Consider the following 56527-nt stretch of genomic DNA (forward strand, 5'->3'; position numbering starts at 1 on the left):
GCGGCGCAGTTCCAGCGCGACATCCTCCGGAACCTCCGCACCGAGCAGGGCGAGCGTCTCGGCGGCGTCCAGCGCCAACTGGCCGCTGCCCAGCCGCGCCAAGCGCCCTTGCGATCCCAGCCGCGCCAACGGCAGCGCCGGCGCGCGCCGCGTCGCCACCACCAGGTGCAGGCGCGGGCCGGCGTGTTCCACCAGCCGCAGCACCACGTCGTCGACCAGGGTGCAGCTGGCGCGTTCGTAGTCGTCGAGCAAGACGGTGAGTTCGTGCGGCGCGCCGTGGATGGCACGGATCAGCAGGTTGACCGCCGCGCCGCAGGTCTGCGCATCGCAGGGCTGCTGCAGCAACTGCGCGCATGCCGACGGCTCCGCGCCCGCGCTCTGCAGCGCCAGCGCCAGATGGCCCAGGAAGCGCTCCACCTCGGTGTCGTCGTCGTCCAGCGACAGCCAGGCCACCCCGGCGCCCCGTTCCTGCAAATGGCGGTGCCATTGCGCCAACAGCGTGGTCTTGCCGAAGCCGGGCGGCGCCAACAACAGCGTCAGCGGCAGCGCTTGCGCCTGCTCGAGCTCGCGCAGCAGCGCATGGCGGGCGATCGCGCTGGCCTGGACCTGCGGCGGATCGAGCTTGTAAGGAAGGACCCAGTCGGGCAGCCCGGGCTGGTCGCGCGCGGGCTGTGGACGCGGATTGAGCAACGCAACGGGCTTGAGCATGGGCGAGGGGCATGCCAGGCGGTCGACCCACTGCGCACCGGCCAGCACGCTCGGGGACGGGAATGACCAAGCGCGGAACGCGCGTGCCGCCCGGGGCGGCATCGGTTCGTGCGCATTGTGTCGAGGGTCCCCACCCATGCCCTTCCATGGACACCGGGCGTCAACTTATGACAGCGAAAAGACAAAAGCAAAGGCCGCCTGCGATCACGCCGCGTCGCCGGCGCTCCAGCGACACCGGCTCGATAGCTGCCATCAATCAGGGAGCGGCTTTGCGGAAGCGGCTTCCGTCAGCCGGCGGTGGCGCGGAACGCCTCGCGCGCCGCGGCCACGGTCGCCTCGATCGTCGCCGCGTCGTGCGCGCTCGACACGAAGCCCGCCTCGTACGCCGAGGGCGCCAGGAACACGCCGCGCTCCAGCATCGCGTGGAAGAAGCGGTTGAAGGCCGGGATGTCGCACGCGGTGGCCTGGGCATAGGTCTCCACCTTCTGGTCGGTGAAGAACACACCGAACATCGCCCCCACGCGGTTGGTGGTGACGGCGACCCCGGCCTCGCGCGCGGCGGCCTCCAGCCCGTCGCACAGGGTGGCCGTGGCCGCGGCGAGCCGGTCGTGGAAACCCGGCGCCTGGATCAGTTCCAGCATCGCCAGGCCCGCTGCCATCGCCACCGGGTTGCCGCTGAGCGTGCCGGCCTGGTAGATCGGCCCGCTCGGCGCGATCTGCGCCATCAGCTCGCGCCGGCCGCCATAGGCGCCGACCGGCATGCCGCCGCCGATGATCTTGCCGAAGGTGGTCAGGTCCGGCGCGATCCCGTAAAGCGCCTGCGCGCCGCCCAGGGCGACCCGGAAGCCGGTCATCACCTCGTCGAAGATCAGCAGCGCGCCGTGCTGCGTGCACAGCTCGCGCAGGTGCTGCAGGTAGCCGGGCCGTGGCGGGATGCAGTTGGCGTTGCCGACCACCGGTTCGATGATCACCGCGGCGATCTCGCCGCCGATCTCGTCGAACAGCCGCGTCGCCCCTTCGAAGTCGTTGTAGCTGAGCGTGGCGGTCAGCTCGCTCAGCCCGGCCGGCACGCCCGGCGAGGTCGGCACGCCGAGCGTGAGCATGCCGCTGCCGGCCTTGACCAGGAACGAGTCGCCGTGGCCGTGGTAGCAGCCCTCGAACTTGACGATGCGCTGGCGCCCGGTGGCGCCGCGCGCCAGGCGGATGGCCGACAGCGTCGCCTCGGTGCCGGAATTCACCATCCGCACCATCTCGCATGACGGCACCAGCCGGGTGATGGCCTGCGCCATCGCCACCTCGGCCGGGCACGGCGCGCCGAACGACATTCCGTCGCGCACCGCCTTCTCGACGGCCTCGCGTACCGCCGGATGGTTGTGCCCGACGATCATCGGGCCCCACGAGCCCACGTAGTCGATGTAGCGGTTGCCGTCCACGTCGAACAGGTAGGCGCCATCCGCGCGCTGCACGAAGAACGGCTCGCCGCCGACCGACTTGAACGCGCGCACCGGCGAGTTCACGCCGCCGGGAATCAGCGCCTGCGCCTGGGCGAAGAGATCGTGGGAACGGGCGTTGTGCATCGGCGGATCCTCGGAGGCTGCGGGGGAAGACGGGCGCCTATTGTCGCGGCTTCCTCCGGTCCGCGCCTAGGGCGTGTCATCCAATCCCGAACAGGTCGCGTTGGCTCTGGAAAGCCGTCAGTTGGTGTTGCGTGGCGCAGCGCCTGACTGGCCGTCAGGTCAAGCCGCGCGGCGCCGACTGGCGGCTTTCCAGAGCCAACCCGGAGGGCCGCCGCTGCGCGCGCCCGGAGCCGCGTCATCACTCGGGCGTGGACGGACGTCCACTTCCTCGCTCTTCCTTGCTCCGAGCACGCGTAGCGACGGCGCGACCTGCTCGGGATTGGATGACACGCCCTACCCGGCCGGTGCGGACCTACCCGCCGTGGCGATTCCGGAGCCGCGACCCGCTCGGCCACTCTCGGCGGAGCGGGGACATGAAGTCATGGCCGATGGTTATTGGGCAGATGCCATCCCCCCTGAACAAAGTGTTCCGGTGGTCCCGCGCTGGCAGGCCACCTCTGCCGTTCGTTTCGTCATCGACGATTTTCATTCCGGGGAATAGAGAAAGCATGAACAAAGTCATCCAGAGGCGCGCCCTGGCCTTGGCCTTGGCGGTCGCCATCGGCGGCGCGCACGCGCAATCCACCACCGGCAGCATCGTCGGCAGCGTGGCCGACGGCGCCGGCAAGACGGTATTGGTGGAGAACAACAGCGGCTTCAGCCGCGAAGTGCCGGTGGACGAGCGCGGCCGCTACAGCGTCGGCAACCTGCCGCTGGGCACCTACAAGGTCACCGTGAAGCGGGACGGGGCGGTGCTCGACAGCCGCGAGAACATCAGCCTCACCGTCGGCGCGAACACGGACGTGTCCTTCGCCGCGGGCGCGATGCAGACGCTGGACAGCATCAGCGTGGTCGGCTCGCGCCTGCAGGCGATCGACGTTTCCAGTGTTGATACCCGCACCGTCATCTCCGCCGAACAGCTGCAACAGCTGCCGCTCGGGCGCAGCGCCGAAGCGATCGCGCTGCTCGCGCCGGGCGTGGTCGTCAACAGCGGCGGCTTCGACAACGGCCCACTGGGCGGGTCGCTGCCCAGTTTCGGCGGCTCGGCGGCGTCGGAGAACGCGTACTACCTCAACGGCTTCAATACCACCGACCCGGCCCGCGGCCTGGGCGGCCTGACCTTGCCCTACGGCGCCATCGACCAGCAGGAAATCTTCACCGGCGGCTACGGCGCGCAGTACGGCCGCAGCAACGGCGGCGTGATCAACCAGATCGGCAAACGCGGCACCAACGAATGGAAGTTCGGCGCGGCAGTGGTCTGGGAGCCGGACGGCCTGAAGGCCAAGCAGCGCGACCTGTACTGGCGGCCGGACAGCCAGGCCTCCACGGTCAACAACACCGCCTACAACTACGCGCGCGCGGCCAACGGCTTGTACCAGCCGCAGAGCGAGGCCGAAGCCAGTTCGACCACCTATAGCGCTTATGTCGGCGGCCCGATCGTGAAGGACAGGCTGTTCTTCTTCCTGGCCGCCGAGGAGGTCAAGTCCGACGGCATCCGCGTGGCGAGCAATCGCGACGTGGGCGCCGGCATCAGCAGTTCCGGCGTAGGCACCAGCGGTGGCCTGACCGACTACGACTACACGCAGAAGCGCTGGTACGCCAAGCTGGATTGGTACATCACCGATAACCACCTGCTGGAATTCACCAGCGCCGGCGACAAGTCCGAGACGGGCGGGAAGATCTACAACTACGACTACGCGAACCGCGAGCGCACCACCTATTACGCCGACGACCAGAAGCAGGAGACCGGCCCGACGCTCAACACGGCCAAGTACACCGGCTATTTCGGCGACAACGTCACCCTGACGGCGCTGTACGGCAAGATGCGCACGCCCGACCGGGTCACGCCCTACCAGTACGATCCGGCCAATGGCGCGCGCATCATCGATGCGCCCCTGCAGAACCCCGCCTACAACGGCGGCAACGAGATCGAGGGGGCGCAGAAGGTGGTGTCGGTCAGCGCTTCCGACCGCGCGTATGAGAAGGACAACCTGCGCCTGAACCTGGAATGGCGCCTGGGCGACCATGCCGTCAGCGTCGGCATCGACAACCAGAAATCGGAAGGCATCGACATCGGCTCGATCCTGTCGGGGCCCGGCTACTCGTGGACCTATGGGCGGACCAACGACCCGTACGGCCTGCAGACGGGCGGCCTGGTCAGCCAATCGGCGAACGAGGCCGGCGGCGTAGGCGCACCGAGCCCGGGCCTGGTCGATCCCACCTACGGCTCGCAGGGCTACTACGTGGTCCGCAACGTCAACACCAGCCTGTATTCCTATGAAGCCAAGCAGAAGGCGTACTACATCGAGGACAAATGGCAGGTCACCGACAACCTGCTGCTCAGCCTGGGCCTGCGCAAGGACGAGTTCACCAACTACACGCCCTTCGGCCAGGCTTACATCAACGTCGACGACGCATGGGCGCCGCGCCTGGGCTTCAGCTGGGACGTCAACGGCGATTCCAGCCTGAAGGTCTACGGCAACATCGGCCGCTACTACCTGGGCCTGCCGTTGTCGCCGGTGGGGTTGTTCACGCCCGCCATCAACACCGATACCTATTTCACCTACAGCGGCATCAATGCCGACGGATCGCCGATCATCTCCCAGCAGTTGGGCTCGGCGGTCTCGGCCAACTCGCGCTTCGGCCGCATCGCGGACATACGCACGGCCGTGGCCAAGGACATCGAGGGCGAGAACCAGGACGAGATCATCCTCGGCTTCGCCAAGCAGTTCGAAAGCGGCTGGGTATTCGGCGTCCGCGGCACGCACCGGCGCCTGAACGCCGGCATCGACGACCAGAACTACGACGTGTCCAATACCGCGCTGATCGACGCGGCGGCGGCGCAAGGCGTGACGATCGACTGGTCCAAGGTGTCCGGCGCGGCCCTGATCAATCCCGGGCAGACCAACACCTGGGGCGTGATCGGCACCGACGGCCAGTTCCATGAAATCAAGGTGAGCCGCGAAGCCTCCGGCTTCCCGAAGTTCAAGCGCAACTACTCCGCGCTCGAGTTCAACCTGGAGCGCCCGTTCGACGGCAAGTGGTACGCCAAGCTGAACTACGTGTGGTCGCACAGCTACGGCACCACCGAGGGCCAGCTGCGTTCGGACCTGTGGCGCACCGGCGGCACGCTGGGCAGCTACCAGGGGCAGGCCTCCGTCTCCACCACCCAGAGCTGGGACCACCCGGCGCTGATGGAGCATTTCAATGGCGACCAGTCCAACGACCATCGCCACCAGATCAAGTTGTACGGCTACTACCAGCTGACCCGCGAGTGGGGCGTCTCCGGCAACCTCAGCCTGATCTCGGGCGCGCCGCGCAGCTGCCTGGGCAATTACTACGGCGACGACTACAGCGGCAGGGATCCGGCCGGCTACGGCGGCAGCGCGATTACCGGCGGTCCCTACCACTATTGCTACAACCCGCAGACCGGCGTCGGCGAGCCGTCGCCTCCCGGCTCGCACGGCAGGCTCGGCTGGATCAACCAGTTGGACGTGGGCGTGACCTACAAGCCCGGCTTCGCCGACGGCAAACTGGCGTTCAACCTCAATGTGTTCAACATCACCAACGAGCAGACCGCGACCAACATCTATCCGTTCTCGCAGCTGCCGGACGGCTCGGTGAACCCACTGTGGAACCAGCCGGTCGCCTACCAGGCGCCGCGCTACGCAAGGCTGACGGTGAGCTACGACTACTGACCAGGTCTCCGGCCCGCCGTCCGGCGGGCCGGAGCGCAGCTTTCTGTGGGAGGGGCTTCAGTCCCGAGGCTTTGCCAGGATCGGTAAAGCGTCGGGACCAAAGTCCCTCCCACTTCATTCCAGGCGTAACGCGCGTTCTTGCCTATCCGACCAAGCCGAAGCGGGCGCGATAGGCCCGCAACACCGCCAGCGGATCGTCCGCCGAGTACACGCTGCTGATCGTCGCGACCAGCTCGGCCCCCGCATCGATGGCCGGGCCGCAGTTGTCCGGCGTCAAGCCGCCGATCGCCACGCGGGGCACGCCCAGGGGCGCGGCATCGCGCAGCAACTGCGGCGTGGCCCGGCAGGTCGTCCGCTTGCTCGGGCTGGGGAAGAACGCGCCGAAGCCCACGTAGCTGGCGCCGGCCGCGACCGCGCGCTCGGCACGCTCGAGCTGGTCGTAGCAGCCGGCGCCGACGATCGCCTCCGGACCGAGCAGCGCGCGGACCTCGGCGATGTCGCCATCGTTGGCGCCCAGGTGCACCCCGGCGGCGCCGACCGCCTGCGCCAGCTTCGCGTCGTCGTTGACGATCAGCGGCACGCCGGCCGCGGCGCACAGCGCCTGCAGGGCCGAGGCCTGTTCGCGGCGCAGCGCCGCGTCGGCCTGCTTGTTGCGGTACTGCAGCCAGGCGATTCCGCCGAGCAGCGGCCGCGTGCGCGCCAGCAGGCGCTCGGTATCGGGCTCGTCGGGAGTGACGAGGTAGACGCCACGGACGGCAGGGGGGACGGTCATCGGCAAAGCTTCCTGAACGGAGGGCGGGATGGGACAATGCGAAGTCCCATCCGCACCGCGATTATCCGATGAGCAACACGCCCGAGACCACCTATCGCAGCTGGATGTGCGTCGTCTGCGGCTTCATCTACCACGAGGCCGACGGCCTGCCGGAGGAGGGCATCGCGCCAGGCACGCGCTGGGAGGACATCCCGGACACCTGGACCTGCCCGGACTGCGGCGTGACCAAGGACGATTTCGAGATGGTGGAGCTGTAGTTCCTTCTCGCTCCGGGTGGCTTGCGAGCCGTTGGCTCGCCACACGGCTGAACGCGCGGTGCGCTGCACCGGGCCGGACGCGGAGCGGAGTACCCGCTTTTCCCTTCCCCTCCGGAGAAGGTGGCGCGAAGCGCCGGATGAGAGTACGGGCGAAGCCTCGTGCATGCTCAACCTACATGAGGTTTCGCCCGTTCTCGCCCCAACGCCCGCTCTGCGCCCCGGCCCGCGCCAGCGGCGCGGGCGTTCCAAGGCGCTGCTCGCGCTGCGCTAATGCGCGTAAACCGGCTGGCTGCCCAGGTCGATCAGGTGCTCGCGCATGCCGGCCGCATCCTGTGCCTGGGGATTCAGCTGCAGGTAGCGCGAGAGGTCCTCGCGGGCACCGCTGGCATGGCCGAGCTGCAGGTAGGCCAAGCCGCGGTCGCGCAACGCTTCGGCCTGGTCGGGCATCAGCTTGAGGATGCGGTCGGCACTGCGCGCGGCCCGGTCCCATTGCGCCTCGTCGGCGTACACGCCGTGCAGGTTGCGCAGCACGCGGACCAGGATGGCGCGGTGCGGGGCCGGGTCGAGGATGCGCGCCAGGGCGCCATCGTCGGGGATCTCGCCCAGGTGCGGGCGGGCGCGTTCGCGCAGCTCGTCCACGCCGAGCGGGCGGCCGCCGTTGAACGGATCCATCACCAGCAATCCGTCGTCCACCGGCAGGCGCACCAGGAAGTGGCCCGGGAACGACACGCCGTCGAGCGGGATGCCGAGCCGGCGCGCCACCTCCATCTGCACCATCGCCAGCGAGATCGGGTTGCCGAGGCGGCGCTCGAAGACCTGGTTGAGGTAGCTGTTGCGCGGGTCGTAGTACTCGTCGTGGTTGCCCGAGTAGCCGAGCTCGTCGAACAGGTGGCGGTTGACCGCGGCCATCTTCAGCGGCCACGGGTCGATCGACTCGACCTCGTGGCGCAGGTGGTCGACGTGGTTCTGCACCAGCGCGTCGTAGCGGTCGGCGTCGAGCTCGGGATATTCGTCGCGCGCGATCAGCAGCGCGGTCGCCAGCAGCGGCAGTGAGTCGTCGTCCTGCTTCGCCAGCGTGTTCCAGACGGGCAATGTGAGTCGTTCCCCCATGCCGCAAAGACTGGAGGCAAAACGTGGCATCTTCAAGTCCGGCGGGCGCGGACGACGACGGGGCGAGCCCCGCGTGTGGGGCGTGCGGGCTCGCGCGGATCGGCAGGTCAGTGCAGCGTGGGGATGCCGGGGCCGAAGACCAGCTCCGCGCCGTCCTGCAGGTCCAGCCGCCGGGCCTGCCCGGCATTGAGTTCCAGCACGTAGCGCGCCGGCCGGTTGCTGGGATAGGCCGGGCAGGCGTTGCCGGCCGAGCACGGCGGTACGTCGCGCTGTTGCGACACCAGCCGGCGCTGCTCGTCGAAATACAGGATGTCCAGCGGGATCTTGGTGTTCTTCATCCAGTACGCCTGCGGTTCGGTGGCGTCGTGGATGAACAGCATGCCGTGGTCGGCCGCCATCTCGTCGCGGAACATCAGCCCGCGCGCGCGCGAGGCATCGTCCTGCGCCAGCTCGACCTGATAGCGCTGGCCGGACAGTTCCACCCATTTGCCGCCGGCACTGGCGCAACCGCTGGCCAGCATCATCAGGGACAGCACGCAGGCGCGAAGCAGGGCATTCATGGCGGGGTTCCGGCAGTGGGGCGCTGCGCACCTTCGGGGAAGGGGGCCGGGTTCGTCAAGCGGTTCCGGCCGGGATCCGGGTCAGCTGGTCGAACAGTTGCCGGCTTTCGCGCCGCAGTCGCTCCAGTATCGCGGGCGGCGGCTGAGTGAACAGCTGGCAGGCCAGGGCGAGGGACACGGCGTCCAGGCCCAGCGGATCCTCGGCGTGGCGGCCGAGGCTGAAGAAGCGGTCGTAGAGATCGAAGCGGCTCTCGACCAGGTGCACGATGCCGGCGCCGAGTTCGTCCTGCACGTCGCAGTCCTGCAGGTGCAGCGGCAGTGGCCATCCGCGCGGCGGACGGGCCGGATCTAACAGGACGTCGCCCGTCGGTGTCGCTCCCGGCGGGCCCGGCCGGCGCGCACGGCAGGCCAGCCAGAACCGGAACAGGCCGAGCTCGGCCATGGCCTGGCGCGGCTGCGGGTGGCGCGACAGCAGGTCGGCGTAATGCCGGCGATAGTCGAGCGAAGCGTAGACGGCGATCGACAGCGCCGGGCCGGACAGGGCCGGCGACGGGCCACGCAGGTGCTGGTGCATGGGTGTCTCCTTTCGGTGGGCGGAACGTCCTTGCGGCTATGAAACCAATAAGTTCACTATAATGGAAGTGATAGGTGAGTTCACGCTGAGCGTGCTACGTAACGTTGCGCGCCATGAGCGACGAACATCATCAGTTCTCCCGCCGCCTGGCCGAGGCGATGCGCGCCAATGGCTACGAGCCGCGCCCGGCGGTGCTGTTCCGTCTGTTCAATGCGCGCTATGCGGGGCGTTCGGTGACGTTCCAGAGCGTGTCGCGCTGGTTGCGCGGGCGCTCGATCCCCGAGCAGGACAAGCTGCAGGTGCTGGCCGACCTGTTCGGCGTGGCGCCGCACCTGCTGCGCTATGGCGGCGGGCACCGGGTGAGCGAGCCGCAGGCGCCCTGGCCGCCCCAGGCCGGGACGCGCGAGCGCGAGGTGATCAAGGCCTATCTCGCGTTGCCGTTGCGGCAGCGCGAACTGGTGGGGGAACTGGTACAGGCGCTGGCGGGCAAGAAGTCCTGAGCCTGGGCGCCGCGCGGCGCGACGGGGGCCGCCATCGGTGGACTCGCACGGGGAGCGGCCCGTGCCGCCCCCGCGGAAGGCTGGCCGCTCAGAACACCTGCGGGGGTTCGCCGCCGACGATCACCACGTCGGCACGACGGCGCGCGAACAGGCCCACGCAGACCACGCCCGGGATCTGGTTGAGCTGGGCCTCGAGCTTCACCGGGTCGGCGATGTGCAGGTTGTGCACGTCCAGCACCACGTTGCCGTTGTCGGTGACCACGCCCTGGCGCCAGACCGGCTGGCCGCCGGTGAGCGCCAGGATCTCGCGCGCGACCAGGCTGCGCGCCATCGGGATCACCTCGACCGGCAGCGGGAACGCGCCCAGCACCGGCACGCGCTTGCTCGGATCGACGATGCACACGAACTGCTTGCTGGCCTCGGCGATGATCTTCTCGCGGGTCAGCGCCGCGCCGCCGCCCTTGATCAGGCACTTGTGGGGATCGCATTCGTCGGCGCCGTCCACGTACAGCGACAGCGTGCCGGTGTGGTTGAGGTCCAGCACCTCGATGCCGTGCTGGAGCAGGCGCGCGGTGCTCTGCTCGGAGCTGGAGACGGCGCCCTTGATGCGGTGCTTGATCCGGCCCAGCGCGTCGATGAAGTAGGCCACGGTCGAACCGGTGCCGACGCCGACGATCATGCCGTCCTCGATGTAGTCGATGGCCTTTTCGGCGGCCAGCCGTTTCGCTTCGCTCATGGGGACGTGATTCGTGATTGGTGATTCGTGATTGGTGAAAAGCGATGCGTGAGCCGTGGGCTGGTGCTTTTGCGAATCACCAATCACGAATCACGAATCCCGGCTACTCCAGCGACAGCAGCAGCTTCCACTGCGCGGCGGTGACCGGGAACACCGACAGCCGGTTGCCGCGCGCGGTCAACGGGAAGCCTTCGCCCAGCGCCTCGGCATGCCGCTTGATCTCGTCCAGCGGGATGGTCCGCGCGAGCTTGCGCTCGAACGCCACGTCCACCAGGAACCAGCGCGGCTGTTCGCGGCTGGCCTTGGGATCGTAGTAGTCCGACTTCGGGTCGAACTGGGTCTCGTCCGGGTAGGCTTCGCTGGCGACCGTGGCCAGCCCGACGATGCCCGGCACCTTGGCGTTGGAGTGGTAGAACAGCACGCCGTCGCCGACCTTCATGCCGTCGCGCATGAAGTTGCGCGCCTGGTAGTTGCGCACCCCGTTCCAGGGCTCGGTGCCGACCCGTTCCAGGTCGTCGATCGAGAAGGCGTCCGGTTCGGACTTCATCAGCCAGTAGCGCTTGCGGGCGGTCATGCGGGAAGGGTGTCGCGGGAAGGGAAGGTGGCCAGTTCGGTGCAGACCGCATCGACCGGGACATCCCAGTCCTCGACCGCGAGCGCGGGGGTCTGCTGTGCGGCGAAGCCGACGCCGACCAGCCAGGGCGGCGGCGCCTGGCGATGCCGGAACGCGAAGCTGCGATCATACCAGCCGCCTCCCATGCCCAGCCGGTGGCCGGCCGCATCGAAGCCCACCAGCGGCGCGACCACCAGGGCCATCGCCTCGGCGGGCAAGGCGGTGGCCGGATCCACGTCGGGCTCGGGAATGCCGTAGCGATTGGGCTTGAGCGGTTCGCCCGGGCGCCACGGCGCGAACCGCAGGTGCTTGCCGTGCAGCACCGGCAGGCAGTAGCGCACGCCGGACGGCAGCGAAAGCTGCCAGCGATGCAGGCCGATCTCGCCGTCCATCGCCCAGTAGCCGGCGACATGGCCTTCGCGGGGCGCGAACGGCAGCGCGAGCAGGCGCCCGGCCAGGGCATCGGCGGCGGCGATGCGCTCGGCGGCGGGGATCGCGCGGCGGCGTTCGCGCAGGTGCCGGCGCAAGGCGTCGCGGTCTGGGGTGGTCATTGGCGGAAGGAGCGCAGCGAAGAAGGGCCCCTCTTCGCTTCGGGCGAGAGGGTGGGGGCAGGGTAGGGGCGAGGCCGCGTGCAGCTCAATACCCCGGGGCGTCGCCCACGCCTCATTCGCCACTTTGGGCAACCGCACCTGCAGGGAAAAGGATCGCGTGGACCGCCGCGAGGGCCCCACCCTCGGGATCCACGCACGTGATCTGCGGGCGCTTGCGGGGACTCGCCCCTTGGGTCCCTGCACACGGATGTGCGAGCCCCTGCGAAGGACTCGCCCTTTGTACCCCCGCACACGGATGTGCGGGCTCCTGCGAAGGACTCGCCCTTTGGATCCCCGCACACGGATGTGCGGCCTCCTGCGAAGGACTCGCAAAAAAGAAACGGCGCCTTGCGGCGCCGTTCCTGGAATATTGCATTCTCCGCGGTGACGATGCGTGCGAAACGACCTTGAACCCGGGGTTCAAGTGGGAACGCTGGGAGGCCATCGGGCTTTCCGCTGCAAGGCGGACTTGCACACCCGGCGTCGTCGCGCCCCCGTGGTCGTCATTAAGGGACAAGGCGAATGTTTGCACACGCCGTCGTTCACAGCAGAGAACGCGTGGCCATTATAGCCGCCACGCCCCGGCTGGGAAGGCCGTTCGTCGGTTGCCGGTTCCCGGGGAATTCATTTTTTCCATCGGGAGCCGCATTGGGTTTCAACGCAGTGTATCGGGCAGGTTGTCCATGCGCCGGTTCAGTTCGTCCAGCGTGCGCGCCAGTTCGCGGTTGTACTGCGCCTGCTCGTCGCGCAGTTGCTGCAGCTCGTGGGCCAGGTTGAGCGCGGCCAGCACCGCGACCCGGTCCAGCGCGGCCATCCGGTTGCTGCCGCGGATCTCGCGCATGCGCGCGTCGAGCAGGCGCGCGGCGGCGGCCAGGCTGTCGCGCTCCTCGGCGGTGACGCCGACGGTGTATTCGCGGTCGAGGATGCGGACGCTGACCGGTTCGCTGGCGTGGCTCACGTGTGCTGCTCCAGCGACTTGAGGCGGGCGATCATTCCCTCCACCCGCGAGCGCGCCTGTTCATTCTTGGCCAGCAGTTGCGAACGTTCGCCGATCAGCTGCTCCTGCTGGTGGCGCAGGCTGCGGTTCTCGTCGGCCAGGCGCTGGCTGCGTTCGACCAACGCCTCCACGCGCGCGGCCAGTGCGCGGAGCTGGGCGAGGGCGTCGGCGTTGTCCATGCGCGGAAGATAGGCGTCGGCCGGAGCGACGGTCAAGATGGCAGCGGCTCGGCCTGCCCGACCAGCGGCTTGCGCCGCAGCAGGATCTCGCAGGCCTCCGGCTCGAGCGCCGGCGAGACCAGGTAGCCCTGGATCTCGTCGCAGCCGTGGCGGCGCAGGAAGTCGAGCTGGGCCGAGTCCTCCACGCCTTCGGCAACCACCTTCAGCGACAACGCCCGCGCCATTGCGATGATGGTGCTGGTGATCGCCCGGTCGTCGGGGGCGCGGTTGAGGTCGACGATGAATTCCTGGTCGATCTTGAGCGTGTCCACCGGCAGGCGCTTGAGGTAGGCGAGCGAGGAATAGCCGGTGCCGAAGTCGTCGATCGCCAGGCCCACGCCGAGTTCGCGCAGCGCGCGCAGCGCGCCGGCATTGCCGGGCGCGTCGTCCAGGGCGGCGCTCTCGGTCAGTTCGAGTTCGAGCCGGCCGGGGGCCACGCCGGTCTCGTGCAGGATGCGCTCCAGCGTGGCGGGCAGGTGGCCATGGTCGAGCTGGACCGCCGAGATGTTGACCGACATGGCGATGTTGTCGATGCCGCGCTGCGCCCACTGCTGCAGCCGCAGGCAGGCCTGGCGCAGCGCCCATTCGCCGAAGGCCACGATCAGGCCGGTCTGCTCGGCGAGCGGGATGAAGCGGTCCGGCGAGACCGAGCCGAACTCCGGGCTGTCCCAGCGCATCAAGGCCTCGAAGCCGACGATGCGGTCCTCGCGCAACGAATAGCGCGGCTGGTAGACCAGGCGCAGCTCGTCCTCGATGCGCAGGCGCCGCAGCGCATTGGTCAACAGCGCGCGCTGGCGCGCGCCTTCGTCCATGGGCGGCGAGTGGAGCCGGTAGGTGCGCCGCCCGGCGGCCTTGGCGCGGTACATCGCCGCCTCGGCGGACTCGACCAGCGGATCCGGCCGGCGGGCATGGTCGGGGAACAGGCTGATGCCGATCGACGGGGAGATCGCTACCGCGCGCGCCTCGTCCAGCACGAACGGCCCCTCGAAACCGGCCAGCAGCCGGCGCGCGGCCTGTTCGGCTTCCTCGGCGTGGGCGAGGTCCTCCATCACGATGGCGAACTCGTCGCCGCCGAAACGGGCGATGGTGGCCTCCCGCGGCATGGCCTGGCGCAGGCGTTCGGCCACCAGCCGCAGCACGCGGTCGCCCGCGCCATGGCCCATCGAATCGTTGATGTCCTTGAAACGGTCCAGGTCGAGGAACAGCACCGCGAGCCGCGCGCCGCGCCCGAGCGCCTGTTCCAGGCGTTCGGACAGCACGGCCCGGTTGGGCAGGCCGGTCAGCGCATCGTGCCGGGCCAGGTGCTGCATCGCCCGTTCGGTGGCCCGGTGGGCGCGGCGGTGCCCGCGCCGGGAGAGCCACAGCCAACCCCCGACGAGGCCGGCGCAGGCCACGGCCAGCGCCGCGGTCCAGGCCGGTAGCGCCGGCATCGGCGCGGCGGACCCCACGACGACGCAGGCGGGCAACATGGGACGGGGGTCACTCTTTTGGATGGAGGCGGCAGAGTGTAGGCGCCGACGTGGAAGCCGCACAAGGCGATGGCCGGGCATGCGCCGTCCGGTCCCGGAACGGACCGCACCGGGCCGCGGAGGACCGGCCGGGACGGCTCCTCGCGCAGTGGCCGAGGCGCCCCGTTTCCTCCTCGTGCTCGACCCGGGGCACGCAGCGGGGCGAAGCAACGGGCCGGGCCGGTGGGTGCCGGTTGCTACACTGCGCGATCTGGGTGGAAGGACCGTCGTCCGTCCGCCATCGTCCACCGGATCGAGATTGCGGAATGACCACGAATCACCTGCCCGACGTGCTGGCCGTGCAACGCGAGAGCCAACAGTTGGGACTGGCCGCCAGCGCGGCGGAATTGCACGGCGGATTGAGCGGCTGGCTGGCCGCCGGCGGCGAGGACAGCGAGCGCTGGCCGGCGCGCATCTTCGCCGACGACAGTCTGCCCCCGCCGGCGCCAGCCGGGGCGCTCGACCAGCTGCGACAGGCCACGTCCACCCAGTTGGAGGACCGCGACTTCGCCTTCGAGCTGTTGCTGGCGGAAGACAGCGCACCGCTGGCGGCCCGCGCCGATGCGCTGTTCGAGTGGTGCCGGGCCTTCCTGGGAAGCTTCGGCCTGGTCTCGGGCAAGCGGCCGGCGCTGTCGGAGGACGGCGAGGAGGCGCTGCGCGACCTCGCCAAGCTGGCGCAGGCGTCCAGCGCCGATTTCGACAGCACCGAGGAAGACGAGGACGCGCTGGCCGAGATCGAGGAGTTCGTGCGCGTGGCGGTGCTGTTGCTGCACAGCGATTGCGTGCTCGGCCCGCGCTACCGGCAACGCTTGAACTAAGGCCTGCCGGGAGCGGGACGGGTGCTGATGAAGAAGCTCACCGGCATCGGCGCGGCCGAGTACGCGCGCCGCCGCAGGCAGCTGATGGAGATGGCGGGCGAGCACGCGATCCTGGTGCTGCCTGCGGCTCCCGAGCGCGTGCGCAGCCACGACACGCATTATCCCTATCGCCAGGACTCCGATTTCTGGTACCTGAGCGGGTTCCCGGAGCCGGACGCGGTGCTGGTGCTGGTGCCGGGCCGCAGGCACGGCGAGGTCATCCTGTTCTGCCGCGAGCGCGACCCCGAGCGCGAGGCCTGGGATGGGCCGCGCATCGGGCAGGAGGGCGCGGTCGAGCAGTACGGCATGGACGACGCGTACCCGATCGAGGACCTGGACGACATCCTGCCGGGGCTGCTGGAAGGACGCTCGCGGGTCTACTACCACTTCGGCCGCGACGCCGACTTCGATCTCAAGCTGATCGGCTGGGTCAACCGGGTGCGTGCGCAGGTACGCCACGGCGCGCAGCCGCCGCACGAGTTCCTGGAGCTCGGGCACCTGCTGCACGAGCAGCGCCTGTTCAAGTCGCGCGACGAGATCGCCCTGATGCAGCGCGCCGCCGACATCAGCGTGCGGGCCCATCGCGTGGCGATGCGCTCGGCGCGCCCGGGCATCCATGAGTACGAACTGCAGGCGGACATCGAGCGCGAATTCCGCGCCGCCGATGCCTGGCCGGCCTACGGCAGCATCGTCGGGGCCGGGGCCAACGCCTGCGTGCTGCACTATCGCGCCAACAACGCGCGCGCGCGCGAGGGCGAACTGGTGTTGATCGACGCCGGTGCCGAGTACCGCGGCTACGCCTCGGACATCACCCGCACGTTCCCGGTCGACGGGCGTTTCAGCAAGGAACAGCGCGCGCTGCACGACCTGGTGGTCGCGGCGCAGGCGGCGGCGCTGGAACAGGCCCGGCCGGGCGTTCCCTACGAGGAAGGCCACCTGGCCGCGGTCGAGGTGCTGACCGAGGGGCTGCTGCGGCTGGGCCTGCTGAAGGGCGACCTGGAGGAGAACATCGTCGACGGCAGCTACAAGCGCTTCTACCGCCACAAGACCGGCCATTGGCTCGGGCTGGACGTGCACGACGTGGGCGACTACAAGCTCGCCGGCGAGTCGCGCCTGCTCGAGCCGGGCATGGCGTTCACGATCGAGCCCGGCCTGTACATCGCGCCGGACGACGCCAGCGTCGAGCCGAAGTGGCGCGGCATCGGCATCCGCATCGAGGACAACGTGGTGATCACCGAGGACGGGCACCACGTGCTGACGGCGGCGCTGGCGCGCACGGCGGAGGAGATCGAGGCGGAGATGGGGAAGGGGCGGGATTCGTGATTGGTGATTCGTGATTCGTGATTGGTAAAAAGCGGAGGGCCGCCCGTTGGACGGCCCTCTTTCACGGTTCAGCTGCAGGCAGTTGTTTTAACGAATCACCAATCACGAATCACGGCCACCCTCAGGTGGCCAAGAACGCCGGCCGCGTCAGGTTCTCCGGCTCGCCGTCGGTGCACGCGACCTCGTCCTCGATGCGGATGCCGCCGTAGGGCTTGAACTGGTCCACGCGCTTCCAGTCCACGCTGGCGGCGTGGCCGGCCTTCTTCACCTCGTCGAGCAGCATGTCGATGAAGTAGAGGCCGGGCTCGATGGTCACCACCATGCCCGGCTCCAGCACGCGGGTCAGGCGCAGGTAGGGGTGGCCGGCCGGCCGCTCGATGCGGCCGCCGCGGTCGCTGGCGGCGAAGCCGGCCACGTCGTGCACCTGCAGGCCGATGCCGTGGCCGATGCCGTGCGGGAAGAACGCCGCGCTGACGCCGGTGGCCAGCGCCGCCTCGGGCGAGACGGTGATGACGCCGAACTCCTTGAGCACGCCCATCAGCGCCAGGTGCGCGTCGATGTGCAGTTGCTTGTAGTCGAAGCCGGCGCGCACCGCCCGGCCCATGGCCAGCTGCGCCTTGTCGACCGCATCGATCAGGGCCTGGAACTCGCTGCCGGTATCGGCCGCGTAGGTGCGGGTGATGTCGCTGGCGTAGCCGTGGGCGGACGCGCCCGCGTCGATCAGGAAACTGCGCAGCGACGGCGGCGCGGTGCGGTCCAGCTCGGTGTAGTGCAGCACGGCGCCATGCTCGTTGAGCGCGACGATGTTGCCGTAGGGCAGGTCGTTGGCGTCCTGGCCCACGGCGCTGCAGTACGCCATGTGGATCGCGAACTCGCTGTGGCCGGCGCGGAAGGCGGCCTCGGCGGCGCGATGGCCGCGCACCGCCAGCGTCTGCGCCTGGCGCATCAGCGCCAGCTCGTACGGCGTCTTGAAGGCGCGGTGGTACTCCAGGTAGTTCACCACGGCGTCCGGGTTGTTGGGCGCGTAGTCGCCGAGCGCGCTCTGCGGCTCGCCCAGGATCGCGCAGCGCGCGGCGTCCTTCGGCAGCAGCGCCAGCGCTTCCCGCGGCGTGCGGATGATGTGCACATCGCAATGCTCGACCCACCAGCCGCTCGGCGCATCCGGCACCACGTGCCAGTAGTCGAAGGGCTGGTGGAAGATCACCTTCGGCCGTTCGCCCGGCGTGTGCACCAGCCAGCTGTTCGGCACCCGGATCAGCGGCACCCAGGCCTTGAACTGCGGGTTGACCGCGTACGGGTAGTCGCGATCGTCGAAGGCCTGGTAGTGCAGCGTGCCGCTGGGAACCACGAGGTGGTCGAAGCCGCCGCGCGCCAGCGCCTCGTCTGCGCGCTGCCTGAGGACGGTGAGGTGCGCCGGATACAGCGTGGCAGGGTCTTGCACGGTCATGGCGATGGCTCGTCCGGTGTTGCGGAAAGACATCGATTTTGCCGCAAGATCGCGCGAGGCGCCGCTTCGGGGGCCGTCAACGCCGTAGGGCTAGGTCCCGCCGACCCATTCGCGCAGGCGCTCGCGATGCGCATCGGAAAGCGCGACGAAGCGGAAGCCGGCCCAGGCCTGGCCGGGCGCATGCGCCGGCTCGGACCACAGCAGGTGCACGCCCGCGTCGATCTCGACCTGGCGGCCGTCGCGGTCCGGCAGGGCAAAGCGGAGCTGGTAGAGCGCATCCTCCACCAGCGGCACGGAGGCGAGCAGCAGCATGCCGCCTTCGGACAGGTTGCCGAGCCGGCCGATCGGCGCATCGGCGATGAAGTCGTGCACCGGGATCGTGCCGGTGGGCTGGCGGCGCGGCGAGCGGCGCGTGTCGTGGCTCATGCGGAGGGCTCCTGCGGCGGCGCCGGATGCGAGGGAGCGGCCAGGGACCGCAGCATGCGCACCGCGGCCTGCCAGGCGCGGTCGATGCTGCGGCTGCGCTCCTCGGTGACGATGCGCAGCCGGCCGTCCGCCATCATCCGGGCCAGGGCATCCAGCGAGTACTCGCCGGCCTTCTGCCCGCGCTGGTTGACGAACAGGGCATGGTCGGTGACCGGGCTGTACCAGGACAGGCGGCGCCGCTGCGCGGTGCCCTGCGCCGGCGCGAGGAATTCGAACCAGGTGCCGAACGGCAACGTGCGCAGCTGGTCATGGCAGGCCTGTTCGGCAGGCGTGCGCGGCGCGGCGGGCGTGGACGGGGTTCCGTCCACGCCGCCCAGGCGCGGGCGTGCCTTGAGCCGGGCGGCCAGTTCGGTGCGCGAGGTGGCGTCGTCCTGGCCTCCGGGCGTGGACAGCCGGCGGGCGATCGCGGCGGCTTCGTCGGCGGGGTAGCCGACCTGCACCAGGGCCTGCTCGATCTCGCCGCCGAGCGCGGTGTCCGGCGTTCCGCCGGCGGGCCGGCACGTCGCTTCGGCGATGCGGGCGGTGAGTTTCCGCCGCTCTTCCCATTCCCCGGACGACTCGCCCTGCCTCAGCAGGGTCAGCGTCAGCACGTCCGACCAGGCCTGCCTGAGCAGGGTCTGCACGAACCGGGGCGGGCCGGCCTGCTCGCACAGGCGATCGATGCTGTCGCCGGCCAGCCGCTTGGCCAGCTCCAGCCGTTCCTTGCCGCGCGCGGCCTCGACGTGGCGGCGTTCGGCCATCTCCGCCTTGCGCGCCTGCGCCTCGCGGTGCGCGTGGACTTGCCGATGGGCCTGTTCGAACACGGCGTCGTCGCCCTGGTAGCGATCGACGACCTGGTCCACGGCGCGGGCCAGTTCCTGCAGCAGTTGCGGATCGGTGTCGTCCTCGGCCAGCCAGGTCGCACCGGATTCGGCTACGGCGTTGAGCAGCTCGCGCGCGGGATGCCGGTCGCGCACGAAGAAGGTGGGGTCGGCGAGCGCCGCGCGCGCGACCGGCACCTGCAACCGTTCCAGCAGCCCCGCCGCCGGCGAGCCGGGCTTCACTTCGCGCGCGACTTCGCCGTAGAGCAGGCCGAGCAGGTCGAAGGTGTCGTGGTCCTGCGCGGAGAGGTCCGCCTGCGGTCCGTGCGCCTCGCGCAGCATCGCGAGCAACTGCTGGCGCACGTCGCGGATGCTGCGCCCGGCTGCCGGAGGCATGGGGTGCCCGGCTTGCGAGCGTGCCTGCAGCAGGCCGAGCGCCTGGGACAGCGTGGCGGGCCGGCGCGGCGCGGGCGACGTGCCGGCGGGGGCGCTGCGGGCGACGTCGAGCCACTGCCGCAGGCGCGCGAGGTCCTGCGCATGGCGTTCGTCGCCGGTGGATGCGGGGGCCGTGGCTGGACCGCCAGGAGCGGGAAGTGGCGGCCCCGCGCCCGGATGCCCGCCCAGCATCGCGCCGTGCCAGGACGCGGCCGGGCCCTGGCCGGCCCAACTGGTCGAAGGGCGCATGCCGACGGGGGCGGATGGCGCGCCCGGCGATGCGGCATCCGGCGGACCGGCCGGGCGCCGCCGCGGCGAGCGGCGGCCCAGGTAGGGCAGGTAGACCAACCCGGGCAGCACGCCCTCGTGGGCGAGCAGCGCGTTGGCGCGTTCGAGCAGTTCGACGAGGCGGTCGCGCATCTGCGCTTCGAACGCGCGGTAGAGCAGCAGTTGGGTGCCCAGGCGCAGCCCGAGCGTTTCGCCGGCGTCGCGCAATATCCGGCACAGCGCGTGCGGGCCGATCGGTATCTGCTCGATCTCGAAGGCCGGCCGCGCGGCGAGCACGCCGAAGCGCTGCGCCAGCAGCTGCAGCGAGGTGCCGCAGCGCAGCGACTCGCGCCGCGCGATGTCGTGGAGGGCGATGTCGCGGTCGATGTCGATGTGCTCGACCAGGGCCAGCGACAGTTCCGCCGGTTCGCCGGCGTCTTCCTTGCGCTCGGGGGCGGGCCGCAGCGCCAGCGCGTCGGCCAGGCCGGAGATCATCGATGTTTCGAAGCGTTCGCCCTGGCTGCGCACGCGCTGCATCTCCGCGTGGAGGTCCGCCTGCATGTGGCTGGCGGTGCGCTCGGCTTGCCGGAACAGTTCGCGCTCGAGCTCGACCATGGTCAGCTTGAGCGGGTTGGCCAGGGACTGCGCGAAGCGGGCATGCAGCGCTTGCAGGATCCCGCGTGCGCGCACGGAAACCGGCGACGCAGTCCATGGATCTGCCGGGCCGTTGGGCGGAGGGGATGCGGACGCTGACATCGCGGGTGACGCCGGATTTCCCTGTGAGGGGCGTTATGTAACCACGTTGCCGGGGGAGCGGCCAGCAGGCGTTTTTTCTTCGGGGAAGGGCTTAAGTTCCGGCGTTTCTTGCCGATGTCGTTCGACCGGGTGAAGGAACCTCGCGGGAGGGGCTTCAGTCCTGGCGGGCCTTGCCGGCGTGGTTCGGCTTTTGCTTTGGAAGCAGAAGCCTTCGCCTTTTCGGGTATGCCCATGCATGTCGCCCTTCGGGTTTCCTCCGCTGGCCCCGCCGCTGCGAATGGGCCCGGCGAGTCAAAGGTGGAGCAACGACAACGGCAAGGTCGCGAGCAACGGCAACGCCGTTGTCTTGCTCTCCCGTCAGTCCAGGAACAGCTCGATCACGTCGTTGGTGAAGCGACGGCCCAGTTCGGTGGGCGTCCAGCGTTCGCCGGTGCCGTCCGGTTCGAGCCAGCCGCGTTCGCGGGCCTGCGCCAGCGGCGTGGCGATGGCGCTGCGGGGCAGTCCGGTGCGGGCCTCGAAGTCGGCCAGGCGGAAGCCTTCGTGCAGGCGCAGCAGGTTGAGCATGTACTCGAACGGCAGTCGCCCGGGCGGGACGATGTCGTCGCCGCCGATCGCCTGCGCGCCGCCGGCGCTGTCCAGGAACGCCTGCGGGTGTTTGTGCTTCCAGCGCCGCACTACGTGCTGCTCCGCGCCGGAGCTGATCTTGCCGTGCGCGCCGGCGCCGATGCCCAGGTAGTCGCCGAAGCGCCAGTAGTTGAGGTTGTGCGCGCACTGCCGGCCGGGGCGGGCGTAGGCGCTGACTTCGTACTGGGCGTAGCCGGCCTCGGCCAGCAGGCGCTGGCAGTGCTCCTGCATGTCCCAGGCCGCGTCGTCGTCGGGAATGCCTTGCGGCGGCCTGGCGTAGAAGACCGTGTTCGGCTCCAGCGTCAGCTGGTAGTGCGAGATGTGCGCCGGCGCCAGCGCGAAGGCGCGTTCGAGGTCGGCTTCGGCCTGCGCCAGGGTCTGTTCGGGCAGGGCGTACATCAGGTCGAGGTTGAGGTTGTCGTAGCCGGCGTCCTGCGCCAGCTTGACCGCGCGCTCGGCTTCGCCGCTGTCGTGGATGCGGCCCAGGCGCTTCAGCGCGCCGTCGTCGAAGCTCTGGATGCCGAAGCTGATCCGGTTCACCCCGGCGGCGAGATAGCGGTCGAAGCGGCCGTGCTCGGCGGTGCCGGGGTTGGTCTCCAGGGTGATTTCCAGGTTCGGCGCGAAACGCAGCCGCGCGCTGGCGGCCTGCAGGAAGCGGTCGATCGCCTCGGGCGGGAACAGGCTGGGCGTGCCGCCGCCGAAGAACACGCTGTTGACCACCCGGCCCCAGACCAGCGGCAGGTCGAAATCGAGGTCGCGCACCAGCGCGTCGACATAGGCGTCGAACGGCAGCGTCCCCTTGGCCGCGTGCGAGTTGAAATCGCAATACGGGCACTTGCGCACGCACCAGGGCAGGTGCACGTAGAGCGAAAGCGGTGGAGGAATGAGCATGGAGGCCATGGCGGGCTGTGGCGTTGCGCAGGAGCGGCTCCAGCCGCGATGAGGTTCGCCGGGAGGGGGTCATCGCGGCTGGGGCCGCTCCTCTGCATGAGAAGGGGCGGCGACGCGCGGCGGTTCAGCCCTGGAAGCGCGCCAGTTGCTCGCGCAGCTGTTCCAGCGCGCGGGCGCGGTGGCTGAGCCGGTTCTTGGTGGCGGCATCCATCTCCGCGGCGGTCATGCCGTGCTCGCGGTCGAAGAACACCGGGTTGTAGCCGAAGCCGCCGCTGCCGCGCGGTTCGAAGGTGATCTCGCCTTCCCAGCTGCCCTCGGCGATCAACGGCTGCGGGTCCTCGGGGTGGCGCAGCAGCACGATCACCGCGTAGAAGCGCGCGCCGCGCTGGCCGGCGGGCACCTCGCGCATCGCTTCCAGCAGCTTGGCGTTGTTGGCCGCGGCATCGGTCGGGGTGCCTGCATAGCGCGCGCTGTACAGCCCGGGCGCGCCGCCGAGCGCGTCGACGATCAGGCCCGAGTCGTCGGCCAGCGCCGGCAGGCCGGTGACCGCGCTGGCGTGGCGGGCCTTGATCAGCGCGTTCTCGACAAAGGTCAGGCCGGTTTCCGGCACGTCCTCCACGCCGAGTTCGCCCTGCGCGACGATCCGCAATGGCAGGTGCGCGAGCATGGCGCGCAGTTCTTCGAGCTTGCCGGCGTTGCCGCTGGCCAGTACCAGTGTCTTCATGATTTCGGTTCCAGCAGGTCCCAGGTATTGCCGTAGAGGTCGCGGAACACCGCGACCGTCGCATAGGGTTCCTCGCGCGGTTCCTCGAGGAACTCGACGCCGTGGCCGCGCATCGCCCGGTAGTCGCGCCAGAAGTCGTCGGTGTGCAGGAAGAAGCCGACCCGGCCGCCGGTCTGGTCACCGATGCGGGCGCGCTGCGCCTCGTCGCTGGCGCGCGCGAGCAGGAGGCCGGCGCCGCGGCCGCCGGGCGGGGCGACGACGACCCAGCGCTTGCGGCCCTGGTCGAGGTCCTGCACCAGCTCGAACCCGAGCTTGCCGGTGAACCAGGCGATCGCTTCGTCGTAGTCGGCCACCACCAGGGTGACCAGGGCCAGCCGGCGGTTCATCGTGCAGAGCCTGTCATCGGGTGGGGTCGGCAAGGCCGCCAGCCGGCGTCGCGCGAATCGACCCGACGGCCCCTCAACGCCAGGGGGCGCGTCACGCAACACCCCCGGACGGCCTTCCGGATCCGATGCGATCCGCTGGAGAGCCGATGGCGGACTCCAGCGCCTGGCGCTGCAGGGCGAACAGTTCGGCGGTGCCCTTTTCGGCCAGCGCCAGCAGCGCGTCCAGTTCCTCGCGGCGGAACGCATGGCCCTCGGCGGTGCCCTGCAGTTCGATGAAGCCGCCGCCGTCGTTCATCACCACGTTCATGTCGGTGTCGCAGTCGCTGTCCTCGGCGTAGTCGAGGTCGAGCACCGGCACGCCCTTGTAGATGCCCACGGAAACCGCCGCCACCGCGCCGACGATCGGCGAGCGGTTGCCGGAGGGCGGTTTGATGTCGCGCTTGTCGATCAGCCCCTGCACGGCATCCACCAGCGCCACGTAGGCGCCGGTGATCGCCGCGGTGCGGGTGCCGCCGTCGGCCTGCAGCACGTCGCAGTCCAGGGTGATGGTGCGCTCGCCGAGCAGGCCGCGGTCCACGCACGCGCGCAGGCTGCGGCCGATCAGGCGCTGGATTTCCAGGGTGCGGCCGCCCTGCTTGCCGCGCGCGGCCTCGCGGTCGGAGCGGGTATGGGTAGCGCGCGGCAGCATGCCGTACTCGGCGGTCACCCAGCCTTCGCCCTTGCCGCGCAGGAACGCCGGCACCTTGTTCTCGACGCTGGCGGTGCACAGCACGCGGGTGTCGCCGAAGCTGATCAGCACCGAACCTTCGGCATGGCGGGTGAAGGCGCGTTCGATGCGTACGGGACGCAACTGGTCGGCCTGGCGGCCGCTGGGTCGGGAGAAGCTCATGCGAAGGTCCGGGAGTCGGGATGGAGAGTCGCGGCCGGCGCTGTTTGACCGGGCTGTCGAGCGCGCTAGGTTACCATTTGAGCTTTTCCGCCAAGGGACTGAGCATGATCCGAAGCATGACCGCCTTCGCCGGCAGCGAACGCACCACGCCCTGGGGGACCCTGGGCTGCGAGCTGCGCTCGGTGAACCATCGCTTCCTCGAGCTGGGCGTGCGCCTGCCCGAGGAACTGCGCGCGCTCGAGCCGCAACTGCGTGAGCGCGTGGCGGCACGCATCAGCCGCGGCAAGCTCGACCTGGTGGTGCGCCTGCGCGCGCCGGAAGACGGTGCCGCGCTGGCGGTCAACGAACCGATGCTGGAGCGCCTGGCCGAACTGGCGCGCCGGCTGGACGCGAAGTTCCCCGACCTGCGCGTGGAGTTCACCGAGCTGCTGCAGCTGCCCGGCGTGCTGCAGGCGCCGGCGGCCGACCCGGCCGCGCTGCAGGCGCAGGCGCTGGACGTGCTCGACGAGGTGGTCGACGGCTTCGTCGCCGCGCGCGAGCGCGAGGGCGCCAAGCTGGCGGTGGCGATCTCCGAGCGCGTGGACGCGATCGAGCGGATCGCCGGCGAGGTGCGGGCGCTGATCCCGGCCATCCGCGAGGGCCAGCGCGCCAAGCTCGCCGCGCGCCTGGCCGACCTGCCGCACCCGGTCGATGCCGGGCGCGCCGAGCAGGAGCTGGTGCTGTGGCTGCAGAAACTGGACGTGGACGAGGAGCTGGACCGCCTCGGCAGCCACATCGCCGAGATCCGCCGCGTGCTGCGCCAGGCCGAGCCGGTGGGGCGCCGGCTGGACTTCCTGCTGCAGGAGTTCAACCGCGAGGCCAACACGCTCGGCTCCAAGTCCGTGGACAGCCGCACGTCCAACGCGGCGGTCGAGCTGAAGGTGCTGATCGACCAGATCCGCGAGCAGGTGCAGAACATCGAGTAGCCGGCCCCGGCCGCCGCCGCATTTGCTCCGGCGGCCCAGGCTGGTTATCGTGCGCCGCCCCGAACCCCATCGACCCAGGGACCTGAGCGATGATGCGTGGCACCCTCTACATCGTCGCGGCGCCCTCCGGCGCCGGCAAGAGCAGCATCGTCAACGCCACGCTGGCGCGCGACCCGCAGATCGCCCTGTCGATCTCCTTCACCTCGCGCGCGCCGCGCCCGGGCGAGCGCCACGCCGAGCACTACCACTTCGTCTCGGCGGCGGAGTTCGAACGGATGATCGCCGCCGGCGACTTCTTCGAGCATGCGCTGGTGCACGGCGACTGGAAGGGCACGGCCCGCCAGTCGGTGGAGCCGCAGCTGTCGGCCGGCCGCGACGTGCTGCTGGAGATCGACTGGCAGGGCGCCCGCCAGGTGCGCGCCCAGGTGCCCGACGCGGTCAGCGTGTTCATCCTGCCGCCCTCGCGCCAGGCGCTGGAGGAGCGCATGCGCAAGCGCGGCCAGGACAGCGAGGAGGTGATCGCCCGGCGGCTGGCCGCCGCGCGCGAGGAGATGTCGCACTACGGCGAGTTCGACTACGTGATCATCAACGAGGACTTCGAGACGGCGGTGTCCGAGATGTGCTCGATCTTCGTCGCCAGCCGCCTGCGCCGGCAGGCCCAGGCCGAGCGCCACGCCGGGCTGATCCGGACGCTGCTGGCCGAATGAGAGGCTCGCCCTCATCCGCCCCTTCGGGGCACCTTCTCCCGCGGGCGCGGGAGAAGGGATGGGGTGCCGGAGACGGCGAGGTGCGCGCTTGCTTCGCCTTCCCTTCTCCCGCTTGCGGGAGAAGGGCACACCATCGGACGCGCCGGGCCGCATACTGTCCTTCCCTTCTCCCGCTTGCGGGAGAAGGTGCCCCGAAAGGGGCGGATGAGGGAACGCAACTGCCTGATCGGAAAGGAAACTGAACCGCCGCAACTTGCGATCCGGGACCGGCCGGCCGTACAATCCCCGCCCTTTCCCCATTCAGATGGCGCGACCCTGACGGTCGCCGGGAGCCCGCATGGCCCGCATTACCGTAGAAGATTGCCTGGAAGTCGTTAACAACCGTTTCGAGCTGGTCGTGATGGCGTCCAAGCGCGCCCGCCAGCTGGCCAACGGCGTGCAGCCCCTGATCGACAACAGCGAGAGCGCGGACAAGCCGACCGTGCTGGCCCTGCGCGAGATCGCCGCGCGCAAGATCGACAACGCGCTGATCGACCAGGTCGAGAAGGCCGAGCGCGAGCGCGCCGAACGCGAGGCGCTGGAGTGGGCCGCGGCCGAGGTGGTGGCCGACGAGGACATGTCCAAGAACGACGATTGACCGCGCCCCCCGGGACGATGGATCGCGTCACCCGCAGCCCGCGACCTCGCGGGCTGTTTGTTTTGCGCGGAGCCTTCCGCGAGCGCCCGGCCATCCATCGCCGGGAGGCCGGATGAAGCTGCCCGCGACGGTTTTCCCGCGGTAATTGCCGTCTTCTTTCCGCTGGCATAGTCTTCCGGCATGAACCCAGGCCCTACCGCCCAGGCAGCCGTCGCCGCGCCTGCGCCCTCCGGCGCGGAGACGCCGGACTACGTCCTTCGCCTCGAGCACGCCGCCAGCTACCTGCCGAAGGAACAACTGCCGCTGCTGCACCGCGCCTGGGAAGTGGGCGCGGCCGCGCATGCCGGGCAGACCCGCAAGTCCGGCGAGCCCTACATCACCCATCCGGTCGCGGTGGCCTGCATCCTCGCCGAGCTCGGCCTGGACGTGGAGGCGCTGATCGCCGCGATCCTGCACGACACGATCGAGGACACGCCGCTGACCCGCGACGAGCTGTCGGGGGAGTTCGGCGAGACCGTCGCAGAGCTGGTCGACGGCGTCACCAAGCTGGACAAGCTCAAGTTCCGCGATCGCCAGGAGGCGGCCGCCGAGAGCTTCCGCAAGATGCTGCTGGCGATGTCGCGCGACCTGCGCGTGATCATGATCAAGCTGGCCGACCGCCTGCACAACATGCGCACGCTCGGCGCGCAGAGCAACGAGGCGCGCGGCCGCATCGCGCGCGAGACGCTGGAGATCTACGCGCCGATCGCGCAGCGCCTGGGCATGAGCCTGGTCAAGTCGGAGCTGCAGAACCTCGGCTTCAAGGCGCTGTACCCGTGGCGCCACGCGATCCTGGAGAAGCACATCCGCAGCCAGCCGGTGGTGCGCCGCGAGGCGATGGCGCAGGTGGAGGTGCAACTGTCGCAACGCCTGGCCAAGGAAGGGCTCGAGCACCGCCTGGTCAGCCGGATCAAGACGCCCTGGAGCATCTACAACAAGATGCGCGAGGAGAACAAATCCTTCGACCAGGTGATGGACGTGTTCGGCTTCCGGCTGGTGGTGCGCTCGGTGGCCGACTGCTACCACGCGCTCGGCGCGGTGCACGCCACCTTCAAGCCGCTGGACGGGCGCTTCCGCGACTTCATCGCGATCCCCAAGGCCAACGGCTACCAGTCGCTGCACACGGTGCTGTTCGGGCCGTACGGCTCGCCGATCGAGGTGCAGATCCGCACCGAGGAGATGGACCTGATCGCCGAGCGGGGCGTGGCCGCGCACTGGACCTACAAGCTCGGCGCGGATTCGCCCAACAGCGCGCAGAGCCGCGCGCACGCCTGGATCGTGGAGCTGATCGAGAGCCAGCGCGCGGCGGGCTCGTCGCTGGAGTTCCTCGACAACGTCAAGGTCGACCTGTTCCCGGACGAGGTCTACCTGTTCACGCCCAAGGGCAAGATCCTGGCGCTGCCGCGCAACTCCACCGCGCTCGACTTCGCTTACGCGGTGCATACCGACGTCGGCAACAAGGCGGTGGCCTCGCGCGTGGACAAGAAGCTGATGCCGCTGCGCACCAAGCTGGCCAGCGGCCAGACCGTGGAGATCATCACCGCGCGCTCGGCCACGCCCAAGCCGCAATGGCTGGAGTTCGTGGTCAGCTCCAAGGCGCGCACCGCGATCCGCCACCAGCTCAAGCAGCTCGAGCACGAGGACGCGGTGCAGCTCGGCCACCGCATGCTCGACCGCGCGCTGGAAGCGATGGATTCCTCGCTGGAGCGGCTGCCGAAGGGGCGGCTCGACGCGTTCCTGGCCGAGCACCGCTATCCGCGCCTGGAGGCGCTGCTGGCGGACATCGCGCTCGGCAACTGGATGCCGACCCAGGCGGCGCAGGCGCTGATGGCGTATGCCGAGCTGCGCGGCGGCGCGCATTCCAAGCATTCGCAGGAGAAGATCCTGATCGACGGCAGCGAGCGCGGCGTGATCAGCTTCGCCAACTGCTGCCAGCCGATCCCGGGCGACGAGATCATGGGCTACCACACCGCCGGCAAGGGCATCGTGGTGCACCGGCTGGACTGTCCGAACCTGGCCGAGCTGCGCAAGTCGCCGGAGCGCTGGGTGCCGATCGACTGGGATTCCAACGTCGGCGGCGACTACGACACCGCGCTGATCGTGGAAGTGGAGAACCGCACCGGCGTGCTGGCGCAGCTGGCCGCGGCGATCGCGCAGAGCGAGTCCAACATCGAGCGGGTGGACTACCTGGACCGCGATTTCAACGCGGCGGTGCTGCGCTTCAACATCCAGGTGCGCGACCGCCGCCACCTGGCCGAGATCATGCGCCGGCTGCGGCGGTTGCACGTGGTGCAGAGCGTGCGGCGGCAATAGGGATGCCTCGGGGCCAAGGCTCGGAAGAGCGGCAAGCCTGCCTCGGCTCGAGTAGTGTTCATGGAGGGACTTCGGTCCCCAAAGATCGCCAGTAAAACCCTGCCGGGATTGAAGTCTCTCCTGCAAAAAAGCAAAAACGCTGCAGAGAGAGCATCGGGTCGCTCGAAGGTCGAACCGGGCAAGGACGCCGGGCACGCATGGAGGAACCGGGCTGGGACCTTTTTTTGCATGTACCTGGACGTGGCCAGCGGCCGCCGGACCTGGGCCGAGCGGCACCGGCTGCACAACGACCTGGCCTTGTTCAATCCGGCGCCGATCACCTGAGCGGCGCACGGCGGGCGGACGTGATCTCGCGGCGCGCGGGCCGATACAATGCGCGTTCGTTTTCAGCGTCCACGGAGCCGCCATGTCCCGCCAGATCATCCACACCGACCAGGCCCCCGCCGCGATCGGCCCGTACTCGCAGGCCGTGCGCGCCGGCAACACGGTGTATTTCTCGGGCCAGATCCCGCTGGACCCGGCCACCGGCGAGATCGTGCCCGGTGACATCGGCGCGCAGGCGCGCCGCGCGTTCGACAACCTCAAGGCGGTGGCCGAGGCCGCCGGCGGGTCGCTCGACAGGATCGTCCGCCTGGGCCTGTACCTGACCGACCTGGGCCAGTTCGCCGCGGTCAACGCGGTGATGCAGGAATACTTCCAGGCACCGTTCCCGGCGCGTTCGACGATCGAAGTGTCCGCCCTGCCGAAGGGCGCGGGCTTCGAGGTCGACGCGGTGATGGTGCTCGACTGACCGGTGCCGCGCGCGCGCGCGCCCTCGCCGAACCTGGTTGCAGCCGGCGACGCGGCACTGACGGTGCTGCCCGGCGTCGGCGCCAAGGTCGCCGAGAAACTCGCCGCGCGCGGCATCGCCACCTTGCAGGACCTCTGGCTGCACCTGCCGCTGCGCTACGAGGACCGCACCCGCATCACCCCGATCGCGCAACTGCAGGCGGGCGTGCCCGCGCAGGTGGAAGGCCGGGTGGAGGCGGTCGAACGCGGCTTCCGCTACCGGCCGATGCTGCGGGTGGCGCTCACCGACGATTCGCGTTCGACGCTGGTGCTGCGCTTCTTCCACTTCCGCGCTGCCCAGGTCGCGCAGTTCGCGCCCGGTGCGCGGGTGCGCGCATTCGGCACGCCCAAGCCCGGCCAGTACGGCTGGGAGATCGTGCATCCCTCCTACCGCGTGCTCGGCGCCGATGAGCAGCCCGGCCTCGGCGATACGCTCGACCCGGTGTACCCGGCGATCGAGGGCGTAGGCCCGGCCAGCCTGCGCAAGCTGATCGGCATGGCCCTGGAACGCCTGCCCGACAGCGCGTCGCTCGAACTGCTGCCCCCGGACTGGCTGGCCCGGCAGCATCTGCCGTCGCTGCGCGACGCGGTGCTGACCATGCACAAGCCGCCGCTCGGCAGCGATACGGGCGCGCTGCTGGCCGGCAAGCACCCGGCGCAGCAGCGGCTGGCGATCGAGGAACTGCTCGCACACCAGCTCAGCCTGCGTCGCCAGCGCATCGCCCTGCAGCGCCACGCGGCATCCGCGCTCGATGGCCGCGGCGCGCTGGTGCGCGAGTTGCTGCGCACGCTGCCGTTCCGGCTGACCGGCGCGCAGCAGCGCGTGTTCGAGCAGATCCGGGCCGATCTGGCGCGGCCTTTGCCGATGCTGCGGCTGGTGCAGGGCGACGTCGGCAGCGGCAAGACCGTGGTCGCCGCGCTGGCGGCGTTGCTGGCGGTGGAGCAGGGCAAGCAGGTCGCGCTCGCCGCGCCGACCGAACTGCTGGCCGAGCAGCATCTCGCCAACCTGCGCACCTGGCTGGAACCGCTGGGCGTGCGGGTGGTCTGGCTGGCCGGCAAGGTCACCGGCAAGGCGCGCGCCGCGGTGCTCGCGCAGGTCGCCTCCGGCGAGGCGCAGGTCGTGGTCGGCACCCATGCGCTGATGCAGGAGGCGGTGGCGTTCGACGACCTGGCATTGGCGATCGTCGACGAGCAGCACCGCTTCGGCGTGCACCAGCGCCTGGCGCTGCGCGACAAGGGCGCGGCGACCGGTCGCGTGCCGCACCAGCTGGTCATGACCGCCACGCCGATCCCGCGCACGCTGGCGATGTCGGCCTACGCCGACCTGGACGTCTCGGCGATCGACGAGCTGCCGCCCGGCCGCACGCCGGTGCAGACCCTGGTGCTCAGCGCCGAGCGCCGCCCGGAACTGGTCGAGCGCATCCGCGCCGCATGCGCGGAAGGCCGGCAGGTCTATTGGGTCTGTACCCTGATCGAAGAGGCGGACGAGCCCGCGAAGACCGCGACGGGACCGGCCCGCGCGGGCGGCCGCCCCGCGAACGGCATCGAGGCGCAGGCCGCGCAGGCCACTTACGAAGCGCTCTCGGCGCAATTGCCCGGCCTGAAGGTCGGGCTCGTACACGGGCGCATGAAGGCGGCCGAGAAGCAGCAGGTGATGCAGGCGTTCAAGCAGGGCGAGATCGGCCTGCTGGTCGCCACCACCGTGATCGAGGTCGGCGTGGACGTGCCCAATGCCTCGCTGATGGTGATCGAGAACGCCGAGCGCCTCGGTCTGGCGCAATTGCACCAGCTGCGCGGCCGGGTCGGGCGCGGGGCCACCGCATCGAGCTGCGTGTTGCTCTACCAGGCGCCGCTGTCGGCCATGGCGCGGCAACGCCTGGAGACGATGCGCCAGACCAGCGACGGCTTCGTGATCGCGGAAAAGGACCTGGAGCTACGCGGCCCCGGCGAGCTGCTCGGCACCCGCCAGACCGGCTTGGCCAGCTTCCGCGTGGCCGATCTCGCGCGCGACGCGGCCTTGCTGCCGCGGGTGCAGCGGCTCGCCGAGGACCTGTTGCGCGACCGTCCCGACATCGCCGACCGCCTGGTCGCGCGCTGGATCGGCGGCGCGGTGCGCTATGCGGCGGCGTGAGGCCGCGATTGGCGATTGGCGATTCGCAAAAGCAGGTAGGCTATCCCCCGAACCACGAATCGCGAATCACATGACCGACAGAATTCCGTTGTTGATCGACACCGACCCGGGCGTGGACGACGCGCTGGCCCTGCTGATGGCCTTCAACGACCCGCGCCACGACGTCGTGGGCCTCACCATCGCCGCCGGCAATGTCGGCTTGCAGCACACCGTGCGCAATGCGCTGAAATTGTGCGAAGTGGCCGGGCGCAGCGACGTGCCGGTGTTCGCCGGCTGCCCCGATCCGCTGGTGCACCCGTCGGTGGACGCCGCCCACGTGCATGGCATCGATGGCTTCGGCGACGTCGGTTTCGAGCCGGCCGGGCGCCAGGCCGAGGCCGAGCACGCGGCGCTGGCGATCCTGCGCCTGTCGCATGAATACGCCGGCGACCTGCTGTTCGTCGCGCTGGGGCCGCTGACCAACGTCGCGCTGGCGCTGAAGCTCGACCCGACCTTGCCGCAGCGGATCAAGCGCTTCGTGGTAATGGGCGGGGCGATCACCGGCCACGGCAACATCACGCCGGCCGCGGAATTCAACATCGCCTTCGACCCGGAGGCGGCCCATATCGTGTTCGGCGCCTTCCCGCACCTGGAACTGGTCGACTGGGAGGCCACCATCGCCCACGGGCTGCTCCACAGCGACGTCGGGCCGTGGCTGGCCGCACCTTCGCCGCGGGCGCGCTTCTACGAGGAAATCTCGCGCAAGACCCGGCTCTGGTCGGAGGACAGCCGCGGCGAGTACTGGTACGCCGCCGACGCACTGGCGATGGCGTACGCACTGCAGCCGGAAGGCGCCACGCGGCTGGAGCCGCGCCCTGTCTCGATCGAGCTGGCCGGGCGCTTCACCCGCGGCATGACCGTCGTCGACTGGAACCGGCAGGAAGGAACCGCGGACAACGCCACGCTGCTGATCGGCTACGACCAGGCGCGCTTTCAGGCGCTGGTCAGGGACGCGCTGGCCGCCGGCTGACGGACGCCGGCCCTGCTTGCGGGGCAGGGCGGCCGTGCAGGCGGTCTTGCCCGCCCTGCAAAGGCCCGCTTGACTCCGGGGAGGGGCCTTTCCCGGACAATCCGGCGGCGGCTTGTGCCGGCCGGCCGGGCATGGCTATAATGCCGCTCTTGTCCAGCAGCCCTTAACGGTGCGAGCCCATGAAGGCCGACATCCATCCGAATTACCGCGACGTCGTCTTCCACGACGTGACTTCCGATTTCAAGTTCCTGACCCGTTCCACGATGGCCACCAAGGAAACCATCAAGTGGGAAGACGGCCAGGAATACCCGCTGATCAAGGTCGAAATCTCCTCGGCTTCGCACCCGTTCTACACGGGCAAGCACAAGGTGATCGACACCAGCGGCCGCATCGACAAGTTCCAGAAGCGCTACGCGCGCTGATCCGTCGACGCCAAGGGTTGCAAGCGACGGCCGCGCCCAGCGCGGCCGTCGTTTTTTCGTACCTGGCCACCCGCCCGGGCGGGAATGCAAGCCGTGCCGGAGCAACGGTGCGTCGCGGGCGCGCACCGGCCTCTACGACTTCCGTCCAAGCGACGGGAAAAATGTTGCTGTGCGATAATGGCGGAATCCAATGGGCCCCGTATGGAGCCCGCTGGACGTCCATCACGTACCTGCCCTCGCCAGGGCGGGTGCCTTCCACTGAGGAGCGCACACTGTGTCCGATCTTGATCAGGTCACGCTCAACGCCGGCGACAAGTCGGTCGTTCTGCCGGTTCTGAAGCCCACCCTGGGCAACGATTGCGTCGACATCTCCAAGCTGACCAAGGAAACCGGTCTCTTCACCTACGACTCGGGTTTCACCGCCACCGCCAGCTGCAAGTCGGCCATCACCTACATCGATGGCGACAATGGCGTCCTGCTGTACCGCGGTTACCCGATCGAGCAGTTGGCCCAGCATTCCAACTTCCTGGAAGTGGCCTACCTGCTGATGAACGGCGAGCTGCCGAACAAGGACGAGTTCGCCAAGTTCGAGCACGAAGTGACGCATCACACGATGATGCACGAGTCGCTGAAGGCGTTCCTCAAGGGCTTCCACTACGACGCCCACCCGATGGCCATGCTCGCCGCCTCGGTCGCCTCGCTCTCGGCGTTCTACCACGACAATCTCGACCTCGACGATCCGGAACAGCGCCGCCAGGCCGCGATCCGCCTGATCGCCAAGGTGCCGACGCTGGCCGCTGCCGCCTACCGTTACTCGATCGGCCAGCCGATCCGCTATCCGCGCAACAACCTCGAGTACGTCACGCGCTTCCTGCACATGATGTTCGAGGTGCCGAGCGAGCCGCTGGAACTGAACCCGGTCGTGGCCAAGGCCATGGACCTGCTGTTCATCCTGCACGCCGACCACGAGCAGAACGCCTCGACCTCGACGGTGCGCCTGGTCGGCTCGACCGGCGCCAACCCGTACGCGTCGGTCGCCGCCGGCATCACCGCGCTGTGGGGTCCCGCGCACGGCGGCGCCAACGAGGCGGTGCTGAAGATGCTGGAGGAGATCGGCGATGCCAAGAACGTCGATTCCGCCGTCGCCAAGGCCAAGGACAAGAACTCGTCCTTCCGCCTGATGGGCTTCGGCCACCGCGTCTACAAGAACTTCGACCCGCGCGCCAAGATCATCCGCGAGATGACCCACAAGGTGCTGGGCGAGCTGGGCGTCAACGACCCGCTGCTGGAAGTGGCGCTGAAGCTGGAAGAGGCCGCGCTGAAGGACGACTACTTCGTGCAGCGCAAGCTGTACCCGAACGTCGACTTCTACTCGGGCATCATCTACAAGGCGCTCAACATCCCGGTCGAGATGTTCACCGTGATGTTCGCGATCGCCCGTACCGCCGGCTGGGTCTCGCACTGGCTGGAGCAGCAGACCGACCCGGAAATGAAGATCGGCCGCCCGCGCCAGATCTACACCGGCTACGACAAGCGCGACTACACCGCCGCCAAGCGCTGACCGGCAGGTCCGCGTACCGGAAAACGCCCCGCGACGCGGGGCGTTTTCGTTCGCGGGCGCAGCGCTCCATCCTGGCGGCGTGCCGGCATGCCGCCGGGGTGGCGGTCCTGCAGCGCAACCGGCCGGATGCGTCGCTTCCAGGCTGTACCGCAAGCGCCCAAGCTCAGGGCATCGCCTGCTCGTAGCCGCGGATGTCCTCGTCCACCAGCATCTGCCGCAACTGCGGCGCGGAGGCGCGCTGCATGGGGCGTTCGTCCACCTGCGACAACGGCGCCTGGCGCAGCGCGATGCGGGGCAGGACGGCGATGTCGAAGGTCAGCTCCTCGGCGCTGAACAACCATACCGGCACGTCGGCGCTGCGTTCGTGGTCCAGGCGCAGGCGGCGCATGCGCGATTCGGCCGGGACGCCCTGTTCCTCCAGGAACCGCTGCACGGTTTCCGGGTCGTCGCTGTGCAGGTGCAGGTGCACCGGCGAATGGCCGTCGGCGGTACCGTCGAGGACCGGCCCGACCAGCCGCGGCGCGAAGGCGTCGAAGAAGTCCATGGCCCGCAGCGCGGCCTCGCGGCGCTGGCGCAATCCCCGGGCGTGCCCAGGGCCGGCGAACAGGCGCTGGTACTCGCGCAACGCCTCCTCGATCTCGCGATTCCGCGGCAGCGAGGCGTCGTCGAAGATGCCGAGCCGGTTGGCGGCCTTGAGCTTGGCCTGGTGGTAGTCGCGGATGCCGCCCTCGGCCATGAGCCGGGCGGCTTCGTGGGCGAGGCGATGGCGGCGTTCGCGGGTGCGGGTCTCGGCGTGCTTGCGTGCGTGATGCATGGCCGGCTGCCCTGTGTGGAACCTGGGCCGACTCTACCGCATGTGGGTTCAAAAGCCGTGATTCGGAGAAGAGAGGCCGGGACCGGGTTGGAGACCAGGGGGCGGTGCTCGGAAAAGCGACGAGCTGGCTGCGTATCGAAGGCTGTTGTGGAAGGGACTTCAGTCCCGACAGCTGGCCGGTAAAGCCCCGTCGGGACTGAAGTCCCTCCTGCAAAAAGCAAGGGAATCCGCGAAAAGCATCGGATCGCTTGGCGGCCGGACCCAGGCAAAGAGGCTTTCCCGAATCCCGGATCCCGGCCGACCGTCAGAAAATATCGAACGCCTTCTCGTCCGCCTGCTGGTCCTGCAAGCCGTAGTCGTAGTCCTGCAGGCGATCCAGGTCCTCGTTCTTCACCCACTCGACGGCGCCGTTGATCGTGGTCTGGGTCATGCCGTCGGGCGGGTTGTTGGCGGCGATGGGCTGGTCCTTGAGCGCCACCCGCATGTAGTCGATCCAGATCGGCAACGCGGCCTTGCCGCCGTACTCGCGGTATCCCAGCGACTGGAAGTCGTCGCGACCGACCCAGACGGTGGTCACGAACGGCCCGCCGAAGCCCGAGAACCAGGCGTCGCGATGGTCGTTGGTGGAGCCGGTCTTGCCGCCCACGTCCTCGCGGCCGAGCACCTTGGCCGCGGTGCCAGTGCCGCGCTGGACCACGTCGCGCATCATCGAGACCAGCTGGTAGGCGGTGCGCTCGTCGATGGCGCGCGGGGCGATCTTCGCGTCGGCCGGCGGGGCGGGTGCAGGCTCGGCCTCGGCGGCCGGCTTCTGCGCATCCTTGGCGGGCGGCGGCGCGGGCGCGCCGAAGTTGAAACCGTCCACCACCTGGCTCACCGGCGCGACCTTGTCGCCCTGCAGGGCGCAGCTGCGGCAGGCGACGGCCGGGTTCTCCTTGAAGAGGACGTTGCCGTCGCGGTCCTTGACCTCGTCGATGACCCAGGTGTCCACGCGCGAGCCGCCATTGGCGAACACCGCATAGCCGCGCGCCACCGACAGCGGGGTCAGCGAAGCGGTGCCCAGCGACATCGACAGGTTCGGCGGCAGTTCGGCTTCGTCGAAGCCGAACTGGTGGATGTACTTGCGCGCGAAATCCACGCCGATCGCGTCCAGCAGCCGCACCGACACCAGGTTGCGCGACTGCACCAGTGCCTCGCGCAGCCGCATCGGGCCCCTGAAGCCGCCGCCGTCGTTCTGCGGCGACCAGGTCTTGCCGCGGCGGTCGCGGAACACGACCGGGGCATCGAGCACGATCGAGGCGGGATTGAAGCCCTTTTCGAACGCGGCCGCGTACACGAACGGCTTGAAGCTCGAGCCCGGCTGGCGGCGCGCCTGGGTGGCGCGGTTGAACTTGTTGCCGGCGAAGCTGAAGCCGCCGACCATCGCCTTGAGCGCGCCGTTGTTGGCGTCCAGCGAGACCAGCGCGGCCTGGCCGCGCGGCAACTGGTCGATGATCCATTCGCCTTCCTTCGCGCCCGCCCGGATCCGGGTCAGGTCGCCGCGCTTGAGCAGGCTGGCCGGGGTCTTGTTGGTCCAGCGGCTGGCGGAGGCGGGCAGGGTGAGTTCGGACTTGTCGTGGCGGACCACCGTGACGCCGCCGTCGGGATGGGTGCGGGCCACCACGACCGGGATCAGGCCCGACTGGGTGAAGATCCCGCTCAGGTGCGAGGCCAGCGCCGCCGCATCGGCATCGGCGGGCACGTCGAAGTGTTGCTCGACGCCGTGCCAGCCATGGCGGTGGTCGTACAGCAGCAACCCGTCGCGGACCGCGGCATCGGCGGCGGCCTGCATGGTCGCGTCGATGGTGGTGGTGACGTGGTAGCCCTTGTTGAGCACGTCGCCGCCATAGCGCGCGATCATCTCCTGGCGCACCATCTCGGCGACATAGGGCGCGTAGACCTGCACCGGCGGTTCGTGCGGGGTGGCGTGCATCGGCACCGCCTTGGCGGCGTCGGCCTCGGCCTGCGTGATGAAGCCCAGGTCGGCCATGCGCTGCAGCACGTAGTAGTCGCGGCGCTCGCGGGCGCGCTCGGGGTTGCTGATCGGGTTGCCGCTGGACGGGAACTTGGGGATGCCCGCCAGCGAGGCCATCTCGTCCAGGCTCAGTTCGTTCAGCTTCTTGCCGTAGTAGTACTCGGCCGCGGCGGCCACGCCGTAGGCGCGGTTGCCGAAGAAGCTCTTGTTGAGGTACAGCTCGAAGATCTCGTCCTTGGTCAGTTCCGACTCGATCTTGCGCGCCAGCAGGATCTCGGCCAGCTTGCGGGTGTAGCTGTACTCGGAACTGAGGAAGAACTGGCGGGCCACCTGCTGGGTGATGGTCGAACCGCCGGGTACGCGCTTGGCATCGGTGGTGGCCAGCAGCCAGACCGCGCGGGCGATGCCCTTGTAGTCCACGCCGCCGTGCTCGTAGAAGCGGGCGTCCTCGGTGGCGAGGAAGGCCTGCTTCAGGCGCTCCGGCACGTCCTCGATCCGGATCGGGTAGCGCCGGGTCTCGCCGTAGACCGCCATCAGCCGGCCGTCGCTGGCGTAGACGTACATCGGTTCCTGCAGCTCGACCTGCTTGAGGGACTGCACGTCCGGCAACTTGGACGAGATGGCGTAGTAGACGCCGCCGGCGGCCAGGCCACCCAGCAGTGCGAGCACGACGAACGCGGCCAAGATCCAGCCCAGCCAACGACGGACACGGGGCATCGAGACAGATTCCGATTGCAGATTTCGTGGTCGCAGAGTATAGATTACGCCAGGTCTGGCCGGGGCCGGACCAGGGGATGCCGTTGGACACCGTTGGGGTCGCGTGATCGCCTTCTCGGCTTTCGTGCGAAGTGGTTGCCAACCGAAAAAAAAACTGATTATTAATGCCGGGGTACAGAAGGCGCGTCCAAGTGCCCGCCGGCAGGGGAGTTTCCGTGGGGCTTATTTCCAAGGGGCAGTCGCCGCTCGTCGGCGTCGATATCAGTTCGAGCGCGGTAAAGCTCCTGCAGCTTTCCCGTAGCGGCAACCGTTTCCGTGTGGAGCACTACGCGGTCGAGCCGCTGCCGCCGAACGCCGTGGTGGAGAAGAACATCGTCGAGGTCGAGGCGGTCGGCGAGGCCATCCGCCGGGCGCTGAACCGGTCCGGGTCCAAGGCCAGGTTCGCCGCGGCCGCCGTGGCCGGCTCGGCGGTGATCACCAAGCTGATCCCGATGCCGGCCGAGCTGGACGAGCACGACATGGAGGCCCAGGTCGAGCTCGAGGCGACCAACTACATCCCGTACCCGATCGAGGAAGTGAACCTCGATTTCGAGGTGCTCGGCCCGATTCCCAACAATCCCGAGATGGTGCAGGTGCTGCTGGCGGCCTCGCGCTCGGAGAACGTGGAGTTGCGCCAGTCCGCGCTCGAGCTGGGCGGGCTCGCCGCCAAGGTGATGGACGTGGAGGCGTTCGCGGTCGAGAACGCCTTCGCGCTGGTCGCCAGCGAGCTGCCGGTGGCGCAGGACGCGGTCGTGGCGCTGGTCGACATCGGCGCGACGATGACCACGCTCAACGTGCTGCGCTCCGGGCGCAGCCTGTACAGCCGCGAGCAGGTGTTCGGCGGCAAGCAGCTCACCGACGAGGTGATGCGCCGCTACGGCCTGACCTACGAGGAGGCGGGGCTGGCCAAGCGCCAGGGCGGCCTGCCCGAGAGCTACGAGATCGAAGTGCTGGAGCCCTTCAAGGAGGCGACCGTCCAGCAGATCAGCCGCCTGCTGCAGTTCTTCTACGCCGGCAGCGAGTTCAACCGGGTCGACCACATCGTGCTGGCCGGCGGTTGCGCCGCGCTGGCCGGCCTGCCGGACATGGTGGAGGAGCAACTGGGCGTGGCGACCACCGTCGCCAACCCGCTGGCGCAGATGACGCTGGGGCCGAAGGTCCAGGCCCAGGCGCTGGCGCAGGACGCCCCGGCCCTGATGATCGCCACCGGTCTGGCCCTGAGGAGCTTCGACTGATGGCACGCATCAACCTGTTGCCCTGGCGCGCCGAGCGCCGCAAGCAGCGCGAGCGCGAGTTCTACTCGATGCTCGGCTTCGCCGCGCTGGCCGGCGTGTTGCTCTCCGCGCTGGTCTGGTTCTACTACGACCGGCAGATCGACGGCCAGAACGAGCGCAATGCCTACCTGACCGCCGAGATCGACAAGGTCAAGGCGCAGAACAAGGAAATCGACGAACTCGACAAGAAGCGCGACCGCCTGCTGGCGCGCAAGCGCGTGATCGAGGAGCTGCAGGCCAACCGCTCGCAGATGGTGCACCTGTTCGATTCGCTGGTGCGCACGATCCCCGACGGCGTGGTGCTGACCACGGTCAAGCAGGAGGGCGAGGTCCTGACCCTCGAAGGGCGCTCGCAATCCAACGCCCGCGTCAGCAACTACATGCGCAACCTCGAAGGCTCGGGCTGGATGACCAAGCCCGACCTGTCGATCATCGAGGCGAAGGCGCAGGACAAGACGGCCAATGCCGCGCCGGTGCTGGATACCAAGGCGCTGCCGTACGTGTTCACGCTGAAGGTCACGCTGGCCAACCCGAACCAGAAGGCCGAGGAACAGGCCGGGACCGAGCCGGGCAAGGCCGGCGCGGCGCCGGCGGGCGGCCAGCCGCAGCAGGGGGCAAAGTCGTGAGCCAGAAGAAATTCAGCATCAAGGACCTCGATTTCAACAACATCGGGATCTGGCCGCAGCAGGCGAAGATCGTCTTCTGCGCCCTGGTCGGGGTGTTCATCGTGGCCATGGCGTGGTTCCTGGTCATCAAGGGCAAGAGCGACGAGCTGGAAACCCTGGAGCAGCGCGAGGCGCAGCTGCGCGCCGACTTCGAGAAGGAGCAGGGGCGCGCGGTCAACCTGGAACCGTTGAAGCAGCAGCTGGCGCAGATGGAGCAGGTGCTGCAGCAGATGCTGCGCCAGCTGCCCAGCAGGACCGAGATGCCGGACCTGATCATCGACATCTCGCAGACCGCGCTGTCGAGCGGCCTGAACAACGAGCTGTTCCAGCCCGGCCCGGAGACGCCCAAGGAGTTCTACGCCGAGAAGCCGATCGCGTTGCGCATGGTGGGCAGCTACCACCAGTTCGGCGCCTTCGTCAGCGGCGTGGCGTCGCTGCCCCGCGTGGTGATCCTCACCATGCACGACATCAATCTCAAGCCCAAGGACCCCAAGAGCGGCATCACGCAGCGCGGGGCGCTGGAACTGTCCGGCACGGTCAAGACCTACCGCTACCTCGACGACGAGGAAATGGCGGAACAGGAGAAGGCCGCCGCCGAGACGGCCAAGAAGAACAACAAGAAGAGCTGAGGCATGAGCACGATGTCCTACGAGAGACTTTGTTGTGAGTCCCTCACCAAAGCGGCGCACGTCCCTGTGCGCGGACTCTTTTGTTGTGAGTCCCTCGCGAAAGCGGCGTACATCCCTGTACGCGGACTCTTTTCCTGCTTCGCTCTGGTGCTCTTGCTGGCCGGTTGCGCGCGCGGGGTGACCAGCACCCCGGGCGATGCCCCGAACCTGGAACGCTGGGTGGCCGAGGTCCGTGCGCGTCCCGCGCCGCCGCTGGAGCCGTTGCCGGTGATGCAGCAGTTCGAGACGTTCGAATACGCCGCGCAGGGCATGCGCGATCCGTTCGCCGACGCCTGGGTCAACCCCGACGGCGGCAACGGCCTGCGCCCGGATCCGAACCGGCGCAAGGAACCGCTTGAGGCTTTCCCGCTGGACAGCCTGGACATGGTGGGGACCATCGGCACCGGTCCGGGGCTGGTGGCGCTGGTGATGGCACCCGACAAGGTGACCTACCGGGTCCGGCCCGGTATCTACATGGGGCAGAGCGATGGGCGCGTGACCGGGGTGTCCGAAGACCACATCGACCTGATTGAACTGGTGCCGGATGGTGCGGGCGGCTGGCTGGAACGGCCGGCTTCGATCGCGCTCGATGATCAATGATTCGATAGGGGATAGCACGATGACTTTTTCCAAAGCCCTGGGCCTGCGTCCGGGCCGGCGCCGGACGACGATCCAGGCTTGCGCGTTGGGGTTCGCGCTCGCCCTGGCGAGCGGTGCCTCGTTCGCAGCCACCGGTGCGGCCGACCTCAACGCCCATGACCCGGCCAAGACGGTGCCGGCCAAGGTGTCGGTGTCCAAGATCGACTTCAAGCGCGGCGAGGACGGTTCCGGGCGCCTGATCCTGCAGTTCGACGGCCAGGGCGCGAGCCCGGACCTGCGCACGCAGGGCAACAGCGTGCTGGTCGAGGTCGGCAACGCGCGCCTGCCTGCCGAGCTGCAGAAACCGCTGAACGTCACCGACTTCGCCACGCCGGTGCAGCGCATCGACGCCAAGCCCCATGGCGGCGGCTCGCAGCTGGTGCTGAGCATCAACGCCCCGTTCGAGTCGCTGGCGTACCAGAGCGGCAACGAGTACGTGGTCGAGATCAGCCCGCGCAAGGGCCAGCCGGCGATGGGCGCGGTCACGGCCGAGTCGGTGAGCAAGGCCGCCGCGCAGATCGCCTCGCGCGGCTACAGCGGCCGCCCGGTGACGTTCAACTTCCAGGACGTGCCGGTGCGCACGGTGCTGCAGCTGATCGCCGAGGAATCCAATCTCAACGTCGTGGCCTCGGACACGGTGCAGGGCAACGTGACCCTGCGCCTGGTCAACGTACCGTGGGACCAGGCGCTGGACATCGTGCTGCGCGCCAAGGGCCTGGACAAGCGCCGCGACGGCAGCGTGATCTGGGTGGGCCCGCAGGCCGAGCTGGCCAAGTTCGAGCAGGACAAGGAAGACGCGCGGATCGCGATCGAGAACCGCGAGGACCTGATCACCGACTACATCCAGATCAACTATCACTCCGCATCGGCGATCTACAAGGCGCTGACCGAAGCCAAGGGCATCGGCGGCAGCAGCGGTGGCGGCGGTGGCAATGGCGGTAGCAGCCAGAACGAGAACGGCTTCCTGTCGCCGCGTGGTCGCCTGGTGGCCGACGAACGTACCAACACGCTGATGATCAGCGATATCCCGAAGAAGGTCGCGCAGATGCGCGAGCTGATCGACCACATCGACCGTCCGGTCGACCAGGTCCTGATCGAGGGGCGCATCGTCATCGCCACCGATACCTTCGCGCGAGATCTTGGAGCCAAGTTTGGCATTGGCGGTACGCATACCTACGGCGACAATGTTGCGACGATCGGCAGCAACGCTACTGGCGGCGGTACCGCCGCCACGCGTGGCCTCAACGTGAACCTGCCTGCCAGTGGCTTCACGACTGGTACATCGGTCCCGAGTCTGGCTTACACATTGCTGGGATCCAACTTCAACCTGGACCTGGAGTTGTCTGCGCTGCAGGAGGAAGGTCGTGGCGAGGTCATCTCCAACCCGCGCATCGTCACAGCCAACCAGCGAGAAGGCGTGATCAAGCAAGGCAAGGAAATCGGCTACGTCACCATCACCGGCGGCACGGCCGGTACGGCGGCCACCCCCAACGTGCAGTTCAAGGAAGTGCTGCTGGAACTCAAGGTCACGCCGACCATCACCAACGACAACCGCGTCTTCCTGAACATGAACGTGAAGAAGGACGAGGTCGAGCGCTACATAGAACTGTCCGGTTACGGCACGATTCCGGAAATCAATCGCCGCGAGATCAATACGGCGGTACTCGTCGACGATGGTCAAACAGTGGTCATCGGTGGCGTCTATGAATTCACGGATCGCAGCAGCGTAAGCAAGGTCCCGTTTCTGGGCGATGTGCCGTTCCTCGGCAACCTGTTCAAGAAGCGCGGCAAGAGCAAGCAGAAGGCGGAGTTGCTGGTCTTCGTCACGCCGAAGGTATTGCGTGTGGCCAAGGCCGGGGGCTGATCGACTTCGCTTCGGGATCGCGGAAGGGCCGCCGAGGCGGCCCTTCGCTTTTCCTGCATCCCGGCTGAGCGGCGAAGCGGCGGAATTGCCCCCGATGCTGAACCAAACCGGCGCGGATGGGTCAAACTGGGCCTATGAACATGCCTCCCCAGCTCCCTACCGAACCGTTGGGCGGCACCGGCGACGCCCGGTTGCACGCTGCCTTCATCGAGCTCCGTGACGCGCTGTCCGCGCGCATCATCGGCCAGGCCGGCCTGGTCGAGCGCCTGCTGATCGCCTTGCTGGCCGATGGCCACCTGTTGGTGGAGGGCGCGCCCGGCCTGGCCAAGACCACGGCGATCCGGGCACTGGCCTCGCGCCTGGAGGCGGATTTCGCGCGCGTCCAGTTCACGCCCGACCTGCTGCCGGCCGACCTCACCGGCACCGAGATCTGGCGCCCGCAGGAAGGCCGCTTCGAGTTCGTGCCGGGGCCGATCTTCCACCCCATCCTGCTTGCCGACGAGATCAACCGCGCGCCGGCCAAGGTGCAGTCGGCGCTGCTGGAGGCGATGGGCGAGCGCCAGGTCACGGTGGGCCGGCACACCTATGCACTGCCGCCGCTGTTCCTGGTGATGGCCACGCAGAACCCGATCGAGCAGGAGGGCACGTTCCCGCTGCCGGAGGCGCAGCTGGACCGCTTCCTGATGCACGTGCGGATCGGCTACCCGCAGGCCGAGGCCGAGGCCGAGATCCTGCGGCTGGCGCGCGACAGCGCGCGCGAGGTGCTCGACCGGGCCGAGCATGCGCCGGCGAAGATGCCGCTGGAAGACGTGTACGCGGCGCGCCGCGAGGTGTTGTCGCTGCACGTGGCGCCGCAGCTGGAACGCTACCTGATCGAGATCGTGCTGGCCTCGCGCGACGCGCAGCGCTACGACGCGGCGCTGGCGCGCCGGATCGCCTGGGGCGCCAGCCCGCGTGGATCGATCGCGCTGGAACGCTGCGCCCGGGCGCGTGCGTGGCTGGCCGGGCGCGACTACGTCACGCCCGACGATGTGCGCGCGGTGGCGCCGGACGTGCTGCGGCACCGCGTGCTGCCCAGCTACGAGGCGGTCGCCGAGGGCTGGGACGGCGAGCGGCTGGTGCAGGCGTTGCTCGACCAGGTGCCGCTGCCGTGAGCATGCGCTGCGACGGCGGTGCACGGCCGGTGGCGGGCGTGTCGATCGGATGAGATGGGCGTGACGTTGGCGAACGTTCTTTCCGGACAGATGGCCGGATCCGACGGCCTCCGGCCCACGTTGGCCGAACTGGCGGCGCTGCAGCGGAGCGCCGTGCGGCGGCCGCCGCCGCGGCGCGGCCGGTACGGCATGGCCGGGCCTGCCCCGGCACCGCAGCGCGGGCGCGGGATGGAGTACGCCGAATCGCGCGAGTACGTGCCTGGCGACGACGCGCGCCACATCGACTGGCGCGTCACCGCGCGCAGCGGCCGGGCGCATACCAAGCTGTTCCAGGCCGAGCGCGAACAGCTCAGCCTGATCGTCGCCGATACCGCGCCCGCGCTCTATTTCGGTACCCGGGTGCGCTACAAGTCGGTCCAGGCCGCGCGCGCGGCCGCGGTCGCGGCATGGGCGGCGCAGCGGCGCGGCGATCGCATCGCGGCGTTGCGCGGGAGCCTGGCCGAGGCGCCGGTCGCGCCCGCGACCGGCCAGCGTGGCGTGCTGCGGGTGCTGGATGCATTGGTGCGCTGGTATGCGCAGCCGCCGCGCGAGGATGCCGGGCTTCCGGTCGCGCTCGACCATGCCGGGCGGCTGCTGCGGCCGGGCGCACGCCTGTACGTGTTCGCCGATCCGGCGAGCGCGGGTGCGGTGCCGCTGGCGCGTTGGGCCGCATTGGCGGCGCACCACGACGTCACCGCCGTGCTGCTGGTCGATCCGCTCGAAACGGCGCCGCCCTCGCAGGCACTCGCGTTCATGGCCGGCGATGCGCAGGTGCAGGTCGACCTGGGAAGCGTCGAGGGCATGCAGCGCTGGCACCAATGTTTCGGCGAGGCGGCGGCGTCGTTGCAGCGCGAGCTGGCGGCGCGGGGCGTGCGCGCGCACCTGCTGTCCACGCCCGATCCCAGCGATGCCTGGATGGGCGGCGGCGTCCGGGAGGGCGTTCCGCAATGAGCCCGGCGCAGCTGCCGTTGCGGGACGTCCACCTGCCGCCCGCGCCGTCGTGGTGGCCGCCGGCGCCGGGCTGGTGGATCGTGTTCGGGATCCTCGCGCTGCTCCTCGGCGTTGCGTCGGCATGGTGGTGGCGCCGGCGGCGGCAGCGTGCGCGCTGGCTGGCGTCGTTCGACCGCGAAATCGCGGCCGCGCCGGACGATGCCGGCCGCCTGGCCGCGTTGTCCTCGCTGCTGCGCCGGGCTGCGCGCCGGGTCGAGCCGGGGGCGGACCGCTTGCAGGGCGAAGCGTGGTTGCGGCTGCTCGACGGCGCCAAGCGGCGCGACTTCAGCCAGGGCATCGGGCGGGTGTTGCTGGAAGGCGGCTTCCAGCGCGATCCGCAGGTCGAACGGCTGGCGCAGGTCGAGGCGTTGGTGCGCCGGCGCTTCGTCGAACTGATGGCGGGGCGGCGATGAACGGCTTCGATCCGGCGCAATGGCAGCCGTGGTTCTCGCAGTTCGCCTGGCCGTGGGCCTGGGCGCTGCTGCCGCTGCCGTTGCTGATGCGCCTGCTGCCGCGTCGGGCCGAACGCCAGGCGGCGCTGAAGGTGCCGTATCCGGAACGGATCCGCGAACTGGCGCAGGCGACGACGCTGTCGCACCTGCGTCCGGGACGCTGGCTGGCCTGGTTGGCCTGGGCGCTGCTGTGCGCGGCCCTGGCGCGCCCGCAGGTGCTCGGCGAGCCCATCAGCCCGCCCCAGCAGGCGCGGCAGATGATGCTCGCGGTGGACCTGTCCGGCAGCATGAGCGAACCGGACATGGAGCTGGGCGGCCGCGTCGTCGACCGGCTGACCGCGGCCAAGGCGGTGCTGGCCGATTTCCTCGACCGCCGCGAGGGCGACCGGGTCGGCCTGCTGGTGTTCGGGCAGAAGGCGTATGCGCTGACGCCGCTCACCGCCGACCTCGCTTCGGTGCGCGACCAACTGCGCGACAGCGTGGTCGGGCTGGCCGGGCGCGAGACCGCGCTGGGCGACGGGATCGCGTTGTCGGTCAAGCGCCTGCGCGACCAGCCGAGCGGGCAACGCGTCCTGATCGTGCTCACCGATGGCGTCAATACCGCCGGCGTGCTCGATCCGCTCAAGGCCGCCGAGCTGGCCAAGGCCGAAGGCGTGCGGGTGTACACGATCGCCTTCGGCAGCGATGGCGGCGGCATGTCGCTGTTCGGCATTCCCGTGCAGGCCGGCGACGAGGACCCAGTGGACGAGAAGACCCTGCGCGCGGTCGCCGAGCAGACCGGCGGGCGTTTCTTCCGCGCCCGCGATACCGCGGGATTGGCGCAGATCTACGCCGAGCTCGACCAGCTCGAGCCGGTCGCCGCCGCGGCGCCCGCGGTGCAGCCGCGGATCGAACGCTATGCATGGCCGCTGGCGGCGGCGCTGGTGCTGGCCGGCTTGGCTTTCGTGTTGCCGGCGAGGTGGCGATGAACGCCGCGCTGCAGGACTGGAACGCCTTCCTGGGCGCGCTGCATTTCCTGCGCCCGGGCTGGCTGTGGGCGTTGCTCGCGGTACCGCTGGCGGTCGCGCTGTGGGTGTTGCGCCGGCGTCGTGGCGAGGTGTGGAAGCACAACGTCGATGCGCACCTGTTGCCGCACCTGCTGGTTCCGGGCACGCGGCGCGCCTGGGGCGGGCTGGTCGCGCTGGTGCTGGGCACGGTGCTGGCGATCCTGGCTTTGGCCGGGCCGAGCTGGCGCCAGCAGGAACAGCCGCTGTATCGCCCGCACCAGCCTTTGGTGATCGCCCTCGACCTGTCCACCAGCGCGCTGGCCGGCGATCTGCCGCCGTCGCGATTGCTGCAGGCGCGCGCGAAGCTGGCCACGCTGCTGCGCGAGCGCCGCGGCGGCGACGTCGCGTTGCTGGCGTATGCCGGCGAGAGCTTCACGGTGGCGCCGCTGACCGAGGACGCGGCCAACGTCGCGCTGTTCCTCGATGCGCTGTCGCCGGACGTGATGCCGGTGGACGGCAAGCGGGCCGATCGCGCGATCGAGGCGGCGGCGTCCCTGCTGGCGCAGGCGGGCTACCGCCAGGGCGACATCCTGCTGCTGACCGACCAGGCCGATGCGCGCACGCGCGCCGCGGCCGCGGCGGCGCTGCAACGGGGTTTCCGCGTGTCCGCGCTGGGCCTGGGCACCGCAAATGGCAGCGCCTACCGCGATCTGCAGGGACGGATCGAGCAGGCGCGCCTGGACGAGGACGCGTTGCGGGCGCTGGCCGGCAGCGGCGGCGGCCGCTATGCACGCCTGACCGTCGACGACGCCGACCTGCGCAGCCTGGGCGTGCTGGATCCGGCACGGGCGCAGGCGGGAGCCGATGCGTCGTCCAATGGCCAGGCCTGGCTCGACGATGGCTACTGGCTGCTGCCGCCGGTGATGCTGCTGGCCCTGCTGGCGTTCCGCCGGCGCGGGGTCGCGGCCTCCGTGCTGGCGTTGGGCCTGTGCCTGCCGCTGGCCTTTCCGGCGCGGGCCGCCGACGAGGGCGGCTGGTGGCGCCGTGCCGACCAGGTGCGGCAGCAGCGCATCGAGCAGGGCGTGCAGGCGTATCGCAAGGGCGATTTCGCGCGCGCGCAGCAGGCGTTCGACGGCATCGACAGCGACGAGGCGCAGTACAACCTCGGCAATGCGCTGGCGAGGCAGGGGCGCTACGACGATGCCATCGCCGCTTACGACCGCGCGCTCGCGTTGCACCCGGGCATGCCCGACGCCGTCGCCAACCGCGCCGCGGTCGAGGCAGCGCGCAAGCGCCGGCAGAACGGCCAGAAGCAGGGCCAGTCGGGCCAACAGGAGGGACGGCAGCCGCCATCCTCGTCGTACCCCGGCAATGGCACGTCGCAACCGCCGCAGGACGCACGCGACCGGTCGTCGCAGCAGGACGATGGGCAGGCGCCCTCGCAGCAGGACGATCCTCGGCAGGACAAGCCGCAGGACGGCCAGGGCCGCAACGGCAAGGAACCGCCGCCGCAGGACCCGAAGGCCGAGGATGCCCAGGCGCAGCAACAGGCCAACCGGGCGCAGCAGCAGCGCATGCAACAGGCCCTGGACCGGCAGGACCCGGCGCGCAAGCAGGACGCGGCGGCGATGCGGGCGGATGAAACGCCGCAGCAGCGCGAGCAGCGCCAGGCGGTCGAGGCATGGATGCGGCGCGTGCCGGACGATCCGGGCAGCCTGCTGCGGGCCAAGTTCCGGCTCGAATACGAACGCAAGCAACGGGAAGGGCAATGAATCCTCGGCAAGCCTCGTCGACATGGGGATGGATGCCGTCCGTGCTGCTGCTGGCGCTGGCCGGCGCGGCGCAGGCGGAAACGCGCGCCTGGCTCGACCGCGATGCGGTGGCCGTCGGCGAGCCGGTCACGCTCAACATCGAGACCGACCAGGGCTCGGTGGTGCCCGATTACTCGCCGTTGCGCGGCGATTTCTCGCTCAGCGGCGAGAGCAGCAGCCGGCAGATGCAGGTGGTGAACGGGGCGATGTCGGTGCGCGCGCTGTTCGGCGTCGTGCTGACGCCGCGGCGTGCCGGCGACCTGGCGATCCCGGCGCTGCGGGTCGGCGGCGAGACCACCGCACCGCTGCGGCTGCGCGTCTCCGGCGACGCGCGGGACGCCGCGCCGGCGGCCGTGCAGGGCAACGAGCGGGTGTTCGTCGAGACCGTCGTGGACGACAAGCAGCCTTACGTGCAGCAGAGCGTGGGCGTGGTGGTGCGGCTGTACTTCGCCACCCAACTGGCCTCGGGCGAACTGGACCTGGCCACGCCGGACGGCGCCTCGCTGCAGCGTGTCGGCGACGACGTCAGTTCGGTGAAGACGGTCAACGGCCGCCAGTACAACGTGGTCGAACGGCGCTTCCTGCTGGTGCCCGAGCGCAGCGGTCCGCTGACCTTGCCGGGCGCACGGTTCGACGGCCGCGCGATAGGCGGCTTCTTCGACGATTTCTTCGATCGCGGGAGCGGCACGTTGAGCGCCCGCGGCGCCAGCCAGACGCTGCAGGTGCGTGCGCAGCCGGACGACGCGCCGCAGCCATGGCTGCCGCTGCACGACCTGCGCCTGCGCTATACCGCCACGCCGCAGCAGGCCATCGCGGGGCAGGCGGTGCAGGTGGTGGTGGAGGCCACCGCCGAAGGCGCGACCCGATCCCAGTTCCCCGACCTGCCGACGCCGACCGTGGCCGATGCCCAGGTATTCGCCGAGCCGGCGCAGTACGACGAGCGCTTCGTCGGCGGCACGCCGCAGCTAAAACTCACCCGTCGCTATTCGATCGTGCCCAACCGGGCCGGCGCGCTGGTGGTGCCTGGCCTGCGCATGGACTGGTGGGACGTGGCGGCCGGTGCCGCGCGCGAGGCGCGCCTGCCCGACATCAAGCTGCAGGTGGCGCCCGGCAGCGGTGGCTTCGCCACGCCGCCACCGCCGGTGCCGGCGCAGTCCGCGCCGGCTGAAGCGAGCGCGCGAGCGCTTGGCAACGACGTGGAGGCTGGCGCGGCCGCGCCGCGGCCATGGCGCTGGATCGGCCTGGCCGGCCTGTTCGCGTTGCTCTGGCTGGCGACGCTGGCCTGGGCGCTGGTGCGCCGCCCGGCCGCGCGCGCGCCGGCTGCGGCCGTGGCGAACGGGTCGGGCGCCACGCCGGCGCCGCGCTACGCCCTGGCCGACCTGCGCCGCGCGCTGGACGCCGACGGCCTGGACGAGGTCGGGCGGGTGCTGTGCGCGATGGGCGGCGTGCCCGACCTGGACCAGGTCGTGGCGAAGCTGGATTCCGCGCCGCAGCGCGAGGCCATCGTGCGCCTGCAGCGGGCGCGCTGGGCCGGCGAGGGCGACGTGGCCGGCGCCCGCCAGGCCTTGCGCGAAGCGTTCCGGCAGGGGCCGCAGTGGCGCGCCGCCGCACCCCGGGAGCAGGACGCGCTGGAATCGCTGTATCCGCGGTGATCGCGGAGGGTCCGCTCTCGTGCAGGAGCAGCTTTTGTGGGAGCGGCTTCAGCCGCGATGAGGCGGTATCGGTAAGGCCTCATCGCGGCTGAAGCCGCTCCCACAGGGGGCTTGCGCGGGAGGGTTGGCGTGACCTGGGTCCCGGTGGGGTTGGGCGCGTCCGGCCCGGCGGCCGGGCCGGGCCTGCTAAGCTCGCGGTTTGTTCAGCCGACAGCAGGTAATGCCGATGACCCCAGCCCCCTCCACGCCTCGCAAGAAGCTTCCGCTGCATTGGAAGATGGGCATCGGCTTCGGCGTCGGCCTGCTGCTGGGACTGGTGAGCTACTACCTGGCCGGGGACGCCGGCTGGGTGCGCGGGGTGACCACCTGGGTCACCACGCCGCTGTCCAAGCTGTTCCTCAACCTGATCTTCATGCTGATCGTGCCGCTGCTGTTCTCGGCGCTGGTGATGGGCGTGACCGAGATGGGCGACATCCGCGCGCTCGGCCGGATCGGCTGGAAGACCCTGGGCTACACCGTGGTGTTGTCCGGCGTGGCCGTGCTGCTGGGGCTGGTGCTGGTCAACGTGCTCAAGCCGGGCGCGGGCGTGGACCCGCAGCTGGCGCAGCAGTTGCTGGCCGAGAACGCCGAGCGCAGCCGCGAGATCGTCGCCTCCAGCGGCACCCAGCCCAAGGGCATGGACATGCTGATGTCGATCGTGCCGAGCAACGTGGTCGAGGCGGCCTCCAGCAACGGCGCGATCCTGTCGCTGATGTTCTTCGCGGTGATGTTCGGCGTCGGCATGGTGCTCGCGCCGCAGGACAAGGTGGATACGCTCCGGCGCGGCATCGAGGGCGTGTTCGAGATCTCGATGACGCTGATCGGGCTGGTGATCCGCCTGGCGCCCTACGCGGTGGCCTGCTTCATGTTCAACCTGGCCGCGCTGTTCGGCTTCGACCTGCTGGTGAAGCTGGGCGCCTATGTCGGCGTGGTGGTGCTGGCGCTGGGCCTGCACATGGTGGTCAGCTACGGGCTGGCGGTGTGGTTCGCCGGACGCTCGCCGCTGCGCTTCTTCCGCGAGACGCAGGAGGCGACGGTGATGGCGTTCTCGACCGCCTCGAGCAATGCCACGCTGCCGACCGCGTTGCGCGTGGCCGACCAGATGGGGCTGCCGCACAAGGTATCGCGCTTCGTGCTGACGGTGGGCGCGACCGCCAACCAGAACGGCACCGCCTTGTTCGAGGGCGTGACGGTGATCTTCCTGGCGCAGTTCTTCGGCGTGGAGCTGAGCCTGTGGCAGCAGTTCACGGTGATGCTGGTGTGCATCCTCGGCGGCATCGGCACGGCCGGCGTGCCGTCCGGTTCGCTGCCGGTGGTGGCGCTGATCTGCGCGATGGTGGGCGTCAACCCGGTCGGCATCGGCCTGATCCTGGGCGTGAACCACTTCCTGGACATGTGCCGGACCGCGCTCAACGTCACCGGCGACCTGGCCCTGACCACGCTGGTGTCCAAGGGCGAGAGCGACGAGGCGGAAAAGCCGGGATCCGGGGCGCAGGGACCCGGGAAGAGCGTCGGTGCGGAGGGAGCCGCGTGAAGGCCCCGTCGCGGCCTGCGCCGTTCTTGCAAGCACGAAAGCAGGGGATGCTGGTGGAAGCGGCTTCGGCAGCCACTCCATCGGCGTAGGCGTTTGCGGGACCCGGAACCCGGGTCCGGCTTCTCATGACTTATCCGGACAGGGGTGGGACAATGTAGGGCCCGGGCGCCCTGCGGCGCCCATCCCGTCGCCTCCGGAACCTCCCTCGCCGCTCATGACCCAGCCCACCCGCCGCCAGCTGGCCAACGCCATCCGTTTCCTCGCCGCCGATGCGGTGCAAGCCGCCAACTCCGGCCATCCCGGCATGCCGATGGGCATGGCCGACATCGCCGAAGTGCTGTGGAACGACTTCCTCCGCCACAACCCGAACGACCCGAAGTGGTTCAACCGCGATCGCTTCGTGCTGTCCAACGGCCACGGCTCGATGCTGCAGTACGCGCTGCTGCACCTGTCCGGCTACGACCTGCCGCTGGACGAACTCAAGCGCTTCCGCCAGCTGCACAGCAAGACCGCCGGGCATCCCGAGCGCAGCGAGACCCCCGGGGTGGAGACCACCACCGGCCCGCTCGGCCAGGGCTTCGCCAACGCGGTCGGCTTCGCGCTGGCCGAGAAGCTGCTGGCGCAGCGCTTCAACCGCCCCGAGCACGAGATCGTCGACCACCGCACCTGGGTGTTCATGGGCGACGGCTGCCTGATGGAAGGCGTCTCGCACGAGGCCGCCTCGTTGGCCGGCACCTGGGGCCTGGGCAAGCTGACCGCGTTCTGGGACAACAACCACATCTCGATCGACGGCAACACCGAAGGCTGGTTCACCGACAACACGCCGGAGCGCTTCGAGGCCTATGGCTGGCACGTGATCCGCGACGTGGACGGCCATGACCCGGACCAGATCAAGGCCGCGATCGAGGCCGCCCTGGCCGAGGAAGGCAAGCCGACGCTGATCTGCTGCCGCACCGTCATCGGCTTCGGCTCGCCGAACAAGGCCGGCAAGGAATCCTCGCACGGCGCCGCGCTGGGCAAGGACGAGCTGGAGGCCACCCGCAAGGCGCTGGACTGGCCGTACGGCCCGTTCGAGATCCCGCAGGAAATCTACGACGGCTGGCGCGCCACCGGTGCCGGCGCGCTGCGCCAGGCCGAGTGGGAGCAGGCGTTCGACAAGTACGCGCGCCAGTACCCGGCCGAGGCCGCCGAGCTGACCCGCCGCTCGCATGGCGAACTGCCGACCGCGTTCCTGGCCGAGGCCGATGCGTTCATCGCCAAGGTCCAGGCCGACGGCCCGACCATCGCCTCGCGCAAGGCGTCGCAGAACACCATCGAGGCGTTCGCGCCGCTGCTGCCGGAACTGGTCGGCGGCTCGGCCGACCTGGCGCATTCCAACCTGACCTTGTGGAAGGCCAGCAAGTCGGTCGCCACCGACGACCCGAACGCTAACTACGTCTACTACGGTGTGCGCGAGTTCGGCATGACTGCGATCGCGAACGGCCTGGCGCTGCATGGCGGCTTCATCCCGTTCGACGCGACGTTCCTGGTGTTCAGCGACTACGCGCGCAACGGCGTGCGCATGAGCGCGCTGATCCCGGCGCACGCGATCCACGTCTACACCCACGATTCGATCGGCCTGGGCGAGGACGGCCCGACCCACCAGCCGGTCGAGCACCTGGCCTCGCTGCGCTACATCCCCAACAACGACGTGTGGCGCCCGTGCGACGCGGTCGAGTCGGCCGTGGCCTGGAAGGCGGCGATCCTGCGCAAGGACGGCCCGAGCTGCCTGGTGTTCAGCCGCCAGAACCTGCAGCACCAGCCGCGCAGCGCCGAGCAGGTGAGCCTGATCGAGCGCGGCGGCTACGTGCTCGCCGACAGCGAAGGCCACCCGGAGGTGATCCTGATCGCCACCGGCTCGGAGGTCGGCCTGGCGGTGGAAGCGAAGAAGACGCTGGACGCCGAAGGCATCAAGACGCGCGTGGTGTCGATGCCTTCGACCGACGTGTTCGAGCGCCAGGACGCGGCCTACCGCGAGGCGGTGCTGCCGAACGCGGTGCGCAAGCGCGTGGCGGTGGAAGCCGGCGTCACCGGCTTCTGGCGCCAGTACGTGGGCCTGGACGGCGCGGTGGTCGGCATCGACACCTTCGGCGCCTCGGCGCCGGCCGACGAGCTGTACAAGCACTTCCGCATCACCGCCGCGCACGTGGTGGAAGCGGCCAAGGCGCTGTAAGCCCGGGCTGCCTTCGATCCGGCGATGCTCGAGAAGGGCCGGCGCAAGCCGGCCCTTCGACCTTGGCGGGATCGCCGCGCCCGCCGGCCGGGATTTCCCCGGTCCCGTGCCGCGCTCCGCGTCGATCAGCGCCGTGCGGTGCGCGCCAGCGCGAGCTGCAGCAACCGCGCCTCGACCCGTTCGCCCACGCCTTGGGGACGCTCCAAGGCCATCCGCTGCAGCGCGGCGCGGTGGTCGCCGGGCCGGCCGGAAGCGGCCAGCGCTTGCCCGAACGTGCGCAGCTTGCCGATCGGCGTTCCCGTGGCGCGCTTGAGCCAGCCGAGCGCACGCAACAGGTCCTGTTCGACCGGGGTGAAGTCGCTGCCGAGCGGGTAATCGGGGAGCGTGCCGTCGGCACGGAACGGGGCGAGCGCGCCGGCCACGTGCCGGCGCGTGTTGTGTTTCCATCGAGTCGGCGCCCGGAAGTCCTCGCGCAGCTTGCGATGGGCGCGCGCCTGGCCGAGCAGGTCGTCCTGGAAGCGCGCATCGCAGATCGAGGCCATGGCGATCACGCAATCCTCGTCGGTGCGGCCGCGCAGGTCGGCGATGCCGTATTCGTTGAGATAGACGTCGCGCAGGTGGCGCGGGATGGTGGCATGGCCGTAGTTCCAGCGCACGTTGGACTGCGCGTGCCGGCCGTCCTCGCGCACGGCGCGGAACATCAGCACGCTGCGCGCGTCCGCCAGCGCATGCGCCATCGCCACGAAGTTGTACTGGCCGCCGACCCCGGACACCACGCGCCCGTCCTCCAGGCCGTCCGAGACCGCCGCGCCGAGCGCGGTCGCCATCATGCAGGTGTTGAAGAAGCGCGCGTCGCGGCGCTGCAGGCGTTCGAGCGCCTCGTTGCCGCCGTAGAGCTGGTTGATCTCGCTGATCCGGCGCATGCCGACGGCGCGGCGGGTGGCATCGTCCATCCCGCGCAGCCAGCGATAGAAGTCCGGCGAACCCAGGTAGAAGGCGCCGTGCAGGAACTCGCCCTCGGCCTCCAGGCGCGCCTGGTCTTCCGGCGATGCCTCGCCTCGCGCCAGCCGCTGCATCAGTCCCGGGTCGTCGTGCACCTTGCGCCGGATCACGCCGCTCTCGACCAGGCGCTTGAAGCCCTCGTTGAGCATCTCGCTGCACCCGTACAACCCCGTCTCGAACGGCCCCAGGCCGCCGCTCTCGACCACCGCCGGATGTCGCTCGATGTCCGGCGCCAGCGCCCGCAGCACGCGCCGGTAGCCGGCGTTGTCGGTATGCCGCAGCACCAGCGCATGGCTGAGCGCGTCGGCCAGCGTGCCGATGCCGATCTGCAACGTGCCGCCGTCGCGCACCAGCGCGCTGGCGTACAGGCCGATCGCGTAATCGACGTCGCCGACCGGCTGGCGCGGCAAGCCGAACAGGCGCGGATGCGGCCCCGGCGGCGCGACCACGAGGTCGAAGAAATCGCGCTCCACCACCGCGCTGCCGCCGATCCACGGCAGCTCCGGATCGATCTCGGCCACCATCAGCGGGCGCGGCAGGCCGCGCGCGCGCATCGCATCGAGCAGGTCCTGGGTGATGTCGGTGTTGGACGACAGCGACAAGCGCGTGCCATCCGGTTCCGCGGCCACTTTCTGCACCACCACGTTGGGTTCGCGCGTGGCGATCGCATCGGCCGCCATCGTGTAGTTGAGGCTGGTGTAGGCGCGCTGAGCCTGGCGCGAATGCAGCAGCGCGCCCGACTGCATGTAGAACTCCTCGACCTGCACGTGCGGCGGCAGGACGTCGGCCTGCAGCGCATCGACATAGGCCAGGCGCGGGAAATCGTCGCCGAAATGGCGCGCCAGGAAGGGCTTGGCGAAGCGTGCCTGCAGGCCGCTGCCGGGCGAGGGCGGGTTCAACGAGAGCGCGGTGTACAACTGCATCGGCCGCGAGGGATCGTCGACCACGCGTGCGTACAGCGCATTGATCAGCCGGTGCGGCTTGCCGATGCCCAGTGGCGCGCCGACGCGC

48 protein-coding genes, 1 other RNA gene and 1 pseudogene (2 of these 50 only partly in view) are annotated in these 56527 nt (G+C 69.8%); 27 read left to right on the plus strand and 23 right to left on the minus strand.

Annotated features, from left to right (window positions below; all coding sequences use genetic code 11):
• Together M3M27_RS04780 and hemL are read right to left on the minus strand one after the other, a co-directional pair.
• On the minus strand, positions 1-708 hold the start of the coding sequence (locus M3M27_RS04780; protein ID WP_434027329.1) for a LuxR C-terminal-related transcriptional regulator. It extends 2067 nt beyond the left edge of the window; 708 of the gene's 2775 nt are visible here — the first part of the coding sequence; its start codon is at positions 706-708; its stop codon lies beyond the left edge, outside the window.
• 287 nt (positions 709-995) lie between these two features.
• The gene (hemL, locus tag M3M27_RS04785; protein ID WP_434027330.1) at positions 996-2285 is read right to left on the minus strand and encodes a glutamate-1-semialdehyde 2,1-aminomutase; all 1290 of its coding nucleotides are present in this window, start codon (positions 2283-2285) and stop codon (positions 996-998) included.
• 548 nt (positions 2286-2833) lie between these two features.
• Between hemL and M3M27_RS04790 the strand changes: the two genes are divergently transcribed.
• Entirely contained in the window at positions 2834-6022 is a 3189-nt protein-coding gene (locus M3M27_RS04790; RefSeq protein ID WP_140719559.1) for a TonB-dependent receptor domain-containing protein, read from the plus strand.
• Positions 6023-6164: 142 nt separating this feature from the next.
• Here the strand turns inward: M3M27_RS04790 and thiE are convergent, their stop codons facing one another.
• Positions 6165-6794 carry a thiamine phosphate synthase gene (gene thiE, locus M3M27_RS04795; RefSeq protein WP_140719557.1) on the minus strand — a complete coding sequence of 210 codons (630 nt, stop codon included), beginning with the start codon at positions 6792-6794 and terminating at the stop codon, positions 6165-6167.
• Positions 6795-6862: 68 nt separating this feature from the next.
• Between thiE and M3M27_RS04800 the strand changes: the two genes are divergently transcribed.
• The gene (locus M3M27_RS04800; protein WP_140719554.1) at positions 6863-7051 is read left to right on the plus strand and encodes a rubredoxin; all 189 of its coding nucleotides are present in this window, start codon (positions 6863-6865) and stop codon (positions 7049-7051) included.
• 267 nt (positions 7052-7318) lie between these two features.
• On the opposite strand, the gene M3M27_RS04805 is transcribed toward M3M27_RS04800, so the two are convergent.
• The 3 genes from M3M27_RS04805 to M3M27_RS04815 all read right to left on the minus strand — a co-directional run bounded on the left by M3M27_RS04805 (position 7319) and on the right by M3M27_RS04815 (position 9295).
• Entirely contained in the window at positions 7319-8161 is an 843-nt protein-coding gene (locus M3M27_RS04805; protein WP_140719552.1) for a SirB1 family protein, read from the minus strand.
• Between the two features lie 107 nt (positions 8162-8268).
• Complete coding sequence (locus M3M27_RS04810; RefSeq protein WP_140719550.1) at positions 8269-8721, minus strand: DUF192 domain-containing protein; 453 nt, start codon at positions 8719-8721, stop codon at positions 8269-8271.
• A gap of 55 nt (positions 8722-8776) precedes the next feature.
• On the minus strand, positions 8777-9295 hold the full coding sequence (locus M3M27_RS04815; RefSeq protein ID WP_434027331.1) for a hypothetical protein: 519 nt from the start codon (positions 9293-9295) through the stop codon (positions 8777-8779).
• A 113-nt stretch (positions 9296-9408) separates the two neighbouring features.
• Between M3M27_RS04815 and M3M27_RS04820 the strand changes: the two genes are divergently transcribed.
• Positions 9409-9795, plus strand: a complete 387-nt coding sequence (locus M3M27_RS04820; protein WP_434027332.1) for a helix-turn-helix domain-containing protein — start codon at positions 9409-9411, stop codon at positions 9793-9795.
• Positions 9796-9883: 88 nt separating this feature from the next.
• Here the strand turns inward: M3M27_RS04820 and rpiA are convergent, their stop codons facing one another.
• The 7 genes from rpiA to M3M27_RS04855 form a co-directional block, all read right to left on the minus strand.
• Complete coding sequence (gene rpiA / locus M3M27_RS04825) at positions 9884-10531, minus strand: ribose-5-phosphate isomerase RpiA (RefSeq protein ID WP_140719544.1); 648 nt, start codon at positions 10529-10531, stop codon at positions 9884-9886.
• Between the two features lie 103 nt (positions 10532-10634).
• Complete coding sequence (locus M3M27_RS04830) at positions 10635-11105, minus strand: EVE domain-containing protein (RefSeq protein ID WP_140719541.1); 471 nt, start codon at positions 11103-11105, stop codon at positions 10635-10637.
• Positions 11102-11695: a 5-formyltetrahydrofolate cyclo-ligase gene (locus tag M3M27_RS04835; protein ID WP_434027333.1), complete on the minus strand. Its 594-nt coding sequence runs from the start codon at positions 11693-11695 to the stop codon at positions 11102-11104. The genes M3M27_RS04830 and M3M27_RS04835 overlap by 4 nt, the downstream gene beginning before the upstream one ends.
• Positions 11696-12106: 411 nt before the next feature.
• Positions 12107-12291, minus strand: a non-coding RNA gene (ssrS, locus tag M3M27_RS04840) — 6S RNA.
• Positions 12292-12389: 98 nt separating this feature from the next.
• Positions 12390-12692 (minus strand): cell division protein ZapA, encoded by a 303-nt coding sequence (locus M3M27_RS04845; RefSeq protein WP_140719537.1) that lies wholly within the window; start codon positions 12690-12692, stop codon positions 12390-12392.
• Positions 12689-12910: a TIGR02449 family protein gene (locus tag M3M27_RS04850; RefSeq protein WP_140719969.1), complete on the minus strand. Its 222-nt coding sequence runs from the start codon at positions 12908-12910 to the stop codon at positions 12689-12691. The genes M3M27_RS04845 and M3M27_RS04850 overlap by 4 nt, the downstream gene beginning before the upstream one ends.
• A gap of 32 nt (positions 12911-12942) precedes the next feature.
• Positions 12943-14418 (minus strand): putative bifunctional diguanylate cyclase/phosphodiesterase, encoded by a 1476-nt coding sequence (locus M3M27_RS04855; RefSeq protein ID WP_434027334.1) that lies wholly within the window; start codon positions 14416-14418, stop codon positions 12943-12945.
• Positions 14419-14723: 305 nt separating this feature from the next.
• Here M3M27_RS04855 and M3M27_RS04860 point away from each other — a divergent pair, with 305 nt between their 5' ends.
• A complete protein-coding gene (locus M3M27_RS04860) occupies positions 14724-15275 on the plus strand; it encodes a YecA family protein (protein WP_434027335.1) in 552 nt (183 codons plus the stop codon).
• A gap of 27 nt (positions 15276-15302) precedes the next feature.
• Positions 15303-16637 (plus strand): Xaa-Pro aminopeptidase, encoded by a 1335-nt coding sequence (gene pepP / locus M3M27_RS04865; protein WP_434027336.1) that lies wholly within the window; start codon positions 15303-15305, stop codon positions 16635-16637.
• 121 nt (positions 16638-16758) lie between these two features.
• Here the strand turns inward: pepP and pepQ are convergent, their stop codons facing one another.
• The 7 genes from pepQ to rph all read right to left on the minus strand — a co-directional run bounded on the left by pepQ (position 16759) and on the right by rph (position 24342).
• On the minus strand, positions 16759-18084 hold the full coding sequence (gene pepQ / locus M3M27_RS04870; RefSeq protein WP_434027337.1) for a Xaa-Pro dipeptidase: 1326 nt from the start codon (positions 18082-18084) through the stop codon (positions 16759-16761).
• A gap of 90 nt (positions 18085-18174) precedes the next feature.
• The gene (locus M3M27_RS04875) at positions 18175-18510 is read right to left on the minus strand and encodes a PilZ domain-containing protein (protein WP_434027338.1); all 336 of its coding nucleotides are present in this window, start codon (positions 18508-18510) and stop codon (positions 18175-18177) included.
• Positions 18507-20828 carry a DUF1631 domain-containing protein gene (locus M3M27_RS04880; RefSeq protein ID WP_434027339.1) on the minus strand — a complete coding sequence of 774 codons (2322 nt, stop codon included), beginning with the start codon at positions 20826-20828 and terminating at the stop codon, positions 18507-18509. Before M3M27_RS04880 ends, M3M27_RS04875 begins: the two co-directional genes overlap by 4 nt.
• Positions 20829-21185: 357 nt before the next feature.
• Positions 21186-22352, minus strand: coding sequence for a radical SAM family heme chaperone HemW (gene hemW, locus M3M27_RS04885; protein ID WP_434027340.1), 1167 nt, complete (start codon positions 22350-22352; stop codon positions 21186-21188).
• Between the two features lie 115 nt (positions 22353-22467).
• On the minus strand, positions 22468-23067 hold the full coding sequence (rdgB, locus tag M3M27_RS04890) for an RdgB/HAM1 family non-canonical purine NTP pyrophosphatase (RefSeq protein ID WP_177497553.1): 600 nt from the start codon (positions 23065-23067) through the stop codon (positions 22468-22470).
• Positions 23064-23453, minus strand: coding sequence for a VOC family protein (locus tag M3M27_RS04895; RefSeq protein ID WP_140719519.1), 390 nt, complete (start codon positions 23451-23453; stop codon positions 23064-23066). The genes rdgB and M3M27_RS04895 overlap by 4 nt, the downstream gene beginning before the upstream one ends.
• A 91-nt stretch (positions 23454-23544) precedes the next feature.
• Positions 23545-24342, minus strand: a complete 798-nt coding sequence (gene rph / locus M3M27_RS04900) for a ribonuclease PH (protein WP_434027341.1) — start codon at positions 24340-24342, stop codon at positions 23545-23547.
• A gap of 104 nt (positions 24343-24446) precedes the next feature.
• On the opposite strand from rph, the gene M3M27_RS04905 reads away from it, so the two are divergent.
• The 9 genes from M3M27_RS04905 (at position 24447) to M3M27_RS04945 (ending at position 34954) form a co-directional block, all read left to right on the plus strand.
• Entirely contained in the window at positions 24447-25307 is an 861-nt protein-coding gene (locus tag M3M27_RS04905) for a YicC/YloC family endoribonuclease (RefSeq protein ID WP_434027342.1), read from the plus strand.
• Positions 25308-25399: 92 nt separating this feature from the next.
• Positions 25400-26014: a guanylate kinase gene (gmk, locus tag M3M27_RS04910; RefSeq protein ID WP_140719967.1), complete on the plus strand. Its 615-nt coding sequence runs from the start codon at positions 25400-25402 to the stop codon at positions 26012-26014.
• A gap of 337 nt (positions 26015-26351) precedes the next feature.
• Complete coding sequence (gene rpoZ, locus M3M27_RS04915) at positions 26352-26651, plus strand: DNA-directed RNA polymerase subunit omega (protein ID WP_140719512.1); 300 nt, start codon at positions 26352-26354, stop codon at positions 26649-26651.
• A gap of 180 nt (positions 26652-26831) precedes the next feature.
• On the plus strand, positions 26832-29003 hold the full coding sequence (locus M3M27_RS04920) for a RelA/SpoT family protein (RefSeq protein ID WP_140719510.1): 2172 nt from the start codon (positions 26832-26834) through the stop codon (positions 29001-29003).
• Between the two features lie 406 nt (positions 29004-29409).
• Positions 29410-29793 (plus strand): RidA family protein, encoded by a 384-nt coding sequence (locus tag M3M27_RS04925; protein ID WP_140719493.1) that lies wholly within the window; start codon positions 29410-29412, stop codon positions 29791-29793.
• Between the two features lie 3 nt (positions 29794-29796).
• Complete coding sequence (recG, locus tag M3M27_RS04930; protein ID WP_434027343.1) at positions 29797-31962, plus strand: ATP-dependent DNA helicase RecG; 2166 nt, start codon at positions 29797-29799, stop codon at positions 31960-31962.
• Between the two features lie 70 nt (positions 31963-32032).
• Positions 32033-32971, plus strand: a complete 939-nt coding sequence (locus M3M27_RS04935) for a nucleoside hydrolase (protein ID WP_434027344.1) — start codon at positions 32033-32035, stop codon at positions 32969-32971.
• A gap of 179 nt (positions 32972-33150) precedes the next feature.
• A complete protein-coding gene (locus M3M27_RS04940) occupies positions 33151-33393 on the plus strand; it encodes a type B 50S ribosomal protein L31 (protein ID WP_140719486.1) in 243 nt (80 codons plus the stop codon).
• Positions 33394-33667: 274 nt separating this feature from the next.
• Complete coding sequence (locus tag M3M27_RS04945; RefSeq protein ID WP_434027345.1) at positions 33668-34954, plus strand: citrate synthase; 1287 nt, start codon at positions 33668-33670, stop codon at positions 34952-34954.
• A gap of 163 nt (positions 34955-35117) precedes the next feature.
• Here M3M27_RS04945 and M3M27_RS04950 read toward each other — a convergent pair whose 3' ends face one another.
• Together M3M27_RS04950 and M3M27_RS04955 are read right to left on the minus strand one after the other, a co-directional pair.
• On the minus strand, positions 35118-35768 hold the full coding sequence (locus M3M27_RS04950) for a hypothetical protein (protein WP_140719482.1): 651 nt from the start codon (positions 35766-35768) through the stop codon (positions 35118-35120).
• Positions 35769-36072: 304 nt separating this feature from the next.
• On the minus strand, positions 36073-38496 hold the full coding sequence (locus tag M3M27_RS04955; RefSeq protein WP_140719479.1) for a penicillin-binding protein 1A: 2424 nt from the start codon (positions 38494-38496) through the stop codon (positions 36073-36075).
• Between the two features lie 215 nt (positions 38497-38711).
• Here M3M27_RS04955 and M3M27_RS04960 point away from each other — a divergent pair, with 215 nt between their 5' ends.
• The 13 genes and pseudogenes from M3M27_RS04960 (at position 38712) to tkt (ending at position 54514) form a co-directional block, all read left to right on the plus strand.
• Positions 38712-39770, plus strand: a complete 1059-nt coding sequence (locus M3M27_RS04960) for a pilus assembly protein PilM (protein WP_140719477.1) — start codon at positions 38712-38714, stop codon at positions 39768-39770.
• A pseudogene (locus tag M3M27_RS04965) lies at positions 39770-40414 on the plus strand (PilN domain-containing protein); the annotation flags it as partial. The gene M3M27_RS04960 and the pseudogene M3M27_RS04965, both read left to right, overlap by 1 nt.
• Positions 40415-40431: 17 nt before the next feature.
• Positions 40432-41103 carry a type 4a pilus biogenesis protein PilO gene (locus M3M27_RS04970; RefSeq protein WP_434027346.1) on the plus strand — a complete coding sequence of 224 codons (672 nt, stop codon included), beginning with the start codon at positions 40432-40434 and terminating at the stop codon, positions 41101-41103.
• Positions 41104-41106: 3 nt separating this feature from the next.
• Positions 41107-41742: a pilus assembly protein PilP gene (locus M3M27_RS04975; RefSeq protein WP_434027347.1), complete on the plus strand. Its 636-nt coding sequence runs from the start codon at positions 41107-41109 to the stop codon at positions 41740-41742.
• A 19-nt stretch (positions 41743-41761) separates the two neighbouring features.
• Complete coding sequence (locus M3M27_RS04980) at positions 41762-43645, plus strand: type IV pilus secretin PilQ (RefSeq protein WP_434027348.1); 1884 nt, start codon at positions 41762-41764, stop codon at positions 43643-43645.
• Positions 43646-43779: 134 nt separating this feature from the next.
• The gene (locus tag M3M27_RS04985) at positions 43780-44799 is read left to right on the plus strand and encodes an AAA family ATPase (protein ID WP_434027349.1); all 1020 of its coding nucleotides are present in this window, start codon (positions 43780-43782) and stop codon (positions 44797-44799) included.
• A 90-nt stretch (positions 44800-44889) separates the two neighbouring features.
• Positions 44890-45789 (plus strand): DUF58 domain-containing protein, encoded by a 900-nt coding sequence (locus M3M27_RS04990; protein ID WP_434027955.1) that lies wholly within the window; start codon positions 44890-44892, stop codon positions 45787-45789.
• Entirely contained in the window at positions 45786-46241 is a 456-nt protein-coding gene (locus M3M27_RS04995) for a DUF4381 domain-containing protein (RefSeq protein WP_434027350.1), read from the plus strand. The genes M3M27_RS04990 and M3M27_RS04995 overlap by 4 nt, the downstream gene beginning before the upstream one ends.
• Entirely contained in the window at positions 46238-47248 is a 1011-nt protein-coding gene (locus M3M27_RS05000; protein ID WP_140719463.1) for a vWA domain-containing protein, read from the plus strand. The genes M3M27_RS04995 and M3M27_RS05000 overlap by 4 nt, the downstream gene beginning before the upstream one ends.
• Complete coding sequence (locus M3M27_RS05005; RefSeq protein WP_434027351.1) at positions 47245-49038, plus strand: tetratricopeptide repeat protein; 1794 nt, start codon at positions 47245-47247, stop codon at positions 49036-49038. The genes M3M27_RS05000 and M3M27_RS05005 overlap by 4 nt, the downstream gene beginning before the upstream one ends.
• Positions 49035-50729, plus strand: a complete 1695-nt coding sequence (locus tag M3M27_RS05010; protein ID WP_434027352.1) for a BatD family protein — start codon at positions 49035-49037, stop codon at positions 50727-50729. The genes M3M27_RS05005 and M3M27_RS05010 overlap by 4 nt, the downstream gene beginning before the upstream one ends.
• A 226-nt stretch (positions 50730-50955) precedes the next feature.
• Positions 50956-52302, plus strand: a complete 1347-nt coding sequence (locus M3M27_RS05015; RefSeq protein ID WP_434027353.1) for a dicarboxylate/amino acid:cation symporter — start codon at positions 50956-50958, stop codon at positions 52300-52302.
• A gap of 214 nt (positions 52303-52516) precedes the next feature.
• Positions 52517-54514, plus strand: a complete 1998-nt coding sequence (tkt, locus tag M3M27_RS05020) for a transketolase (protein WP_140719454.1) — start codon at positions 52517-52519, stop codon at positions 54512-54514.
• 125 nt (positions 54515-54639) lie between these two features.
• Here tkt and M3M27_RS05025 read toward each other — a convergent pair whose 3' ends face one another.
• A protein-coding gene (locus M3M27_RS05025; RefSeq protein ID WP_434027354.1) for an acetyl-CoA hydrolase/transferase C-terminal domain-containing protein crosses the window boundary here: on the minus strand, positions 54640-56527 show its 3' portion. The gene runs 68 nt beyond the window's last position; only the last 1888 of its 1956 coding nucleotides appear in the window; the start codon falls outside the window, past its right edge; its stop codon occupies positions 54640-54642.

Source organism: Xanthomonas boreopolis (genome assembly GCF_046529185.1).
Taxonomy (GTDB): Bacteria; Pseudomonadota; Gammaproteobacteria; order Xanthomonadales; family Xanthomonadaceae; genus Pseudomonas_S; species Pseudomonas_S boreopolis.

Coding starts and splice junctions, on each gene's coding strand:
- hemL (WP_434027330.1), bottom strand. CDS start 2,285: ATGCACAACGCCCGTTCCCACGATCTCTTCGCCCAGGCGCAGGCGCTG.
- M3M27_RS04790 (WP_140719559.1), top strand. CDS start 2,834: ATGAACAAAGTCATCCAGAGGCGCGCCCTGGCCTTGGCCTTGGCGGTC.
- thiE (WP_140719557.1), bottom strand. CDS start 6,794: ATGACCGTCCCCCCTGCCGTCCGTGGCGTCTACCTCGTCACTCCCGAC.
- M3M27_RS04800 (WP_140719554.1), top strand. CDS start 6,863: ATGAGCAACACGCCCGAGACCACCTATCGCAGCTGGATGTGCGTCGTC.
- M3M27_RS04805 (WP_140719552.1), bottom strand. CDS start 8,161: ATGGGGGAACGACTCACATTGCCCGTCTGGAACACGCTGGCGAAGCAG.
- M3M27_RS04810 (WP_140719550.1), bottom strand. CDS start 8,721: ATGAATGCCCTGCTTCGCGCCTGCGTGCTGTCCCTGATGATGCTGGCC.
- M3M27_RS04815 (WP_434027331.1), bottom strand. CDS start 9,295: ATGCACCAGCACCTGCGTGGCCCGTCGCCGGCCCTGTCCGGCCCGGCG.
- M3M27_RS04820 (WP_434027332.1), top strand. CDS start 9,409: ATGAGCGACGAACATCATCAGTTCTCCCGCCGCCTGGCCGAGGCGATG.
- rpiA (WP_140719544.1), bottom strand. CDS start 10,531: ATGAGCGAAGCGAAACGGCTGGCCGCCGAAAAGGCCATCGACTACATC.
- M3M27_RS04830 (WP_140719541.1), bottom strand. CDS start 11,105: ATGACCGCCCGCAAGCGCTACTGGCTGATGAAGTCCGAACCGGACGCC.
- M3M27_RS04835 (WP_434027333.1), bottom strand. CDS start 11,695: ATGACCACCCCAGACCGCGACGCCTTGCGCCGGCACCTGCGCGAACGC.
- M3M27_RS04850 (WP_140719969.1), bottom strand. CDS start 12,910: ATGGACAACGCCGACGCCCTCGCCCAGCTCCGCGCACTGGCCGCGCGC.
- M3M27_RS04855 (WP_434027334.1), bottom strand. CDS start 14,418: ATGTTGCCCGCCTGCGTCGTCGTGGGGTCCGCCGCGCCGATGCCGGCG.
- M3M27_RS04860 (WP_434027335.1), top strand. CDS start 14,724: ATGACCACGAATCACCTGCCCGACGTGCTGGCCGTGCAACGCGAGAGC.
- pepP (WP_434027336.1), top strand. CDS start 15,303: ATGAAGAAGCTCACCGGCATCGGCGCGGCCGAGTACGCGCGCCGCCGC.
- pepQ (WP_434027337.1), bottom strand. CDS start 18,084: ATGACCGTGCAAGACCCTGCCACGCTGTATCCGGCGCACCTCACCGTC.
- M3M27_RS04875 (WP_434027338.1), bottom strand. CDS start 18,510: ATGAGCCACGACACGCGCCGCTCGCCGCGCCGCCAGCCCACCGGCACG.
- M3M27_RS04880 (WP_434027339.1), bottom strand. CDS start 20,828: ATGTCAGCGTCCGCATCCCCTCCGCCCAACGGCCCGGCAGATCCATGG.
- hemW (WP_434027340.1), bottom strand. CDS start 22,352: ATGGCCTCCATGCTCATTCCTCCACCGCTTTCGCTCTACGTGCACCTG.
- rdgB (WP_177497553.1), bottom strand. CDS start 23,067: ATGAAGACACTGGTACTGGCCAGCGGCAACGCCGGCAAGCTCGAAGAA.
- M3M27_RS04895 (WP_140719519.1), bottom strand. CDS start 23,453: ATGAACCGCCGGCTGGCCCTGGTCACCCTGGTGGTGGCCGACTACGAC.
- rph (WP_434027341.1), bottom strand. CDS start 24,342: ATGAGCTTCTCCCGACCCAGCGGCCGCCAGGCCGACCAGTTGCGTCCC.
- M3M27_RS04905 (WP_434027342.1), top strand. CDS start 24,447: ATGATCCGAAGCATGACCGCCTTCGCCGGCAGCGAACGCACCACGCCC.
- gmk (WP_140719967.1), top strand. CDS start 25,400: ATGCGTGGCACCCTCTACATCGTCGCGGCGCCCTCCGGCGCCGGCAAG.
- rpoZ (WP_140719512.1), top strand. CDS start 26,352: ATGGCCCGCATTACCGTAGAAGATTGCCTGGAAGTCGTTAACAACCGT.
- M3M27_RS04920 (WP_140719510.1), top strand. CDS start 26,832: ATGAACCCAGGCCCTACCGCCCAGGCAGCCGTCGCCGCGCCTGCGCCC.
- M3M27_RS04925 (WP_140719493.1), top strand. CDS start 29,410: ATGTCCCGCCAGATCATCCACACCGACCAGGCCCCCGCCGCGATCGGC.
- M3M27_RS04935 (WP_434027344.1), top strand. CDS start 32,033: ATGACCGACAGAATTCCGTTGTTGATCGACACCGACCCGGGCGTGGAC.
- M3M27_RS04940 (WP_140719486.1), top strand. CDS start 33,151: ATGAAGGCCGACATCCATCCGAATTACCGCGACGTCGTCTTCCACGAC.
- M3M27_RS04950 (WP_140719482.1), bottom strand. CDS start 35,768: ATGCATCACGCACGCAAGCACGCCGAGACCCGCACCCGCGAACGCCGC.
- M3M27_RS04955 (WP_140719479.1), bottom strand. CDS start 38,496: ATGCCCCGTGTCCGTCGTTGGCTGGGCTGGATCTTGGCCGCGTTCGTC.
- M3M27_RS04975 (WP_434027347.1), top strand. CDS start 41,107: ATGAGCACGATGTCCTACGAGAGACTTTGTTGTGAGTCCCTCACCAAA.
- M3M27_RS04980 (WP_434027348.1), top strand. CDS start 41,762: ATGACTTTTTCCAAAGCCCTGGGCCTGCGTCCGGGCCGGCGCCGGACG.
- M3M27_RS04985 (WP_434027349.1), top strand. CDS start 43,780: ATGAACATGCCTCCCCAGCTCCCTACCGAACCGTTGGGCGGCACCGGC.
- M3M27_RS04990 (WP_434027955.1), top strand. CDS start 44,890: ATGGCCGGATCCGACGGCCTCCGGCCCACGTTGGCCGAACTGGCGGCG.
- M3M27_RS04995 (WP_434027350.1), top strand. CDS start 45,786: ATGAGCCCGGCGCAGCTGCCGTTGCGGGACGTCCACCTGCCGCCCGCG.
- M3M27_RS05000 (WP_140719463.1), top strand. CDS start 46,238: ATGAACGGCTTCGATCCGGCGCAATGGCAGCCGTGGTTCTCGCAGTTC.
- M3M27_RS05005 (WP_434027351.1), top strand. CDS start 47,245: ATGAACGCCGCGCTGCAGGACTGGAACGCCTTCCTGGGCGCGCTGCAT.
- M3M27_RS05010 (WP_434027352.1), top strand. CDS start 49,035: ATGAATCCTCGGCAAGCCTCGTCGACATGGGGATGGATGCCGTCCGTG.
- M3M27_RS05015 (WP_434027353.1), top strand. CDS start 50,956: ATGACCCCAGCCCCCTCCACGCCTCGCAAGAAGCTTCCGCTGCATTGG.
- tkt (WP_140719454.1), top strand. CDS start 52,517: ATGACCCAGCCCACCCGCCGCCAGCTGGCCAACGCCATCCGTTTCCTC.